Here is a 57,671-nt window from a genome sequence, read left to right on the forward strand (position 1 = left end):
ATGTCCGTGATGCCACGGGCCGGACGGTCGCCGGAGCTCCCATTCAGGACGACGCCACTTCGGCACCGGCTGTCCCCGACTCGAGCACCACACCTGCGGCGCTTCCGGTCACCGCGGCCGCGGCGCCGGTGGCGGGTGACCCCATGTCGAATTTCAACCAGGCTGTCGAGGCTGCGAATCCGCATATGGGTGCCGCCTTCGCGGTGGGTTCCGCGGTGGGTTCGGTGATCGGCGCGGTGGTGGGCTGTCCGTTCGGCATGGCGACCGGCGGCACCCTGATGACGCTCATGTCGGCGGGCACGCTGACGGTCCCCGCGCTCGCGGCGACCTGCCTGATCGGTGCGGTCGCGGTGGGCGGCTTCGGAGCCACGGTCGGCGGTCTCGCCCTGGCCATCCCGGTCGGTCTCGCTGCCGGAACGCAGAAGTACAACCAGCTGCAGGCTCAGCACGCCACCGATGCACCTGCGGCTCCCGCCCATTCGTAATCCCCGCACGCAGTTACCAGCGGGGCGTTCACCGGCTGTGCTCCGATGATCGCCCCGCCGGTGCCGCGACCGCGCTGGTTCCTCGAGACCCGGGGTGTCGTCGTTCCCCGCCGCTCGCCATCCGCGAACTCGCCGGTGCGGCGGCTCGCGGGTCGGTAGGTCGGTTCCGGTCTGTGATCGAGACCGACGACTGAATCCGGAAAGTGCTCGCCCAGCGATCGACCTGAGTTACGGGGTGGTGGTGTACCCAGGTACACCATCATTTCGGGACCGCACTCCCTGGGCTCCCTCCTGCGGCGACGGCATTGTTGATCTCAACGAACCCGTCGGCCTCGCACCGAGCCGATATCCAGAGAGGACAGCCAGCATGGCAACGATGAAGTCGGTTCAGACCAGCACACCAGGCGCGGTCACGGTGGTCGAGCAGCAGCTCCCGACGCCCGGCCCCGCGGATGTGCTGGTGCGGATCCGGGCGTGCGGAATCTGCGGTACCGACGCGACTTTCGTGCACATGGGTGGTATGCCCAAGGTGCTCGGGCCACAAGTCAAGGCCGAGGCTCTGACGCCGGACCAGATGCGGCCGGTGGTGCTCGGCCACGAACCCGCAGGCGAGATCGTCGAGGTCGGCGCGGACGTCACCGGACTGCGAGTGGGTGATCACGTCGTGGTCAATCCGCAGGCCGCCCCGTCGGGCATCATCGGTTGCGGCGGACCGCTGGGCGGTATGAGCGAATATCTGCTCATCGAGAATGCCGAGGTCGGCTCCAGCGTCGCCATCGTGCCGGATTCCGTGCCCTTCGCCGTGGCCGCGCTCAACGAGCCGATGGCTGTATCGCGGCATGCGGTGAACCGCTCCGAGGCCGAGCCCGGTGATAAGGCGATCGTCTTCGGTGCGGGCCCGATCGGGCTGGGTGCGGTGATCTGGCTGAAGCTGCGCGGTGTCGAGCACGTCGTCGTCGCCGACGTGATTGCCTCGAGGCTCGACACCGCGCTCGCGGTCGGGGCCGACGCGGTCATCAACTCCGCCACCGAGGATGTCGCTGCCCGTCTCGGTGAACTGCACGGTCACGGTCGCAATGCCCTCGGCGCACCGCGCCCCGACACCGACATCTACATCGATGCGGCAGGCGTCGCCGCTGTCGTCAATACCGCACTCGCCAACGGCAAGTGGGGTGCCAAGCTGGTTACCGTCGCCGTGCACAAGCGGCCCGAACCGATCGACCTGGGTGCCATCCTGCGTAATGAGATGACCATCATCGGCTCCCAGGGCTACCCCTCCGAGATCTTCGAAGTGACTTCCGAAATCGCCGAGCACGCCGACCGCTTCGCCCGGCTCATCAGTCACCAGGTGCCCTTCTCCGACGTGCAGAAGGCCTTCGAATTGGCCCTCACCCCGGGCGCGGCGGAAAAGGTGGTCGTCACCTACGAGTGAGCCGCAGTGTGCTCCCGCTGGACGGGAACGACGCTGGTGGGCCATCGACCTGCGAAATAGCATTCTTAAATTCGAGAACTACTCTCCCGTCCGATCGACAAGGACTGTGAATGACCGAAGTTACGGCGCGACCGTCCGAACACGCCGAGCCCACAGTGCGCACCGCCGCGGGGTCGGTCCGTGGTCGACGGGAGCACGACGTGGTCGTCTTCCGTGGGATCCCTTTCGCGCAACCACCGATCGGTACCGCGCGCTTCGCGGCACCGCAGCCGGTCGCGAAGTGGGACGGTGTCCGGGACGCCTTCGAATTCGGCCCACCGCCGCCGCAGGAAACCTCGTTCGGCAACCGCTCCGGCACTGTCGCGCTGCCGGACGGCGACGACTGGCTCACGGTGAACGTCTGGACACCCGATCCCGATCCGGCTGCACGTCGGCCGGTGCTGGTGTGGATCTACGGCGGCGCATACAAGCTCGGTTTCTCCGGCAGTCCCGGCTACGACGCGCAACACATCGCGCGGGACGGCGACCTCGTTGTCGTCACGCTGAACTACCGGGTCGGTATCGAGGGCTTCGCGCACATCGACGGCGCACCAGCCAACCGCGGTCTGCTCGACCAAGTCGCCGCCCTCGAGTGGGTGCGGGAGAACATCACCGCATTCGGCGGGGATCCCGATCAGGTCACCGTCTGCGGGGAATCCGCTGGGGCAGGGTCCATCGCGGCGCTGCTCGCCATGCCGAGGGCGGCCGGACTGTTTCGGCAAGCGATCCTGCAGAGCATGCCGGGCACCTTTTTCTCCGATGAGCTCGGCACCGATATCGCGAGGGCCATCGCCGCGCACGTCGGCCTGCGACCGACGGTGGCGGACCTGTCGGGTGTGGATCCACGGCAGTTGACCGACGCGGGAGCCGAAGTCGGCGCATCGATGCGGCAGTACGAGCGATGGGGTGCGGTGGCCCACACTATTACCGCGTTCTCGCCCGTGGTCGACGGCGAGGTACTGCCGAAGGCGCCGTGGCAAGCGCTCGCCGGCGGCTCTGCCCGCGACGTCACGGTGGTCATTGGGCACAACCGGGACGAATTCCGGCTGTTCCTCGCCCTCGGCGGCCAACTCGGCACGATCGATGACACGCAGGCGGCCGGTGCGCTGCAGGTGTTCGGCCCGGGATCCGACGGTGCGGACGCGTACCGTACGGCATTCCCCTGCGCCGGACCGGAGGAACTGTTCGAACTGGTTCAGACGGACTGGCTGTTCCGGATGCCCGCGCTGCACTTGGCCGATGCCCAGGCCGCAGGCGGTGGCCGAGCCTATATGTACGAGCTGACCTGGCCCGCACCCGGAAACGGCGGTGTCCTGCGCGCCTGCCACGGGCTCGACGGACCGCTGTTGTTCGCCGCCTTCGGTGCCCAGCTCGGCCCGCTGCTGCTCGGTCCCGAACCGTCGGCCGAAGCGCGGGAACTGTCGGCCTATATCCGTGCGCGCTGGAGCGGGTTCGCCAGGACGGGCGAACCAGGTTGGGCCGCTTACGATCCCGAGCAGCGTCTGACCCACATCCTCGATGTGCACCCTTCGGTCGCCCCTTATCCGGAGGAAACCTCCCGAAGTCTGTGGCGCGACCACGTCTTCTCCGCGCTGCCTCTTCGTGGTCAGCGGTAGCCGACGGCGACGAGCACCGCTCTCGGGTAATCAGCGGCCGATGAAGCCCGGCGCGCGTTTGGCTTTGAATGCCGCGATGCCCTCGGCGACATCAGCGGTCTCGAAGAGAGCGGACTGGCCTTCGCGCTCCAGATCGAGTGCCTGCTCCAGTTGGGCGAGGGCCATCGCATTGAACGCGCGCTTGGTGCGGGTATATGCCGCCGTCGGCCCATCGGCGAGCTTGGTTGTCAGCCTTGCGATTTCGGCATCGTAGTCGTCATCGGGCACGAACTGGCCGATCAGGCCCCATTCGGCCGCCACCGGTGCGGGAATGCGCTCGGCCAGCATGGCCATGCGTGCGGCGCGGGCATATCCGATCAGACTCGGGACCAGAGCGGTAGCGCCGCCATCGGGCATCAGGCCGATATTGGCGAAGGCGAGCAGGAGATAGGCGGATTCGCGGGCGACGGTGATATCCGCGGCCAGGGCCAGTGAGCAGCCGACGCCGACGGCAGGGCCGTTGATCGCGGCGAGCACGGGTTGTGGTGCGGCGCGCAGGGCGCGGATCAATCGGTTCGCCGCATCGAGGGTCGCGACCTGTGGACCGTTGCTGGCCGAGTTGGAAAGATCCGCTCCCGAACTGAAGGCCCGCCCGTTGCCGGTCAGCACGAATACCCGAACAGTCGAATCGTCGCCGAGTTTTTCGATGACCGCCGCGGCCTCGTTCATCATGTCGGTGTTGAGGGCGTTGAGCCGTTCGGGGCGGTTGAGGGTCAGCCGCACGATCGCGTCGGTTCGTTCCACGAGGACATCGGGCTGGTCGGGCATTGTCGGCCTTCCGGGTCGAGATCGGATCTGAGCTAATCTAACCAGATTAGGTATACTCTTTCCGGTCGAATGCGGCCATGTCCACTGGAGCGTCGATGCAGTTGGCCCGTCTCGCCGGCACGGTTAGTTTTAGCTATGCCGGATTCGGAGATCGATCTGTTCGACGAGTTCGCGGTGGAACTCACCGCGGACGGAACTCCGACCGCACCCATGGTGGTGGTCTCGCTGGACGCATTCGGCACAGAAACACCGGACCGAATCGCCCGGACCATCGAACGGATGAATCAGGCACTACCGCTGGTGATCGGGGTGCTGCGCGGCCCTGTGACACCGGGCCTTGCGCCGCTGCTGGAGGCGGCCACACTTACCGTCGCGACGGATGCCACGGCGAGTTCGCTGCCGCAGGCCGTCGTGGTGGACGATGTCGATGCCGCGCTCGATCTGTTACGGGCGGCGGTGCGGCGTTCACCGCGCGCGGCCGTTGCCTGCGGGCAGCTGCTGCGCCAGACGGTGCGATTGCCGACCGTGCCCGCGCTGGCGGCGGAGGCGGCGGTGTACTCGATGCTCCTCGGCGGCACCGAATTCGAGCGTTGGCTGGTCGAGCGTGGCGCGCCGCGCACGGTCGAACCACCATCGCATCCATTGGTCCGGACCTCCCGCGACGACGAGCGCCTGACGATCACGCTGGATCACCCGCAACGCCGCAACGCACTCAGCATGCGGCTGCGTGAGGAGCTGCTGGAGGCGGTGCGCCTGGCGGACCTCGACCCCACGCTCACCACAGTCGAAATCAACGGCGCGGGACCGGTTTTCAGCAGCGGCGGTGATCTGGACGAATTCGGTACAGCGACGGATCTGGTGGCCGCGTACCTGGTCCGGCTGGACGGGGCGCCATGGCGGATCATCGACCGCATTCGGGAGCGCGTCACGGTGCGCGCCCACGGCGCCTGCATCGGGGCGGGCGCGGAGGTCGCCGCCTTCGCGGGCACGGTGATCGCTGCCCCCGACACCTACTTCGCATTCCCGGAAGTGCGAATGGGCCTGGTGCCGGGAGCGGGCGGTACCGTCAGTGTGCCGCGACGGATCGGTCGCTGGCGCGCCGCCTGGTTGATGCTGACCGAACAGCGGTTGGCGGCGGCGGCAGCGTTGGAATGGGGCATGGTCGATGCGGTCGAACGGACGAGGAGGTGATCGCAACGGGTACCTCGGCTACAGCAGCGGTGCTGCGGGATTGGGTGTGCTCGCTGTGCCCGTCCGATGTCCTGTCGCGCCCGCTCGAAACGCAGCCGGAGTGCGCCGCGCTCGCCTGGGCCGCATCCGGCGGCATGGATCTGACCGGACGCCGCGACAGCGCCCCCGCCCTTTCTCCCGCAGCGGCGTACGGACTACTCCTCGAGACTGCCGAGGCCCTGGCGCGAATCACCGCAGAGGTCGGCTCCGAAGTCCGAGCCGACCCAGGGCTGTTACTGACCGGCCGAGCCGGACTCCTGAACCTACGACGCGCCGGTCAGCAAACGGCAGGCGGCGCCGGTCGATTACTGCGAACCTCGGACGGCTGGTGCGCGATCACCTTGAGCCGCCAAGACGACATCGACTCGATACCTGCGATCCTCGGCGTGGATTCGGTGCCCGACGATCCCTGGGAAACACTCACCGAAGCCGCCCGCGAGTGGACCGCAACCGACCTCGCCGACCGAGCACAGCTACTCGGCGTTCCCGCCGCCGCGCTACCCTCCGCTGTCCACCCTGCCGCCGCGCCCCCTGCCGCCACCGAGCTGTCTGCCGCTGCGCGCCCCGCCGCCGCACTTCCTGCCGACCCGCTCCCTAGCGCCGCGCCCCCTGCGGCCGCGCCCTCTGCCGCCGCGCCCCCTGCCGCCGCGTCCGCTGGTGCGCGCCCCGCCGCGGTGCCCGTCGACGCGGACTCTGCCGCCGCGGTGCCCGCTGCCGTGGACCCCGCCGCTGCGCCGTCTGCCGCCGTCCGCCCTGCCGCCGTCCTCCCGGCCGACGCACGTCCTCCCGCTGACGTACGCCCTGGCGCCGCGCCCCCTGCCGCTGCGCTGTCTGCGGCCAGGCGCCCGGCCGACGCGCGTCCCGCTGCTGCGCCGCCTGCTGCTGCGCCGCCTGCTGCTGCGCCGCCTGCTGCTGCGCCGCCTGCTGCTGCGCCGCCTGCTGCTGCGCCGCCTGCTGCTGCGCCCCCTGTCAGTGATTTGCCCGATGACGCGGTACGTCCTGTCGCGGGACCATCAGCCGCACCGTCCACGACGCCGGGTCCCCAATCCCCCTGGCAGACAAGGCGGATCGCCGAACCGGTCGTCGGAGCACGGCTCGACGGGGCGGTGGTCGTGGACCTGTCCTCGATGTGGGCGGGGCCGCTGTGTGCCCACCTGCTCGGGCGCGCCGGGGCGCGGGTCATCAAGGTAGAAAGCACCCGACGTCCGGATGGCGCACGCCGTGGTGATCCCCGGTTCTTCGATTGGCTCCACGACGGGCACGAACAGCTCGCCGTCGACTTCCATACGCCCGAAGGGCAGGCCAAACTGCGCGAGCTCATATCCACCGCGGATGTGGTGATCGAGGCATCCCGGCCGCGGGCACTGGCAGAACTGGGACTGGCTCCCGGGGAGCGCGTGCATCGCGACGGGCAGGTCTGGCTGAGCCTTACGGGGTATGGTCGCGCCGAGCCGATGCGGGTGGCGTTCGGCGATGACGCCGCGGTGGCGGGCGGGCTGGTCGGCTGGGACGGGGCTGAGCCGGTGTTCTGCGGTGACGCCATCGCCGATCCACTTACCGGAATCTGTGCTGCCCTTGCGGTGTGCTGTGCCGTTCTGGGTGGCGGAGGACAGCTGATTGATCTGTCCATGCGGGCCACCGCCGCCGCCTTTGCTGCGGCCCCCGCGCTCACCCATGGACCGCATCGAGTACTCGCCGATGGCGCGGATTGGGTTGTCGAATGCGCGCGATACGGTCGTTCGCAACGGGTGCTGCGCCCGCGGGTACCGCGCCTGGGTGGCGGGACATGAACGAAATATATTGTTCCCCATGCTGATTCGTGACGCCGAGGTATTCGGTTCCGGTCGGATGGACGTGCGCACTCGCGGCGGTGTCATCGTCGAATGCGCAACCGGATTGGTTCGCCTGCCAGGTGAGGACGAGATCAACGCAGCCGGTGGCTGGTTGTTGCCCGGACTGCACGACCACCACATTCACCTGCGTTCACTCGCGGCGACCTACGAATCCGTTCCGCTGGGCCCACCGCAGGTGCGCACCGCAACGGAGCTTGCGGCGCGACTACGGGAGATTGATCGAAAGCTGAAGCCGGGCAAGTGGATTCGTGGCACCGGCTACCACGAGTCGGTAGCCGGACCCCTCGATCGCGCGGCGCTCGACCGGATAGTCCCGCACCGTCCTGTGCGCGTACAGCACCGCACGGGTGTGCTGTGGCAGCTCAACTCGATGGCGTGCGACCTGGTCGACCTGGACAGTAATGATGCACCGGGTGTGGAACGCGACGAGACCGGTCGGCCGACCGGGCGATTGCGCCGACTGGACTCCTGGCTAGGGGAACGAATCGACTCGCGCACAACGGATCTGGCCGCCGTCAGCGTGGCTGCGGCGGCAATGGGCATCACCGGATTCACCGACGCGACCCCGGGACTCGCACAGGCCGATATCGACCAATTGGCCGAGACGGTCGACGCCGGGCGGATTGTCCAGCGCGTGCACTGCATGGCTCCTCCCGAAGTGTACGAGCCCGACGGCGCACGTTTCACGTTGGGCCCAACCAAGATCGTGCTCGACGATTTCGATCTGCCTGCCTTCGATGAATTCGCCGACCGGCTGCGCGTGATTCATGCGGCAGGCCGGTCAGTCGCGGTGCACTGCGTCACGCGGGTGCAGTTCATCTTGACCATGGCCGCACTGGATTCGGCCGGTGTGCGCGCGGGGGACCGGATCGAACACGGCGCGGTGATCCCGTACGAATCACTGGATTGGCTACGCGGACAGCATATTTCGGTCGTCACCCAACCGCATTTCGTGGTCGAACGAGCCGAGCAGTACCGCGCCGAGGTGCCCGCCGAGGATCTGCCGGATCTCTGGCGTCTGCGTTCGCTGCTCGATGCCGGGGTAGGGGTCGCAGCCGGATCCGATGCGCCATTCGGCGCGCCCGATCCGTGGTCGGTACTGCGTGCCGCGGTACATCGCCCGCCGGAATTCCATGCCGCGGAAGGAGTGTCGCTCCTCGCAGCGCTGTCACTGTTCTTCGGCGCATCCGACACCCCGGCGACACCGCGCCGGATCACACCAGGCGCGGTCGCTGACTTGACATTGCTGTCGGTGCCGCCGGATCAGGCCGCACACCACCTCGATGCCGAGCTCGTCTCGGCGACCATCGTGGCCGGTGAGCTGGTGTATTCGGGTCAGTAGACGCCGCACATACCGTCGATCGAGACCTCTTCGACCAGCCCGTCAGCGTTCACCAGGTCGGACTCGTGCGCAGTGCCCTGTTCCGCACGCCCTTCGAACCGATATTGTCAGTTTGTGACGAATATCGAACGATAGCGATGCCCACTAGCGGGCTCGGTTGGATCCCGGTGAGCGGGATGACCTCGAGTATGCCCGGTCTTCGCGTCGGTAGCCGCTTTCCGTAATCCCGAGACAGCCTCGCCAACCCGACCCGAGCTCGGCTTTCACGACTATGATCGGCAGGTCGGGGTCGGCAGTTCAGCCTCGAGAGGTGATCGTATGTTCCGACATTGCGGCTTCGGGGGTTCGCACGCATCGACGACGGTCGATTAGCCGATTCGTCATGCCCGATTCCGAGAACGACCGCACCCAGCGCGATATCCAGTTCGGAATCGTCGCGGAACTGACCGCCGCCGGATTCGAGGATGCCGAGGAGATCGGTCGCGGAGGTTTCGGGGTCGTCTACCGGTGTCTGGAGCGCTCGCTCGAGCGCACCGTCGCGGTCAAGGTGCTGACCTCGGAGATCACCGGCGACGAACGCGAGCGCTTCGTCCGCGAGCAGCACGCGCTCGGCCGACTCTCGGGCCACCCCAATATCGTTGCGGTCCACCAGGCCGATGTGACCGCCGACGGCCGCCCGTTCATCGTCATGCCGTTCCATTCGCGCGGTTCGCTGGATGCGCGATTGCGCGCGACGGGCCCGCTGCCGTGGCAGGAGTTGCTGTCGATCGGCGTGAAGATCGCCGGGGCGCTGGCCGCGGCGCATGCCGCGGGCACATTGCACCGTGATGTGAAGCCCGCGAACATCTTGGTGACCGACTACGGAGAGCCGCAACTGGCGGACTTCGGCATCGCGCATATCGGCGGTGGATTCGAAACCTCCGACGGACGCATCACCGGCACACCGGCATTCACCGCACCCGAGGTGCTGCGGGGCACGCCGCCGAGCGCGGTTGCGGACATCTACAGCCTCGGCGCCACTTTGTTCACCCTGCTGACCGGGCACGCGGCCGTCGAACGCCGCACTGGTGAGGCCGTGCTCGCGCATTTCGTCCGAGTCACCTCGACTCCCGGGCCAGACCTGGGCGAAGTCGATGTTCCCGCCGAACTCCGCGCCGCGATCGAAGCGGCGATGGCCACCGATCCGGATCGAAGACCGCGTACGGCAGTCGAATTCGGATATCTGCTGCGCGATGTCCAACGCCATAGTGGGCTCGATGTGGACGCCATGGCGGTGCCCGCGGACGCGCAGCAGCCGCGGTCCGGTCCGATAATGGTTCCCGCACAGCGTGGGACCGGCCCGCGCACCACGGCGCCACCGCCGGTCCCGTCCACCAAATATCGCCCGCCAACCTCGGCCCGTCCCCTGGTGGACCGGCCGCGGCTGCTGCGCAAACTGCAGGAGGGCGGCAATCGTCGACTACTGCTCATCCACGCGCCGCCGGGCTTCGGCAAGAGCACGCTGGCCGCGCAGTGGCGCGATGTGCTTACCGCACAAGGGATGTCGGTCGGCTGGTTGACGATCGACCACGACGACAACAATGTCGTCTGGTTCCTCGCCCACTTGGTCGAGGCGATTCGCCGAGCGCGCCCGGATCTGGCCGGCGGGCTGGTGACAATGCTGGAGGAGCGTTCCAGCGATGCCACTCGCTACGTGCTGGCATCGCTCATCGATGAAGTGCACGACAGCGGTGCGCCGATCGCCGTCGTCATCGATGACTGGAACCTGGTCACCGATGCCGGTACCCGCGCCGCCATGGAATTCCTGCTGGATAACGGATGTCATCACCTGCGGGTGATCGTCACCGGCCGAACGCGGGCGGGATTGCCGCTCAGCCGGATGCGGGTCGGTGACGAACTGGTCGAAATAGATTCCGACGACCTGCGGTTCGACGATGCCGAGTCGGCGGCGTTCTTGCTCGATATCAATCGGCTGAGGCTGGACCGATCGCAGGTCGCCGAACTGCTCGACTCGACCGAAGGCTGGATCGCGGCATTACAACTCGCCTCGCTGTCGCTGCGCGGTAGCCGTGACCCCGCCGGATTCATCGATCAACTCTCGGGCCGAAATCAGGCGATCGGCGAATACCTCGTAGAAAACGTGCTCGATACGCTGGATCCGGAGCTGCTCGACTTTCTGCTGGCGACCTCGATCACCGAAAAGATCTGTGCCGGACTGGCCGAAGCACTGTCGGGCCCTGCGGCTGCGCAGCTGTTGCAGCAGGTCAAGGCCCGAGATCTGTTCCTGCGCAATGTCGACTCCCTGGACAATATCGGCGGCGAATTCGAGTGGTTCCGCTATCACCGTATGTTCGGCGACTTCCTGCGTCGCAGGCTCGCCGAACAGGATCCCGACCGATGCCTGCGGCTGCATCGCATCGCGGCCGACTGGTTCGCCGATCACGCGATGTTGAACGAGGCGGTGGATCATGCACTGGCCGCCCATGATTCGGTGGGTGCGCTGCGATTGATCGAGGATCGCGCGACGGAACTGCTCGAGAGTGCCCGCACGGCCACGCTGCTCGGGCTGGTCGCGAAACTGCCGACCGCGGTCGCGGTATCGAGTGCGCGTCTACAACTGTTCGTGGCATGGGCGAATATCTCGCTGCAGCGGCCGGTGCCAGCCGAGGCGGCGTTGGATCGGGCCGACGCGGTGCCGGGTGCTGGTCAGCCGGATATGGACGACATCACCGATCTCCATGTCGAGGCCGCGCTGGCGCGTGCCGCGTGCCGACTCACCTCCGACCGAGTCGCGGAAATGCCGGAGCTCGTCGCGCATCGGCTCGAGACGGAGGTCAACCCATTCATCGCGACCATCGCGGCGGGCGTTGGATCGGCCGCCGCCCTCTATCGGTTCGACTTCGACGAGGTGTACCGGTGGCAGCGGTGGGTGGCGCCGCATCGGGCCCGGGTCAAGGGACCGACCGGCTTGCTGCACAGCTACGGCCTGACCGGTGTGGCTGCCTTCGAACAACTCGATATCGCGGCGGCACAGGCGCATCTGGAAACCGCTCGGGCGCTGGCACTGGAGACCGGCCGCTATTCCTACATCACGCGCATGACGGGCGCCTTGCTCGGTGCACTGTGTTATTGGCGGGGCGACATCGACGAGGCCAAGGGGCTGCTCGACGAGAGCGTCAAGGCGGGGCCCGAAGGTGGTGCCGTCGAATTCATGTCGGCGACCTATGGCATCGGCACGCGAATCGCGGCACTGCGTGGCGATCTCGAGGCAGCGCGGGAGCGGCTCGCCGAGGGGGCGAAGATGGCGCACAATCTCGCGCTGCCCCGGTTGGCCGCGCGCATTGTCAACGAACGGATCCGCCTCGGCCTGCCCATCGCCGCGGACGAGGTCGCCGCACTCGAGCGACTGGAGCCCTACCGCGCCGAAGGCGACGGGATCACCATCCTGATCTCGGAAATCCAGTGGGATTCGGCGATCCGGCTGCTATTGGCGGATCGCGCGGCTGGAAGCATCGAGACCGCCACCGTACTGGCCGAGCGGTTGGTCCGTGGCCTCGAACACCAGCGCCGCCCGCGGGCGCTATTGGAGGCGCGACTGCTGTTGGCGTGCTGCCTGGCGAGCGCGGGCCGTTTGGAAGAGGCTGTCGCGGTGCTGGATCCGGTATTGGCGCAGTGCGCTGAACTCGGCCTGCCGCGGTTGGCGGCTGATGCCGGAACTGCCATCGAGCCCGCCGTCGTCGCGCTCATCGGTACCGATCCGGCGCTGCGCCGGACGCCGCTGACATTTCTGACGCAGTTGCTGCCCGCCGGTACCGGGCGGCAGTAGCTCGGGAAAACATTTGTGGCGTGGATCACAGTCATTCGTCTTGGGTTGGCCGCAGAGGCTATATTGAGTGCACTTAATCTGGCTGTCACTCATTCGCCGGTCATCGCGTGCGAGGAGTGGACACATCGATGTGTTGCATGGCGAGGACACGACAATGGCTCGACACAATTCACCGACGGCGCTCGTATGCCAGCCCGAATGGAACCCGATTTCGCTGCGCCGGTCTCGCCCGTGTGGTGACGATTGCCGCATCCGAGTGCATTTTCACGGGCACCCCACGCTGCAGTATCGCGCGGCGCGGGAGGCCGCCGAGTGTTTCGCTGCGGCCGTGCGCGGATTGGGCGTGGACGTCGACATTGATACCGAGCTCGACGAGGGGCTGCTTCCGCTGCCCTGTGCGCGGCTGTGGACCTCTTAGCCAGATCCCGACAATGAGGAGTCTCTTTTCGCATGACTATGATCGATGCCGCGATCCTGGTACTCCGGCTGGTGGTCGGGCTGACCATGGCCGCGCACGGCTATAACCACCTGTTCGGCCCGGGTGGTGTGGCCGGTACGGCGGGGTGGTTCGCCTCGATGGGACTGCGGCCGCCCCGGGTGCACGCGATATTGAGCGGTGCCGGGGAGTTGGCGGCCGGAATCGCCTTCGCGGCCGGGCTACTCACCGCGCCCGCGGCGGCGTTCATCGTCGGCAGCATGGCGGTGGCCGCGGTCATCGCGCATCGGAAGAACGGCTTCTTCGTATTCAAGGACGGCTACGAGTATGTGCTGATGCTCGCTGTGGTAGCCGGTTGTATCGCGGCCATCGGGCCGGGCACGGCCTCGCTCGATAGCGCGCTCGGCATCGATACGACGCTCGACGGTGGTCTCGGATTGGCCGTCGCGGTAATCGGTGGCGTCGGCGGCGCGGCGATTCTGCTCGCCGTGAGTTGGCGGCCGAAAACGCAAGCAGAATAAGGGAATTCGACGACCCCGCACCGTCGTGGTGCGGGGCAGTTCGCTATCTCAGAACCACGCGCCTCGCTCGCCCATGGCGACCAGCTCGCCGAGCGCTTCGCTGGGCAAGGCGATCCGTGGCGTGGCAGGCATATGGCGTGGCCGGTCCGGCTGCGGTGTGACGCCGAACAACTTCTCGGATATCGCGTGCGCGGTATTGGCGACCAACGGCGCCAGTCGTTCGAGTGCGGCCTGGGCGTCGCAGACGATGGATATCGCGCCGATCGGCCCGTCCGGACCGCGCACCGCCGCACCGACACAGGCGATATGCGAATAACATTCGCCGCGCTCGAAGGCCAGGCCGTTGCGCCCGCGGATCCGGCTCAATTCCTGATGCAGGATGCCGATATCGCTGATGCTTCGGGCGGTTCGCCGCTGGATCGCGCCCTTGAACTGTTTGTCGACCCGCTCGGGTGACAACCAGGCGAGCATGCTTTTGCCGATGGCCGTGCAGTGCGCGGGGGCGCGGCCACCGACCCGTGATGGAATCTCCACCGCGGCCCGGCCGCCGAATTTATCCAGGTAGTAGACCTCGGTGCCATCCAGTACGGCCAGGTGCACGACCATCTCGGTGCGCACCGCCAGCGCGTGCAGTAGTGGGAAGGCCGCGGCACGCAATGCGTTGTGGCCGTCTTCTCGACCGCCGAGACCCAATGCTAGGGATCCGAGGCCGTACTCCCGGCCGTCGCGCTCGAGCCAGCGCAGCTGAACGAGATGTTTCAGGATGCGGTGGGTCGAGGACCGGGGTATGTTGGTCCGGCCGCTGACCTCCTCGAGCGTGAGGCGCGTCTGGGCGCCCCCGAACGATTCCATGATCAGTGTCATGCGTTCCACGAGCGAGGGGGATAACGCAGACTGCTCTGCGGCGTCGGCAGCTTCACTGATCCTCAACATCGAGGTCATCTCAGCGCCTCCTAACTTGGCCGGACTCGTACTTCAGCGGCCAGTCTAAACACGCGAAGGCGCCGGATCGGCGGAAATCGCCGAAATTTATACAGATCGGTACAGAGAACTTTTTGGAACAAAGAGGATACTGATCTGCCTCCCGGCTGTTACTCGCCGCCGGGCGCTCCTGGGCTCAGCCGGAAATGGATGCTTCCGGCCGAGCCTCAGGCTACTGAATATTGCTCGTGCTCAAGCAATCTCGGGTGTCGAGCCTGTCATTCGGCGGCGCCCGCGAGGTCGAGTGCCGCGAGGTCGAGTGCCGCGAGGTAGGAGAAGACGAGAGACGACCCGACCGGTGTCCCGGCGCCCGGGTACACCCGGCCGGACATGGCGGCCATCGTGTTACCGCTCGCGTACAGGCCCGCGATCGGCTCGCCGTCCTCGCGCAGCACGCGAGCGTGCTCGTCGGTCTTCACACCACCCTTGGTGCCGATGTCGGCGAGTGCGATGGTGGCGGTGTAGTAGGGCGGAGTGTCGATCGGCGCCACGAGCGGGTTCGGGTAGCCGTTGTCGAGGGGCTGCGCGTAGTTCATCACGGGTCCGGCGGGGAACCCGATGACGTACTGGGTCATCTGGTCCCAGGCGGTCTCGCCACGGTGGAACTTCTCGTCGACCCCCTTGTCGGCATAGGAATTGAACTCCTCGATCGACTTACGGAGGTTCTCGGCGGGCACGGCGATGAGATCGGCCAACTCCTCGATGGTGTCGGCCTTGCGCAGCGCACCCGATTCGAACCACTCCGGGCGGGGCGGCACGGCCGGGTCGCCACCGAAGCTGTCCCGGTCGATGTGGCGCTGATCGAAGATCCAGTGGCACGGAGTGTGCGCGACGCCGGTCTCCTTGTGCAGACGCAGCATCTCGCGCCCGGCCCGGTCGTAGGGCAGCAGTTCGTTCATGAAGCGCTCGCCCGCGCTGTTGACCCAGATGCCGCTGCGGCTACCGGTGTGGAAGACCGGTCGTCCGCCGGGTTGCACGAGACCGGGGATGTACCACGCTTGGTCCAGCAACTCGGTGGCCGCTCCGATCGCGACGGCAGCCTGCAGCGCGTCGCCGGTGTTCCCAGGAGCGCCATCGGACCAGTCACCGTGGTACGGGGCGACCTTGTGCTTCTCGCGCAGCTCGCGATTGCGCTCGAATCCGCCCGCGGCGAGGATGACGCCGCGGGTAGCGCGAATCCGGACCCGCTCGCCCTTGCTGACCGCCTCCACGCCGACCACTCGGTCGCCCTCGACGATCAGGCTCTCGAGCGCGGTCTCGAGCTTGTAGGAGCCGTTCCCGGTCTCCAGGAACGCCTTCAGCGTTCGCGCTATGAGCGCGCGGCCGCCGGTGAGCACGGGTGCCGGCTCTCCGCCCCAGATCTCGATGGGCAGCAGGTCGCGGATCAGCGGGGCGAGATCACCGAGTTCGGCGGCGTCGATCTCGGCCGGGAAGATGGTGTTGCCCGCGACCGTCGCGCCTGGCTTCTCCGCGAAGTAGTCGGGCACGGGCTGGTAGAAGAAGGACCCGAACCGCGGGTTCTGCTCGAGTTCGTCGATCAGTATCGGCCCGGTGCGCAGGTAGGCGTCTTGCAGGGCTTCGCGGGACGGGTCGTCGACGATCTCGCGGAGGTAGCCGCGCACCGTTTCGACATCGTTCTCGACGCCCGCGCGGCGCAGCGGGGCACTGCCCGGAAACCACAGTCCCGCACCGGAATAGGCGGTTGTGCCGCCGAGGCGGTCGGTCTTCTCGATGACGAGCGTGCGCAGGCCACGAGACGCGGCGGCGTAGGCGCCGACCAGCCCTCCTCCGGACCCGACGACCACGACGTCGTAGGTTTCCTCGTCAGCGGGCATGAGTATCTCCTTGCTTCCAGACCGCGAATCTCCTGCCATCGCCCGCCCAGTGACCTGGGTCACCCGGGGCGTGGATCTCCTGAGTGTGGGGGCTGCGGCAATCGGGCCGGGATCGGTTTCCGCTGTGCGGAAGGGGTGCCTGCTCCGGCCACGGCGACCGCGCGGCTTCCGGTGGGCGGAAATTCTCCTGGTGGCGCGCGCCACACGAATTAGCGTTCCTGGCCGTCAATCGATTTCAAGGAGAGCTTGCATGACTCTTTCCCACGACTACGATCCCGGCCCGCAGATCGCCCATGCCGGTGGCATCAATCTCGGCACGACGGACCTGGAGCGTTCGCTGGGGTTCTTCCGCGACCTGCTCGGCATGGAGGTCGTCGCGCAGACCGACGACGGTGTGGCCTACCTGCGCGGCTACCAGGAGCTCACCCACCACTCGCTCGTGCTGACCCAGCAGGACGAGGCCACGGTGAACACCTACAGTTTCCGGGTCCAGCGCCCGCAGGACGTCGAGCTCTTCCACAAGCAGCTCGAGCAGCAGGAGATCGAGTCGATCGAACTGCCCGCCGGGCACGAACTCGGCCGCGGCACCGCGATCCGCTTCCTGGTGCCGGGCAGTGAGCACCCGTTCGAGCTGTACTACGACATCGAAAAGCCGGTTGCCCCACCGGAATTACGCTCGAAGCTGCTGAGCAACAGCTCGCGCCGTCGCGGTTTCGGCGTGCGCCGCCTCGACCATCTCAATGTGCAGACCAGCGCGAGCACGGTGAATCAGTCCGAGCAGTGGCTGCGCGAAGCGCTGGGCTTCAAGCGCCGTGAGTTCGCGATGATCCCGCAGTTCCCGGAGACCATCATGGCTTCCTGGCTGTCGGTGACCCCGCAGGTGCACGACATCGCGATCGGTGTGAACGCGGAGGACGCGAAGGCACGGTTCCACCACATCGCCTTCAATATCGAGAACTACCACGACATTCTGCGGGCCGCGGACGAGATCCGTGATCTCGAGATCGACTTCGGGCATGGTCCGGGCAAGCACGGCATCGGTCAGGCCATGTACCTCTACATCCACGATCCCGGCTCCGGTCACCGCGTCGAGCTCTACTCCGGCGGGTATTTGATCATGGATCCGGATTGGCAGGCGCTCGAGTGGAAGGTGCCCGAGCTGATGTACGGCCAGACCTGGTACGGCGATGTCCTCGACGTCGGCCCGGGCGCCGGATTCCTCACCACCTCGCCGTCCGCGGGCCTGAAATGACGCAGCGGACCGCTGACGTCGATGGGCTCACCGTCAACTACCACGAGGTGGGCGAGGGTGAGCCGCTGATTCTGTTGCACGGTTCGGGGCCCGGCGTCAGCGCCTGGTCGAACTTTCAGCACAATCTGCCGGTCTTCGGCGAGCAGTTCCGGGTGATCGCGCCCGACCTGCCGGGCTTCGGCAGTAGCGCGCTTCCCGAACTCGACGAGATCTACCCGGTGGTCGCCGCGAAGCGAATCGCGCGGCTGATGGATCACCTCGGCATCGATTCCGCGGTGTTCATCGGCAACTCCATGGGCGGAGCGGTAGTGGCAGAACTGGCCGCGCTGCATCCCGAACGGGTGCGCCGGATGGCCATCATGGGCTCCGGCGGACTTTCGGTCGGCATCTTCCAGACCGACCCCAGCGAGGGCTTTCAGCGGCTGTTCGAATTCCTCGGCGATCCCACCCGCGACCGCATGATCGCCTGGATCAAGGCGATGGTCTTCAACCCCGCGCTGATCACCGACGAACTCGTCGACGAACGCATGCGCAATGCCACCGCCGAGGGCGTGGTAGATCGGATGAAGGTGATCTTCGGTTCGATGTTCGATCCGAAGCTGCGTCAGACGTATACGCCGCTGTGGACCAAGGCCGCCACCATCACGACCCCGACGCTGATGCTGTGGGGCCGCGACGACCGGATGCTGCCCTACGACCAGGCGCACTTCGCGAACCGCTGGCTGCCCGATGTCGAACTGCACACCTTCGCCCGCTGCGGGCATTGGGTGCAGATCGAGCGCAAGTCCGATTTCGAGCGGGTGGCGATCGAATTCCTCACCCGCAAACCGTCCGCCACGTAGTCCACTCGACTCCGGCGCACCATGCGTCTTTCCAGTGAGCGGAAAGTCCGTGGTGACCGAATGGACCAAGGAATCACAATGACCCAATCCCCTCGCCAGATCGGCACTTTCGGTGGCCATCGCGGCGGCACCTGTAGTTTCCCAGTAAGTAGGAGGTGTGCGTCGTGGCACACGAAGTAGTCCAACGTGTCGAGGAGCTGGGGCCGGAACTGGCCGCACTCGCCGAGGAGAACGAGAAGCTCGGCAAGCTGAGCGACAAGACCGCCCAACTGCTGCGTTCGGCCGGGGTGATCCGGCTGCTGCAGCCCAAGGAGTTCGGCGGTTATGAAGCGCACCCGCGCGACTTCGCCGAAGCCGTGATGGCGGTCGCCCAGCACGACCCCGCCGCGGGCTGGGTGTGCGGCGTCGTCGGCGTTCATCCGTGGGAGATGGCGCAGATGGATCCCCGTCTGCCGCAAGAGGTTTGGGGCGAGAACCAGGACACCTGGATCGCCTCGCCCTATATGCCGATGGGCGTCGCCGATCCGGTCGACGGCGGTTACCGGCTCACCGGGCGCTGGCCGTTCTCCTCGGGCACCGACCACTGCGACTGGGTCTTCCTCGGCGCACTGCTCGGTGACGGCACCGGCAAACCCGCCGGGCCGCCGACCGTGTTGCATGTGGTCGTTCCCCGCGCGGACTACAAGATCATCGACGATTCCTGGGACGTGGTCGGCCTGTGCGGCACCGGCAGTAAGGACGTCGTGATCGAGGGGGCGTTCCTGCCCGACTACCACGTCATCGTCCAGGACGAGATCATGCAGGGTGCGGCGGCCGAGAAGCGCGGGCTCACCGATACGGTGTACAAGCTGCCCTTCACCACCATGTTCCCGCTCGGGCTCACCGCCGCGGTCATCGGGATCTGCGAGGGCGGACTGGCCGTGCACCTGGCCCAACAGTGCGACCGCGTCGCGGTGACCGGTGTCCAGGTGCGCGACGATCCGTACACGCTCTACGCCGCGGGCGAAGCGGCTTCGGAGATCGAGGCCTCGCGGATTCAGTTGATCGAAGGCGTCAGTCGGCTCTACGACCAGGTGGAGGCCGGAAAGCCGGTCACGCTGGAGGATCGGTCGAATATCCGGCGCAATCAGGTCCGCTGTGCCTGGCGGGCGGTTTCGGCATTGGACGAGATCTTCGCACGCTCCGGTGGAAACGCCGGTCGGCGTAGTAACCCGATCCAGCGGTACTGGCGTGACGCGCATATGGCACTGCAGCACATGATCCACGTCCCCGGTACGGCCTACCATGCGAATTCCCTGGTCAAGATGGGGCTCGAGCTGCCGCCGTCGATGATCGTGATGGTCTGACGCGAGCGCGGTAGGGAGGACCGATCATGAACGAGATCCGATCGATGCAGGAGACGGTCGTGGCGATCAACGCGCGCCACTTCCGGGATGTGCTCGGCCATTTCCCCACGAGCGTGGTCGCGATCACCACACTCGACGACGATCGGCGCCCGCACGGGTTCATCGTCGGGACGTTCACCTCCGTCTCGCTCGACCCGCCCCTGGTGTCGTTCCTGGTGGACACATCTTCCACCACCCTGCGACGCATCCGCGAGACCGGGCGGTTCTGCGCAAATGCGTTGGCGGGCAACCAGGAACACGTGTCGCGGCGAATGGCGTCCAGGAGCGGCGACCGGTTCGAGGGCGTGCCGTGGCAGTCGTCCGCATTGGGCAATCCGGTATTGGATGGCGTTGTCGCGTGGGTGGACTGCACCGTTGCCCAGATCGTCGAGATCGGTGATCACGTCCTGGTCGTCGGGCAGGTGCACGAACTACGGGTGGAGTCGGTGCGTACTCCGCTGCTGTTCTTCCGCGGCGGGTACGGCGACTATCTCGCGAGCGCGCCGCTGGTATTGGAGCGGCTCGTCGGGTGGTAATCACCTGAACCCGGTGTGGCAGTGCGCAATTCGGCGACCCCGATGGCAGGGCAGGCCATCGGGGTCGCCGTCTGTTCAGACCAGCATTTCGTCGACGTACAACCCGAACGCGCCGCGGCCGCACAGCGCCAGTGACGATTCGACGTCGTTACCGGCGTGGATGCTGCCCGTATGCGCGTCCCGCCAGGCTCTTTCGATCGGATTGCCGCGACGTCGTGACATACCGCCCGCGGCCTGGAAAACCAGATCGATCGCGGTGATCGCACGCTCGGTGCCGCATACCTGATCCCGGCGGCCGCGCAGTCGTAGCTCCATCGAAATGTCCTCGCGGCGGCGCGCCCGCTCGTACAGATCGTGCAGGTTCCGGTGCAGCTGCAGGACGGCGGCGTCGACATCGGATTCGGCACGTGCGACGGCGATCTGCACGGACCGGTCCGTGCTGAGACCGCCGCCGCCGAAACTCGGTCGGTTGAGATTGCGCATGCGCGTGAGGAATTTCTCCAGACAGCCTTCGGCCAAGCCGATCATCGGCGCGGTGACCGAATAGCTGTACATCGTGCCGAACGGCATGCGATACAGCGGGCCGGTATTCAGTTTCTGGCCGGGACCACGACGATGGGTGACGTCGTAATTGCGCGTCGTTCGATATTCCGGGACGAAAATACGATCGATGTGCAGATCATGGCTGCCCGTGCCGCGCAGGCCGACGGCGTCCCACACCCTATCGATGCGGTAGTCCGCGCGCGGTACCAGCGCGGACACGATATCCACCGGATCACCGTTGTCCGCGTAAACAGTGCCGCCGAGTACTGCCCATGACGCATGCGCGCTGCCGGATGCGAAGCGCCAATGTCCACTGAGTTCATAGCCACCTTCGACCGGCGTCAACCGGCCGACCGGCGCATAGGACGGACAGATCAGCGCATTCGGGTTATCGGACCACACCTCGCGTTGTGCGCGTTCGTCGAAAAGCGCCATATGCCACGGAACGACTCCGAGTACCGAGGTCACCCACCCGGTGGAGCCGCAGGTGCCCGCGATCATTCGGACCACGTCGTAGAACTGATTCGGATCGGCCTCCAGGCCGCCGGTCCATTTCGGTTGCAGCAGCCGAAAGACCCCGGTGGCGATCAGGTCCCTCATCGTCTGTTCCGGAATTTCGCCGGTCACGTCGACCTGGGCCGCGCGTTCGGCCAGTTCCGGCAGCAGCCCGTGTACCGCCTCGGCTACATCGTTGTCCATGCGGTAATCCTGCGCCTCGAGCACCGCGTACTCCAGCCGCACACCTCGGATTCGCACGCGGCTGCCGCTCAACGGGATTACCCGCCGTGGCCGCCGCGGCGGCGGTTCGGCCGTCCCGCTCTGCGGAAGTTCGCCGCCAGTCGAATGTGCGGGTCATCACACTGGTGGAGCTTTCGTCCTCTGGACGGAATTGCTCGCGACGAGTGAACAGATCGAAGGAGATCCGTAGATGAAAAAGTCGGTCTATTTCAGATTGCAACGCTGGTCGGCGTGGAGCGGATTCCTGGTTCTCGTACTCATGCTGACCGCCTACGGGGTCGGCCATTTGCTATCACCCATGAGTCCGACGATGAGCCAGGGCGAGATCGTCGACTTCCTCGTGGAAAACCAGCACGGAATTCTGCTGTGTGTGGCCATCATGGTGCTGACGGTGCCATTCGAATATCCGTACGTGGTCGTGACCAGCATGCAGATGAAGCGGGTCGAAGGCGGCTGGGGCTGGCTATCGATGGTCCAGCTGACCACCGGTGTGGTCGCGCCGACCGGTTTCTTCTACCCCTTGGCGATTCTGGCCGCGGCCGCATACCGGCCCGAAAGCCATTCCCCCGATGTGCTGTCCGCGATGACCGACATTTTCTGGCTGATGTATGTGGGCAATGCCTGTATCTTCGTCCTGCAGGTCTGGTCGATCGGATTCGCTTCCTACTTCGACCAGCGCGCCAAGCCGATTTTCCCGCGCTGGTACGCGCACCTGAGCATGCTCCTGGGTGTACTGCTCATCTCGGGCGCCTTCGTATTCCTCAACAAGACCGGCCCGTTCGCGTGGAATGGCATTCTGGCCCAGGGTATTCCGGCGCTCGCCTACCTCGTGTGGAAGGTCGCCACGCCGCTGGTACTGCTGAAGGCGATCAAGGGCGAGGAAGCCGAACTCGCCGAAAAGGACACCGTCGAGGCGGAGCCTGCGACCGCATAACTCTGGTGCAGGCTGCCGGTTTCGTGCGGGTGGCACGAAACCGGCAGGGCACGTCTTCGAAGCCGCGGGGCACGGCATGTTCCTCGGGACAGCACCGGAGGACCGGGAGAGGGCCGGGGAAATCCGCCGATTCGTCGACGAGCGTTGGGCGGGGCGCTGACCCGAAACTGCGCCGGGTCTCGCAATTCTCATTGCGAGACCCGGCCACAGTCGTTGCTGCGCAGCGTAATTCGGCTAGACGGAGAGTGCGAAACCGCCTGTTACGCGGAGCGTTTCGCCCGTGACGAAGGACGCCTTCGACGAGACCAGATAGAGCAGTGCCTCGACGATGTCGCGCTCCTCGCCCTCGCGCTGCAGAATCTGCTGGCCCATGACGCGCTCGGCCTCGTCGCGAGCGAGTTCGGCGCGAATGGTCTCGGTGAAGATCAAACCAGGTGCGATCGCGTTGACGCGAATGCCGTCGGGGGCGAATTCGCGGGCGAAGGACATGGTCAGGCCGCGCACGGCGAGTTTGGAGACGCCGTAGACGGTTCGGTTGGCGTAGGCCGCCGACGACGAGATATTGACGATCGATGCCCCCTCGCGCCCGGTCATCGCCTTGTGCGCCGCCAGCGTGCAGTTGACCACGCCCATGACATTGACATCGAATACCCGCCGGACCTTCGCCAGGCCCAGTTCGGTGAACGGCCGGTTGTAGGCGGCGTGCAGGCCCGCATTGTTAACCAGGATGTCGATACCGCCGTGGCGTTCGGTGACGGCATCGATCATCGCCGCGACGCCGTCCTCGTCGGCGACATCGCAGGCCACGCCGGTCGCATTGCGGCCCTGCGCGATCAGTTCCGCGGCTGCGGATCCGGCGACCTCGCCGTCGATATCGGCGAGCACGACGTGCGCGCCCAGTTCCGACAATGCGGTGCCGAATGCCTTACCGAAGCCGCGGCCACCTCCGGTGATGACCGCGATCTTGCCCTCATGTTCGGACATCGCGTCCCTCCTTCGACCAGGGCACCGTAATGCGATGCCCGACTTGAACTTTCGCGTTCGGAACCGCGATCACTTCGGGGCGAAGCGCTGGCCCGCGTCCAAGCGCAGGCACTGGCCGTTGAGCATGGGGTTGTCGATGATGGCGAGGGCGAGTTTGGCGTACTCCTCCGGACGGCCGAGCCGTTTGGGGAAGGCGGCGTCCTTGACCAATTGCGCCCGCATCTCGTCCGGGATTTTGACGGTTATACCGGTGTCGAACAGGCTGGGCGCGATGGCGAGTACCCGAATGCCGAGGGAGCCGAGATCACGGGCCATGGTGAGACACATACCCGCGATGGCGGCCTTGGCGGCGCCATAGGCGACCTGACCGATCTGGCCTTCGAAGGCCGCGATCGACGAAGTATTGATGATGACGCCGCGTTCGCCGGTCTCCTCGGGATCCTCCGGTTCGTTGCGGCTCATATGCGCTGCGGCGAGCCTGCTGATGTTGAAGGTCGCGACGGCGTTGAGGTCGAGCACCTGACGGAAGGTCTCGAGGTCGTGCGGACCTTCCTTGCCGAGCGTGCGCTTGGCCTTGCCGCCGCCCGCCGTGGTGATCGAGACATGCAGTCCGCCAAGGGAATCCACCGCATCGGCGAGTGCCTGCTCGGTCGCTGCGAAGTCGGTGATGTCGACGGGGTGGAAGCTGGCGCCGAGTGCGGCGGCGACCTCGGCGCCCGCCGTACCGGGACGGTCGAGCACCGCGACATCGGCGCCGCGCGCCGCAAGCAGTTCGGCACTGGCCCGGCCCATGCCGGAGGCGCCGCCGAATACGACGACCTTCTTGCCCTTGATTTCCATGGAATTCCTTCTCGCTCAGACGGATGCGGGCGACTCTTGCAGCAGAGTGCACAGCCGGTCCCGATGGACGGTGACGCCGCCGTAGAGGACGGCGTCGGTCTCGGCTCGACGCAGGTAGAGATGCAGGTCGTGCTCCCAGGTGAACCCGATGCCACCGTGTAATTGCAGGGCGCGGGCCGTGACCTCCCCGGCAGCGGAGGAGGTATAGGAGGCGGCTACACATGCCGCGCGCACGGCGTCATCGGCTTCGGCGGCCATCGCCGCGTAGTAGGTGGCCGCGCGAGCGCCGTGCACGAACATCGCCATATCGGCGCACGCGTGCTTGACGGCCTGGAAGGTGCCGATCGGACGCCCGAATTGCACGCGGGCCTCGGTATATTCGACGGTGAGTTCCAGCATGCGCGCCATCGCCCCGAGGGCATCGGCGCATCGCAGTACCGAGGCGTAGTCGAGCAGCCATTGCACCTCGGTGGGCCCGACCTCGAGGCGACGCTCGGCCGGAACGCGCACCTGCTCGAGCCGGACTTCGTAGAACGCGCGCGTCAGATCCAGCACCTGCTGGCGCCGCAGGGTGACCCCGGGACTGTCCCGGTCGACGAGGAATGATGTCGGGAGGCCCTCGTGCCGCGCGGTGACCAGCAGCCAGCGGGCGCCGCCCGCATCCTGCACCGCGGTCTTGACTCCGTCGAGAATGAACCCATCCCCGTCGCCCCGGGCTTCGGCGTGTACCCCGTCCAGAGTCCACGGTGCCCGAGGTTCCGCGAAAGCCCAAGTGGCCCAACCGGATCCCTCGGCAAGTGCGGGCAGCGCCTCGGCTCGCAATGCGGGTGAACCCGCGGCGGCGATCGCGGCACCGACGACGGCGGTCGATATGAACGGGCCGCGCCCGAGCCCGCGCCCGATCTCCTCGGCGACGAGTGTCAGCTCGACCAGGCCCTGGCCAGCACCGCCGTACTCCTCGGGTAGAGCCAGGCCGGGCCAACCGAGCTCGGCGGTGAGCCGCCACAGCTGCGGGTCGACGTCTTCGTCGCGTTCCATCCAGTTCCGTAACGTCTCGATCGGCGCCCGGTCCGACAGTAGGTCGCGCGAGGCAGCGCACAACATCGTCTGCTCGTCGCTGAGCTCGAAGTTCATCAGTCACCACCCGATGCCGAAGACATAAACGTCATTGCGAAGGTATCCTTTTTTACATCTCGAGTCGAGATTCACCACGCTTTTCGCCTCGGATCTTTCAGGCGGCGCAGTAATAGAGTACAACGAATTATATGACTGACGCCGTTTTGCTCTCCGCCTGCCGTACCGCCATCGGCACCGCCCGCAAGGGCACCCTGCGCGATACCAGCGCCTTCGATCTCGCCACCGTTGTCGTCCGGGAGGCGGCGCAACGCAGCGGCCTGCCGCCGGAGCTGATCGATGACGTCGTGCTCGGCGAATCCGTGGCCGGTGGCGGCGATATCGCCAGGTATGCCGCGATCGAGGCCGGGCTCACGCACGTTCCCGGCTTGGCGCACAACCGGCATTGCGCTTCCGGATTGGCCAGTATCGCGACCGGCGCCGGGAGCGTGCTGGCCGGGATGGATCGTGCGGTGATCGCCGGTGGGACCCAGTCGTTCTCGACCGCTCCCGTTTCGCGGCGGCGGATTCCCGGTACCGACGACTGGCAGGACCCGTGGAGCTCGCCGTCGCACGTGTCGACGCCCGAGGCGCCGAGCAACGATATGGCGATGCTCGTCGGTTGGAATACGGCGCGGCTGGCCGGAGTGTCCCGGGAGGAGATGGACGCCTGGGCTCTCGGGTCGCACGAGCGGGCCGTCGCGGCGATCGATGCAGGCCGGTTTCTCGACGAGATCGTCCCGGTCAAGGTCACCGATCGGGACGGCGGGGTGTCGGTCTTCGACGTCGATGAACATCCGCGCCGCGGTTCCAGCATGGCGAAACTCGCGGCGCTGAAGCCGCTGCATCCGGAGATCGAGGGTTTCTCCATCACCGCCGGTAACTCCAGCGGATTGAACGACGGCGCGGCCGCGGTGGTCGTCGCCAGTTCCGAACTGGCCGCCGAACACGGGCTCGCACCGCTGGCCACGGTGCGGTCGTGGGCCAGCATCGGCGTCGATCCGGTACGCACCGGCCTCGCGCCGATCGATGCGATCCGAAAGGCATTGGACCGGGCCGGAATCGGCATCGGCGATGTCGATCTGTTCGAGATCAACGAGGCCTTCGCGTCGGTGACGGTGGCCGCCGTACGCGAGTTGGGCCTGGATCCCGAGCGGGTCAACCCGTTCGGCAGTGGTTGCAGCCTCGGTCACCCCATCGCGACCACCGGCACCCGAATGGTGGTGACCCTGGCCCACGAGTTGCGCCGCCGCGGCGGCGGCACGGCGGTCGCGGCCATGTGCGCGGGCGGCGGCATGGGTTCGGCACTGGTACTGACGGTCTGACATCGCCCTTCTCGGGCGTTGCCGGTTCACATACGAAGGTGTGCACGTCGGTTTCCGATCGATCGAGCGAGCACTCTGGTTGTGGCGGCCAGAGTGCTCGCTGTCGGGATGCGGGGGTTCCTGTCTATTTGTTGACAGGTCTTTCCATTTCGGTCACTTCGCCGGTGCGGGCATCGGCGAGTTGATCGTGGTGAAGTACTGCATGGCCGCCATGATCGCGATCGGGGCGGTCACCAGGATTTGCCCGGCCAGGGTGCCCAGCGCACCGATGGCCAAGATCCCGCCGACACAGCCGATGGCCGCGGCAGGAATGAACGCACCGAACAATCCGACGATCGTCGCCGAGGCGACAGTGGCACCGGCGATGCCGCCGAGCACACAGCCGATGGCCCCGCCGGCGATGCCGCCGACCGTGCTGCCGATTGTCGCTCCCATCGTGATGGTGCCCATCATTCGGCCGAATGCGGCCTGTTCCCGGTCGTACTGAGTCTTCCAGGGGGCTTGGTCCTCGAAGGGCAGCGCGACCGGTTTGTACACCGCGTGTTCCCGGTCGAACTGCGGTGTCAACGTCGCGGTACGATCCGTGATCTCCGCAGCGATGGGAAAGACGAAATCGTCTACCCGGAAAGCCAATTCGGCACCGGCGAGGGTGGTCCCATCGGCTGCTTCGATCTTGAATACCCCGTCTTCCACAGCCATCGAACCGGCATCGGTCGTGATGATCGTCGATCTTTCGGTGGCATTCGCCGTGTAGTTCACACCACGGTCGTCGGCCTGTGGTGTGGCGGCCCCGGGGGGTGCGGTAACGGCGAGCGCGGATGCCAGTAACACACCGGCTGCTGCGATCTTCCTCATCCTCTGTTTCTCTTTTCTTTCGGATCCCTCGGACTTCGATGTGGAGGGACGTCTACTTCGGCACGACCTTCAGGTCCGGAATCTGCTCGCCGCAGGCCGGAGCGCCATTGGTGTCCGGGACGAACTTGTCGCCGCGCAGGATCGAGACGAAGGTGCAGTTGCCCGGGGAGCCGACCGAGTAGGAACCCCGGTTCTCGAAATCGGCAGGCTTCGGGAACAATCCACCGGCGGTCCAGGTCTTATCGGTGCGCAGCGCGGACATCAACTGCTCCTGGCTGGCATTGCATCCAGCCTTCTCGAGCCCCTCGATCAGCAGGTCCGCGCTGACCCAGCCGACCGCCATCGAGAAGGACGGGATACCGGTCTCCGAGCCCGCGTATTGCTTCAGTGCCGCCGAAAATGCCCGAGTCGCTTCGGTATTCATCTCCGTCGGTGCGAAGGAGGTCATGAAACCGACGCCCTGGCCCGCCGCGATCGCTGGCGGCGACTTCAGCAGATCGGCCCCGTAGCCGGTGGCCAGCAGCACGGACTTCATCTCGACCCCGGCTTGTCGCAGACCGGTCATGAGCGCGAATCCGGTATCCGGAATGACCGGTGCGTACAGCACATCGGCACCGGATTCCTTGATGCCGAGGACATAGGGGCCGACATCGGTGGTACCGAACGGAATGCGGATGTTGACATAACCGCGGGCGAGCCCGGCGTGCTCGGCCGACAGCGCCGCGCCTTCCGCCGACTTCGTGGCACTGGGGGTGTTGTAGGAGAGCACGGCGACCTTGGTGCCGCCGATCTTCTTCCAGTAGTCACCGAGGGTCGTCGCGGTCTTGTTGTAGTCGGTACCCGCCGTCGCGGCGAAGAGGTTGTCGTACTTCGGGTTGAACCACTGGTCACCGCCGTCGAACCCGGCGCCGAGGAACGGCGTCTTGCTCGCCTGGGTGCCCGCGTACTGCCCCGCGCCGTAGAAGTACGTGCTCACCGGCAGCACCGCGTAGACGTGATCCTGTTGCACCAACTTCTGTGCCGCGGTCAACGCGCCCTGCGGTGTGGACTGGTCATCACCCACAACGACGTCGAAGCCACGCGCGGCGCACTTTCCGTTCGCGGCCTGGTAGGCGGCGAAGCGGGCTTTCACCCCGGGTTCGGTACCTGCGTAGTTGGCGGTCGCGGCACCGCTGAGCGAGGTCAGCACCCCCACCTTGACCGGCCCGCTCGTATTGCCCGCTCCACCGGAGCCGCCGCTGCCGCACGCGGGAACAACAAACATTGCGGCGCATAACCACGCTGCGATCGCACCGACTCTGCGCATCTGCACTCCTCTAGCTATCGCCGGTCCAGCTACGGGTGCCGGACGGCTGTGAGGGCTACAGTGGAGCATATTCAGTACCCTCTGTATCCGATTTTCGGCGAGAATCCGGACAAAATACTTGACGGTGCCCCCCTATTAGCGCACTCTTACCCGTACCTCCAGAGCGTCGAACTTTTAGGGGCCCCACCGTTGCTCTCCTACGTTCTCGCCGGCCTAGCCCTCGGAGCGATTTACGCAATCGCCGCGGCATCGCTGGTCGTCACCTACGTTTCCTCGGGCGTTTTCAACTTCGCCTTCGGCGCCATGGCCTTCGCCGTCGCCCGCTTCTACTTCTTCCTGCACGTCGAGCACGGGTGGTCGATGCCGATCGCGGCCGTGGTCGCGATCGGGCTGTTCGGCCCGGGTCTCGGTATCGCGCTCTACGCGTTGCTGTTTCGCTATCTGCGACTGCGTTCGCCACTGGTCAAGATCGTCGCGACGATCGGCCTATCCGTCGCTTTGCCGCCGCTGGTCAACCTCGTATTGGGGCATCTGGTGAACACCACGGCACCGGGTCTGGCGCCCCAGCCGCTGCGGATATTCCACGTGTTCGGTGCGGTCGTCGATATGAACCAGGTGATCACCTATACCGGGCTGGCGGTGGTGCTACTCGTCGGCACGGGGCTGCTGCGGTATACCGATATCGGCCTACGTGTTCGGGCCTTGGTCGACTCCGAGGCACTGACCGCTATGTCCGGTGTCAGCCCGACGCGGGTGTCGCTCGGCGTGTGGGCATTCAGTGCACTGTTGGCCGGACTTGCGGGTGTGCTGATCGCCCCGACCTCGGGACTGACGGTCGAGGGCATGACCTCCCTGATGTCGGCCGCCTTCGCGGCGGTGGTCGCGGCGCGGCTGCGCAGTCTGCCCATGGCGGTCTCGGTCGCGCTCGCCATGGGTGTGGTCACCAATGTCATCCAGCGCTACCTCGACCCGCAGAGTCCGTTCTCGGCGCAGATCGTGCCCAGCATCCCGTTCATGTTCATGCTGGTCTTCCTGCTGTACTACGCGGTGCGTGGACAGGCGGGCGATACCACGGCGGGCGGCGCGCTCGATCGCGCGATCCGCACGGCGAATGCCGGAGCACCCAGCGCCTCGGTCGGATCACGCACCGGGCGGACCCGACCGACAGCCGCACTGGTCGCAGCCGTGATCACGTTGATCATCGTTGCGGTACTGCCCCTGGTACTCGAGGACTTCTGGGCCGGTCTGGTCGGTGCGGGTATCGCGCTCGCGATCGCGCTGCTGTCCTTCACGCTGGTCACCGGTGAGGGCGGCATGATCTGGCTGTGTCAGATCACCTTCGCCGGACTGGGCGCGATCTTCGCCGCCGATCTGACCACGAACTCCGGATGGTCGCCGCTGGTGGCGGTTCTGGTCAGCGCGCTGTGCATCGTGCCGATCGGTGTGATCCTCGGATTGCTCACGATCCGTTTGGGCAACCTTTACGTCGCCCTGGTCACGCTGACCTTCGGCCTGCTCGCCCAGAACCTGATCTTCATGCGGGATCGGTTCTACAACTCCGGCCAGGGCATCTATATGCCGCGTCCCGAATGGGCCACGGACAACGCGACATTCGCGCTGCTCGCGCTGGTGGTGTTCGTCGGGCTGGGTCTGCTCGTGGTCAATCTGCGGCGTTCGACCGCGGGACTCGCGGTGACCGCGGTCCGGTGGAGCGAGCCCGGTTCGCGCACACTGGGCTTGAGCATTCTTCCGGTCAAGGTGCTGGTATCGGCGCTGGCCACCTTCGTCGCCGCGATCGGTGGCGGCTTCCTCGCGCTGAATTACCAGTCGGCACTGCCCGATTCGTTCAATGCGTTCACCGGCCTGGTGTGGCTGGCCGTCCTGGTCACCCTGGGCTCGCGGTCGATCGTGGGCGCACTGGTCGCGGGAGTGGCTTTCGCCGTGCTGCCCAGCGTATTCCAGACCTACCTGCCGACGAGCTGGGCCGAGATTCCGGTCATTATGTTCGGTTTCGGTGCGATCATGCTCGCCCGCAATCCGGACGGGATCGTCGCCATGCACGCGCGCCAGCTCGACGATGTCATCCGGTGGTGGCAGCACCGACGGCCTGTCACGAGTTCTGAGATGGGAAAGGCAACAACAGATTCCGACACGACAGCGGCTGCGAACGTGCGTGTCGAGGAACCACAACTGACCCCGGGAGAGCTGGCATGAGCGAGCGAAGCGAGCGATCATTCAACACAGCCGCCAACGCGGTCATGCCGGAACCGAGCGTCAGCGAGGTGCGGGCATGACCGCGACCACCGATAGCACCCCAGCGCGAATCGAGGCCAAGGGCGTGACCGTCCGCTTCGGCGGACTCGTCGCCCTCGATGAGGTCGACCTGCGGGTCCCACCTGCCTCCATCGTCGGTCTCGTCGGCCCCAACGGCGCGGGTAAGAGCACCTTGTTCGCGGTGCTGTCCGGACTGTTGAAACCGAGCTCCGGTTCGGTCCTGATGGGCGGTCACGATGTCACCAAGGCGAGTGCGCAGTCGCGCGCCCGACGCGGCCTCGCCCGCACCTTCCAGCATCCGGAACTGTTTCCCGGACTGACCGTCCGCGAACACGTGGTGCTCGGCTACCGGCTCCGGCACGCCCGCAGCCGGATGTGGACCGACCTCGTGACGGCGGGCGGTTTCCGCCGAGCCCCCGCCGACGAGGACCGGCGGGTCGGCGAGATCCTCGCCGCACTGCAGCTGACCGGGCACGCCGATCTGCCGGTGGCCGGACTGCCGCTGGGCACCAGTCGGCTCGTCGAGATCGCCAGGGCGCTGGCCGTAGATCCGTATGTGCTACTGCTCGACGAGCCGTCGTCCGGGCTCGACGCCCGCGAAACCGATGAGCTCGCAGGCACATTCACTCGTGTTGTCGCCGATCACGGTGTATCGCTGCTGCTGGTCGAGCACGATGTCGATCTGGTGCTCGGGCTCAGCGATGTCGTCCATGTGCTCGATTTCGGCGTCAAGATCAGCGAAGGCACCCCAGCCGAGGTCCGCGCGGATCCGGCCGTGCGCGCCGCATATCTGGGCGAGGGCCCCGACGAGGAAAGGACCTCGGCATGACCACAACGTCTTCCCTGCTCGCCGTCCGCGATCTGAGTGTTCGCTACGGCGCCGCGCGCGCACTGCAGGGCGTGACCTTGGACGTGCACCCGAACAGCGCCCTCGCCGTGCTCGGTCCCAACGGTTCCGGAAAAAGCACCCTGGCCAGGGCTCTTTCCGGGCTCGTTGCACCGGCGGGCGGAACCGTCGAGCTAGACGGCCGCGATATCACCGGTGCGACACCGGACCGGATCCGGCGCGCGGGCCTCGTGCATCTGCCCGAAGGGCGCGGCGTATTCCCGACCCTGACCGTGCTGGAGAATCTGCGCATGGCCACCGCGGCCGACCGGCGGCGCAGGGCCGTGGCCATCGATCATGCCTTCGAGATCTTTCCCGTGCTGCGGCAACGGCAGCGTCAGGCCGCGGGGACCCTGTCCGGCGGCGAACAGCAGATGCTGTCGCTGGCCAGGGCGCTGATGGTCGAACCGCGGTTGGTGATCGCCGACGAGATGTCGCTCGGTCTGGCGCCGAAGATGGTCGATGTGGTCTTCGAGAGCCTGCAGCGGGCCAGGGCAGCCGGTGTCGCGGTGATCATGATCGAGCAGTTCGCCAGTCGCGCACTGGCTTTCGCCGACCACTGCATCATCCTGCAGCGCGGCCGGATCGCCTGGTCGGGTGCCGCCGACGAAGCCGGTGACGAACTGCTGCGCGGCTATCTCGGTGACGCCACCGCGGCCTGAGGTATTCGAAAAAGGGACCCAGTTGCCTTGGCCTCCGTCGGATCACGCCGCTTCGATGACGGAAACCGCCTCATAGCACAGGAATTCGATGCCCAGGGAGATGGCCGGCCCGTTCCAGGTGACGATGATGCCGCCGAAGCCGTAGCGCGGGTAATGCGCAGCGAAGACTTGAAAGAAGGTGTTGCCGCATTCCTGGAAAAGCGCCCACCGCAGTGGCGGGGGCGCTGACCAGTCAGGCGACGTCGACCGGGGCCTTCTTCACGCTCTTGTCGAAGCCCACGACATCGGCCAGAGTGCCGCCGAGGATGATCGCCCGCTCGTCGTCGGGGACCCCGTCGAAGTTGAAGTCGATGCATTCCTTGCTACTGCGGAAGGTGCCTTCCGCGTGTGGATAGTCGTTGCCCCAGATGACGGTCGACATTCCGGTGATGTGGCGGGCCTTGACGGCCACCGGGTCGTCGGCGAACTGCACATGGATCTGACGTTGGAGGTATTCGCTGGGCGCGAGCGGGTAGGGCCATTTCCCGTTGATGGCGAACAGTCGTCCCATGGTCGGCTGGTCGTTCGGCGGACGGGTGTCGTCCCAGAACCCGAGCCACCAGTCGGCGTCCTGGCCGATGCCGGTCCGCCAGGACTTGTCCATCATGCCCATGAACGAGACCAGCCAACCGGCCCCGAACTCGGTCAGGTTGAAGTGCAGGTTCGGGAATCGTTCACAGACACCGCCACCGATGAGGGATGCGATGATGGCCTGCGGGCTGGCCGATGCGGTATTACCACCGCCCATGGTCCGGCCCGCGACCATATCGTCGGTGAGCTGTCCCTTGCCCATATTCATGGCCGTCATCAGGCCCTTGACGGTGGTCGCCGTTTCCGACACCGACTCCTTGACCATCACCCCGCCGGTGGCGACGTGGAAGAACACCGGCAAGCCGTGCGCCTGCGCGGCCGCCCACACCGGGTCGTACTCCCGTGACCAGTAGGGCAGCGGCGGGATCTCCGGCAGTAGCAGGGCGCCCAACCCCATGCGCGCACATCGCTCGATCTCGGCAACCGCATCTGGAACGTTGGTGAGCGGGATCGCCGCCGTCGGGCGCATCCGGTCCTTGTACGGGAGATACCGTTCGACGAGATAGTCGTTCCACGCCCGCGCGTGCGCCATCGACAACTCGTGGTCATCGGTGAACAGGACGAACAGCGACAGGTTTGGGAACATCACCGAGGCGTCGACGCCATCGAGATCCATATCCCGGATGATGTTCTCCGGCTCGCCGTCCGGTGTTCGCCCGCCGAGCTGGCGGTACTTGGAGATGGTCCAGCCGTCGAACCCGACGGTGTGCAGTTTCTTGAACTCGGTGTGCCCGCCCGCCACGATCGGTTCGTCGAGGGTGAACTCCTCCTCCCAGAGGGCGCGGTCCCGAAGATGTTTGGGCAGCCGGGTTTTGAACAGGTCGACCGGCTCGATGATGTGCGTATCGCCCGATACGACGAAGAAATCCGACACGTTGACACCTTGCTTTCTTGACAGTTCCGCGCACCGGGCGCGATTAGGAACTTTGCCTCATTAGTGAGACTGAGTGTCAGACTAGCGCGAAAGATTCAGTTATGTCACGAAATTGCAAAGGGTAGCGTCATGCCCATGAGCGGAACCAAGCGCACGAGACTGATCGCCCGCGCCGCAGTGCGAGCCGACCTCGCACAGGTCGCCTATGAACTGACCCGTGAGCGGGGGTTCCACAACGTCACCGTGGATGACATGGCCGCAGCTGCCGGGGTATCCCGCAGCACTCTCCTGCGATATTTCGGCAGCAAGGAGGAAGCGGTGCTGAGCGCCTTCGACGCACACGCCGACCGGTTCGCGGACGCGCTACGTGCCCGGCCCGCCGAAGAGGACGACTGGACGGCGCTGCGCCGGGCATTGGCCGGGGTCACCGAGTTCTATCTGGAGGACCCGGTTGCCGCGCTCGCCATGACGCGACTCATCTTCGATACCCCGGAGTTGTCCGGGCGGCAGTTGGAAAAACAGCACAGTTGGCGACCCGCCCTCACCGCTGCGCTGGCCGAGCGGGCGGGCGTGTCGGGACCCGTCCCCATCGCGGTGGAGATCAAGGTCGCCGCTGCGACGAGTTGCCTGAATATCGCTGTCGAGCGCTGGTCGGCGTCCGATGGCGAACTCGATCTGGCGCAGTTGCTCGATGAAGCATTCGACGCGCTCTCGTCGGTACGCAACGGGCGCGTGCTCTGACGGGTCGGGGGTCGCCCGATGCGAGACGACCCGCCGAAGGGAAGGGGCAGCCAGGTTAGTATCGCCGAGAACGCTTGCGGGACAGGCGATCTTCTGCACCAGCGGAGCGATGGCGCCGTTCTGGATCACCGCGCCCCCGTCTTTTGGGGCCCGCGGCAGTGGATTTCGCGCGCAGGGGGTTCGAAGGACCTCCCGCGGATGTCGGTGAGTGCAGGGAGTTGACGACATCCGCGGGAGGTCTGGCCCGCCGACCGGACGTGGGCTCGATGGGTGACGGCCGTCGGCGGGGGATCGGGTGTTGCGGGAGTGGGTTATTCGGCGTGGTCGGCGCCGCCACGCGCCGCTGCCCGGCCATGCCGCAGCATCACCGCCAGGACCAGTGCGATCACAGCGGTGCCCAGTGCTAGCCAGAAAGTCTGGGTGTAGCCGCTGTCGCCGAACACCTGCGGTATCGGCTGGACGACGTGGTTGCCCATGACGTCGATGCTCGCCTTGATCGGATTGTTGTTGAGCAAGGCAGTGACAACCGCGAGGGAGACCGACGTGCCGAGGTTGATGGTGACACCGAGCATGCCGGTACTGATGCCTTGCTGTTCCTGCGGTACCGCGTCGACGACGAGATTGGCCACGGCGGCGTAGAAGAAGCCGAACCCGATCCCGGACAGCGCGTAGAACACCGAATAGGTGGCCCAGCTGTAGTCGACCAGGAGGTAGCCAACCCCCGCGACCACGTTGACGGCGAAGCCCAAGATCGCCGGAATGCGGGCGCCGTATCGGTGCGCCAGCCAGCCGCCGAGTGGGCCGGCGATGACGGCGACGAGCCCGGCCCAGAGTCCGACGTGCAGCGCGTACTGCAACATGGTGAAGCCGTTGCCGTAGCTGTAGCTGGGATCGAGGACCACCTTCACCATGTCGACCGGGAGCGTGGCTCCGGTCATCTCATGGGCTTTGGCCACGACACCCTGTGCGACCTGGTCGCGCAGCCCGTCGGCATTCGGGGTCTGGGTCATGTACGCCAGCGTCAGCGGCTGTATCGCGATGATGCCGACACCGAAGAAGGACATCAGCAGCACCATGCTGACCTTGGGGTTCAACAACAGCCGCAGGTCGACCATCGGGCGGCTCACCCGGGTTTCCACCACGAAGAAAAGTGCCAGCAGCAGCAGTCCGCCAACCAGCCAGGCGATGCTGGTTGCGCGGCCCCAACCCCAGCTTTGGCCGTTGTCCAGGTAGAGCAGAACCAGCAGCGTACCGGCGGACAGCAGCACCGCGCCGAAGGGATCGATCCGATCGCGTACCCGCAGCTTCGATTCCGGGACTACGAGCATGACGAGCAGCGTCATCACGGCGGTGAAACCGCCCAGACCCCAGAACAGCGACCGCCAGGAGAAGTGGTCGAGCATCACACCGCCGATCACCGGCGCTATCGCAGCGGCAATACCGATCCCGGCGCCGACGAAGCCGAGCGCGGTCGCCACGAACCGCCGCGGCATCAGATCCCGGATCAGGCCGAAGGCAATGAACTGGCTGGCGACGGCGAACGCCTGCAGACCACGTCCGATCAGGAACAGCGTCCAGTTGTCGGTGACCGCATCGATCAACGAGCCGACGACGAACAGCACGCCGCACGCCACGAACAGCCGCTTCTTGCCCCAGATGTCGCTCATCTTGCCCAGCAGCGGTGTCGCGGAGGCGCCGACCAGGCCGATCAAGATGACCACCCAGTTGATGTTGGCCCCGACGTCGGGGAAGGTGGCGCTCATATCGTGCAGTGCCGGGGTGATCATCGTGTACTGAACGGGGACGACCTCGGTCATCAGCACGATGAGCGCGAGCACCGCGTAGATGCGAAGTCGCGAGGCGTTCTCGAGCCGACCGGTGTCGACGGCGACGTCGACTTCATCCGGTGGAGGAGTGGTGGTAGCGGACATAGAACGCTCCAGGGGGAGAAACGATGAGATGGGAGTCACATGAGGCGGCTCTTGGCGGCGGACGATATGAGCTCGCATCCGTCGTCCGCGCATTCGTCCTACTCACCGGAAATTCGTGCATATCCGTGCCGCGACCTTTGGTGATGCGGTAGAGACCGGGGCGCGGCGGTAGTGGTTGTCGCCCTCAGCGGTGTCGCGCCGATGAGCTACGAGCGCGCTTTGCCCGCTGAGCGGAACAACGGATATGCGATGCGTCATCGAGGGCTTTCATGTGTCTCCCAACACACCCCCTTCACAAGGACGCACTATGACCCATCTGTTCGTTCGCCGTGTACTGGCCACCGCCGGGGCCATGGCAGTGGTTTCGGCGACTGTCATCGGTTGTTCCAGCTCGAATGACGACTCCGCCAGCACCACCACGACGGCGACGAGCGCCGCGGCGGCGCAGGCCACGTCCGCGCAGGCCGATTCGAACGACCCGGCGGTCAAGGAAATCACCGACGTCTTCGTCGCATTCTTCGACGGGAAGACCCCCGCCGACACGAAAGCCGGTCTCGTGGAGAATGGTTCGACCTTCGCCCCGACGCTCGCGGCGCAGGCGAGCAGTCCGATGGCCGCCGGTTCCACGGCAACGGTGTCCAATGTGAAACTCGACGACAGCACGCATGCCTCGGTCACCTACACCGTCCTGATCAACGGCAACCCGGCCCTGCCGAATCAGGCGGGCAAGGCCATCAGCGTCGACGGGAAGTGGAAGGTCGCCGCGGCGACCTTCTGCGGTCTGCTGAAGTTGCAGGGCGGCGCTCCGGCCAGCTGTTGATCGCCGCGATACGGGTCGGTAACTCGGTTTTCTACTGAGTGAGACGGCGACCCGCGAAATTCGTGCGGTCAATAGCATCGGCCATGAGCGCAGCGCCTGGTGAAACTCGACCAGTCTGCATGGGATCCGTTGTTGTCCAAGATTTTTCGTATCACACGCCGAGTATCGGGCGGCAGCAGCTCGCCGATGCTCATTCGGCCGTCGATGAAAGGCATACACGCTGTGGTGAATGAATTAGCTGGCAAAGTCGCCATCGTTACCGGCGGCGCGGCTGGAATCGGCGCGGCCGTTGTCGAGCTGTTCGCGGCCGAAGGCGCCCGGGTCGTCATCGCCGACCGGGATTCGGATGGCGGTGAACAACTGGCCGAACGCCTCGGCGCGGACGTCATCTTCACCAAGACCGATGTCGCGGATCCCGAGCAGGTCGCCCAGCTGGTCGCCACCGCCGTCGAGCGATTCGGCGGTCTCGACATCATGGTCAACAACGCGGGCATTTCCGGTGCGATGCATGCCGGATTCCTCGACGACGATCTCGCCGATTTCCATCAGGTCCTCGGTGTCAACCTGCTCGGTGTGATGGCGGGAACGCGGGAAGCGGCACGCCATATGGTTGCCAACGGGGGCGGCTCGATCATCAATGTCTCTTCGATCGGCGGTATTCAGGCGGGCGCCAGCGTGATGTCTTATCGCGCATCCAAAGCGGCGGTAATACATTTCACCAAATCGGCCGCGATGGAATTCGCCGCCGCCGATATCCGAATCAATTGCATCGCACCCGGAAACATTCCGACATCCCTGCTCGCCTCGGCCGTCGCGAACATGAGTGCGGAGGAAGCCGAAAGATTTGTCGGCGCCGCCCGCGAGATCATGCGAAATACCAAACCGCTGCGGCGAGACGGCGAAGCCCGCGATGTCGCCGAGGCCGCACTGTATTTCGGCAGCGACCGGTCGGCGTATGTGACGGGCACGCTCCTGCCGGTCGACGGTGGCACCGTCGCGGGCATGAAAAGCCAGGTCAAGGGCGTTCGATGAAAGTGATTGTCGACCAAGACAAATGCCTCGCGAACGGTCAGTGCGCGCTGTACGCGGGCGACGTATTCGACCAACGCGACGAGGACGGCGTCGTCGTATTGCTGAACGAACATCCGGCGCCGGACCGGGCCGACGACGTCCATCAGGCAGCTGCGGCCTGCCCCGCGCGCGCCATCAATATCGAGGAATGACGGAGACCCATGTCCGATACACCGAGCGGAACCGCGACCGACGCCGCCGTGCCCCAGTATCCGATGGAGCGCTCGATGCGCTGCCCCTTCGCGCCGCCGCCCCTGGAGCTCGAACTCGCCGCGGCGAATCCGCTCAGCCGAGTGCGGATCTGGGATGGCAGCACGCCGTGGTTGATCACCGGATACGCCGAAGCGAAAGCCCTGTTCTACGATCCGCGAGTCAGCGTCGACGACCGTCGCCCCGGATTTCCGCACTGGAACGAAGGTATGCGGGCCATGTCGACCGTGCGTCCGGGATCGGTATTCAATCGGGATCTCGACGAACATGCCCGACATCGCAGAATGCTGACCAAGCCCTTCGCCCTCAAGCGCGTCGAGGCACTGCGGTCGGCGATTCAGAAGATCACCGACGAGCATATCGATGCCATGCTCGCCGGACCGCGTCCGGCCGACCTTGTGGCGGCGCTGGCATTGCCCGTGCCTTCTCTGGTCATCAGTGAACTGCTCGGCGTGCCCTACGAGGATCACGAATTCTTCCAGGACCGCAGCAACGTCGGACTCGGTCGAAACAACACGGCCGAGGAGACACAGGCCAACGTCGTCGAGATGATCAATTACCTGGCCGATCTGGTGGATGCCAAGGCCGAGAATCCCGCCGAGGACGCGATTTCCGATCTGGCGGAACGGGTCAAGGCCGGTGAGATCGATCGATGGGAAGCCGCCATGCAGGGCGTCGGCCTGCTCTTCGCGGGTCACGAGACCACCGGCAACATGATCGGTCTCGGCACCCTCGCCTTGCTGGAGCATCCCGAACAGCTGGCGGTTGTTCGTGACACCGACGATCCGAAGGTGCTCGCCAATGCCATCGAGGAATTGCTGCGTTACCTCAGCATCATCCACACCGGGCAGCGGCGGGTCGCCATGGAGGACATCGAGATCGGTGGCGAGGTGATCCGCGCCGACGAGGGCATCATCATCGACCTCGCCCCGGCGAACTGGGACCCCAACACCTTCCAGGAGCCGGGCCGGCTGGATTTCGACCGCGCGAATGCGAACCAGCACATGGCATTCGGGCACGGGCGGCATCAGTGCGTCGGCCAGCAACTCGCCCGTGCGGAATTGCAGATCGTCTTCCAGACGTTGTTCCGCCGAATTCCGACGCTGCGCCTGGCGACGACGATCGACCGGGTCGATTTCAAGCACGACCGGCTGGCCTATGGGGTCTACGAATTGCCGGTCGAATGGTGACCAATTCCGATAAGAAATGCATGGGAGGCAAGTGATGTCAAGCCCGACGAAGAACGTCTCGCTGTATCCACCCGAGGGCTACGGCGCGCCGAAGGACAGGCAAGGTAACGCCACGGGCGACGTGGGTCTTCCCCCGGGGACGGAGGTGTGGTCGGCGGATAATCACATCTCCCTCTCGGACGATATTTTCTTCCAGTACCTTCCCGAGGAGCTGAAGGCTCAGGCGCCGCGGATCTGGTATGAGGAAGGTGCCTATCAGGTCGGCGCGGCTGGACATTCGTTCTTGCCGCCCGAATTCAGTGCCGTCCTGATGCAGTACGACGACCTCGTCGGCGCGGCCAGCGGCAACCTCGAGGCCCGTATTCAGCAGCTTGCCGAAGACGGCGTTTACAAGGAACTGGCGTTTCCGAACGCCGTCTTGGCGCTGTTCTTCCATTCCGACAAGGAAATGCGCGAGCGCTTGTTCCGGATCTACAACCAGTACATGGCGGGCCTGCAGGAGCGCTCCAAGGGGCGGTTCTATGCCGCGGGGCTGATCAACTGGTGGGATCCGGCCGGTACGCGCCGGACCCTGGAAGAGCTGAAGTCGTTGGGGCTCAAGACTTTCCTGCTGCCGCTCAACCCGGGTACGGACGCCGACGGCAACCAGATCGACTACGCCAGTACGGCGATGGACCCGGTGTGGGACGAGATCGAAGCGTCGGGCGTGCCCATTTCCCATCACATCGGGGAGACCGGGCTCAAGGCTCCTTGCGAGTTCAATACCCTCGTGGTCGGGATGATGGTCAATGTCGACTCCTTCCGGGAGATGTTTTCCAGGTACATCTTCTCCGGCATTCTGGACCGGCATCCGAAACTTCGGATCGGCTGGTTCGAGGGCGGGATTTCCTGGGTTCCCTCGGCACTGCAGGACGGCGAACATCTGTACGCGTCCTACCTGCATATGTGCGAGCCGAAACTGAAGCACGACGTCCGCTACTACTGGAACAAGCACATGAGCGCAGCGTTCATGGTGGATCCGCTCGGCTTGCAGTTGATCGACCAGATCGGCGTGGACAACGTGATGTGGTCCACGGACTATCCGCACAACGAAAGCACTTTCGGCTATTCGGAGAAGTCGCTGCAGCTGGTAATCGACGCGGTCGGCCCGGAAAAGGCAGCACAAATCGTCAGCGGCAATATCAAGAAGTTCCTGGGTATCGAATGACTAATTCTCCGACAGCGGTAGGGACGTCGGTCCGGATTCCGGACGAACCGGATCGCGCCCGCATGCGGCGCGAAACCGGAGCTCGGTTGCGGGCGGCGATGGCGGAGCAGGGCGTGGATGCGCTGGTTCTGCTCGAAGATCAATCCGTCATGTACGCGACCGGAGCGAGCTGGCCGCTCGGCGACGCCGGTTTGTCGCATATCGAGTGCCCGGTCGCGGTGGTTCTGGTCGATGACGAGTGGCCGCACCTGTTCCTGCCCTTCCGTGAGGGCGCGGCCACCGAAACCGAGCTGCCCGCGGATTATGTTCACGGCCCGGTCTATCTCGAATTCGATGAAGGCGTAACCGATTTCGCGCGGATCCTGGCCGAGCTCGTCCCCAGCGGGGCACGGATGGCCGTGGACCAATCCACCGGAGCGATGCGGCGCGCGGAGCAGAGATTGTTCCGGTCCGGTCCGCCCACCGACGCGGCCCTGGTGCTCAGCGCGGCCAAATTGGTCAAGACCCAGGACGAGCTGGCCTGTATTCGCACTGCCTGCCGGATTACCGACACCGCGATGGTCGATGTCCAGGCGGCGCTGGCACCCGGAATCCGCCAGATCGACCTCTCGGCGGCATTCGTGCGGCGGGCGTTCGAGCTCGGCGCCACCGCCAATATCCTCGACCCCATCTGGCAGGTCATGCCGGAAAGCAAGCAAGCAGGCGTCTGGACCGTCCACGACGATCTCGCGCTGCCCTTGCTGACAACCGAACGGGAGCTGGCACGCGGCGATGTGCTGTGGACCGACGTGAGCATCAGCTACGGCGGCTACTGCTCCGACTTCGGCCGAACCTGGGTCGTTGGCCAGGACCCCACCCCGCGGCAGCAGGCGCAATTCACCAGATGGCGGGCGATCTTGGACGCGGTGCTCGCGGTGACTCGCGCAGGAGCCTCGCTGAATGACCTGGCCAGGGCGGCCATCGACGCCAACGGCGGCGAAAAGCCCTGGCTGCCCCACTTCTATCTGGGGCACGGCATCGGCGTCGGCCCCGCCGAGATGCCCATGATCGGCACTGACCTGGGCGAAGACTTCGACAAGAACTTCGTCCTCGCACCGGGCACGGTGGTGGTGCTGGAACCGGTGGTGTGGGAGGACGGCACCGGGGGCTATCGCAGCGAGGAGATCATCGTGATCACCGAGGAAGGCTTCATTCCGTTGACCGACTACACCTACGCCCCCTATGGCAACTGAAATCCTGGCCGACGAACGCGCACTCCGTCTCGGGCGACGGGCGCGCGTGCTGGCCCAGATGGAAGCCCACGACCTCGACCTGCTCGTACTGGGCAGGCAGGCCAATATTCGCTATGTCACCGGTACACCGCAGCTGTGGACCGCGGGGACCAGGCCGTTCGGTCCCGGATGCGTCCTCGTCCGCGAAACCGGCGACATTCATCTGTTGAGCACTTGGGACGAAGGCGTTCCCGAGGACATTCCGCACGAGAACCTGTACGGAATCATGTGGAATCCGCTCAACCTCGTGGGGGTGCTGCGCCAGATCGGCGGTGCCGCCACCGCCAGGCGGGTGGGCACCGATGCCCTGTCCCCGCTGTTCTCCCAGTTCCTGCCGATGGCATTCCCACAGGCGGAGCTGGTAGACGGCGAACAGGCTATGCGGGCCGCCCGGCGGATCAAGACTCCCGAAGAAATTGTGGTGCTTCGGGATTCGATCCGCATCGCGGAAGCGGGCCTGGCGGCGGCGGTCGCCGAACTGCGGCCCGGGGTCACCGAGAAGACCCTGACCGGAGTCATGCTGCAGGCTATGGCGGCCGGGGGCATGAGTACCCCGGCCACTCAGGACGCCGCATGGGTGACCGCAGCGGATCACCCGTGGCGGTGTGCGCCGGGTGATCGGCGTGCGCAGGCCGGTGACCTGGTTGCGTTCTCCGCGGGAGTCATCGGAAATGGTTACATCGCCCAGATCGGCCGGACCTGGCCGACGTGGGCGCCGAAAGACGGCACAACCGCGCTCTACGAGCGGTGGGATCAGCTCTGGTCGCGCCTGCTCGGTGCTTGTCGGCCGGGTCGACTCGCCAGCGAATTCCTCAGTGCTTACGAAGCCGCGGGCGAACCGCTGCCGCCGCTGCCGGTGGCACATGCGCTGGGGCTGGGGTTCGACGCACCCGTGGTATCGCCGCAACTTCCGGCAACCGCTGCCGCGGAGTATCTGGAACCCGGGATGGTGCTCGCCGTAACCGGTTATGTCTGGGAGCAGGGTATCGGTGCGGTCTTCGGGCGGGAGATGGTGCTGATCACCGCCGATGGCCCCGAGGTGCTGACCTCCGGTCCGTCGTGGAACAGCAACGCGGGCATCGCGATCGGAGCGGCGAATGAGTGAGCCCGCGCCTTCCGCGGAGGAAATCATCCTCTACGAGAAGGATCCCAAGACCAAGATCGCGACGATCACGTTCAATCGGCCCGACCACCTCAATGCGCCGACCATCGCCGCTCGGGTGCGCTATGCCGATCTGTTGCACCGCGCCAGTGTCGACGACGACGTGAAGGTACTCGTAATCCGCGGCGAGGGCGATGATCTTGGCACCGGTGCCGATTTGCCGGAGTTCATGGCGGCGCACACCAACCCCGATCAGGGGCCCAAGCTCGCCGAATTCCGTATCGGCGCAGACGAAGTCACCTATCCGCCGCAGAATTCGTTCCGGCACGGCGCCACGCTCAGCTCGTGGTATGCCAACTCCCACTCCGGAATTCGCAGTCTCCAGGATTTCAAGAAGATCAGCATCCTGGAGGTGAAGGGCTACTGCTACGGGTGGCACTTCTACCAGGCCGCCGACGCCGATCTGGTGATCTCCTCCGACGACGCGCTGTTCGGCCATCCGGCCTTCCGATACGTCGGGTGGGCGCCGCGCATGTGGTGGTGGGCGCAGACCATGGGTCTGCGTAAATTCCAGGAGATGGTGTTCACCGGGCGGGCGTTCACCGCCGCGGAAATGTACCAGTGCAACTTCCTCAACAGTGTTGTCCCGAGGGACCAGCTGGAAGCGGAAGTGGACAAGTACGCACAGGCCTGTGCCAGCAACCGGCCCACGGACACCGTGTTCATGCAGAAGTCCTTCTTCGAGTTCATGAAGCAGTACCAGGGCGAATATCTGGGCAGCATGATCAGCGGACTCTTCGAGACGGTCGGCGGCTTCGCGGCGCCCGATACCGACGACATGATGTTCGACCAGGCCATGAATCGCGGAATCAATAACGCGGTCAAGGACAACGACAGCAAGTTCCCGCCGGAATGGCGGCTGAGCAAGCGCGCTCGGGAGCGGAAGGACTAGCTCGTGGAACCGCTCGATGGTTATGTGGTCGTCGATTTCTCCAGCGGAATCGCGGGAGCCTACTGTACGAAGCTGCTGGCCGATGCCGGTGCCGAGGTCGTCAAAGTCGAAGCGCCCGAGGGCGATCGGTTACGGAGCTGGTCGGCCTCGCACGCCGAAATCCCGTCGGGTTCCGACGGTGCGCTGTTCGGTTTCCTCTCGTGCTCCAAGCACAGTGTCGTCGCCGATCCGAACGACGCCGGTGAGATCGACTTCGTGGACCGATTGCTGGAATGGGCCGACGCCGTGGTGTGGAGTCGCGGGTCGCGGGTGGCGGAGCATCCGTCGTTCACACCGGAAGCCATCCGGCACCGCCATCCCCATCTGACGGTCACCTCGATCACCCCATTCGGTCTGCATGGTCCCTGGCAAGACCGACCGGCGACCGAGTTCACTCTGCAGGCGTGGTCGGGCGGGATCATCGGGCTCGGCCGCGGCGCTCCCGACCGTGCCCCGGTCCACGTTGGAGGTCGAATCGGCGAATGGGTTGCCGGGGCATATGCCGCCGCCGGCACCTTGGCGTCGCGGGCACGGACCCTCGACACCGGCGTGGGCGCGCTGGTCGACCTGTCCATGCTGGAGACCCAGATCCTCAGTCTCACTTACTATTCCGTCACGTTCTTCGAGGCGCTCGGTCGGCTGATGCGCCCGGGACGAGGGCTCATGGTGCCCGGGGTGGCCAGCGCCAAGGACGGCATGGTGGCCGTCGGATGCGGGACCGCCCAGCAGTGGTTCGACCTGTGCGCGATGGTCGGCCACCCGGAGTGGATCGACGAGAGCGCACCGTTTTCGATCAGTGGGCGGGCGGGCGATCTGGCAAGTGAGATCGCTCCGTGGTTCGCCGAGCACACCGTCGAGGAAATCCGTGAGCTGGCAACGGCTTTCAGAATTCCGAATTCATTGGTAGCCAATGGCGAGAACATCGCGGAGATGGAGCATTACCGGGCGCGCGGGTCGTTCGTGGCCAACCCCCGCGACAGCTACATCCAACCCGCCCCGCCGTACCGCCTGGGGTCCGAACCACCGCGCGCACCCAGGCCCGCCCCGCGCCTCGACGAGCACGGGGAACGATATTCCACCACACCCCCGGCCGCTCGGCAGACGACGGCCACCGATACGGCGAAAGCATTGCCCTTCAACGGACTTCGCGTGCTGGACATGACCGCCTTCTGGGCCGGCCCGTCCTGCACACACTTGCTCGCCATGCTCGGTGCCGAAGTGATCCACGTCGAGTCGACCACCCGCCCCGACGGAACCCGGCTCATCGCCGGTGTCCCGCTCAGCGAGGAACAGTGGTGGGAACGCTCGCCGATCTTCTCGAGCCTGAACACGAATAAGAAGAGCGTCACACTGGACTTCCGGAGCGAGCGCGGACTCGAGGTGCTGCACCGGCTGATCCAGAGTTGCGATGTGATCGTCGAGAACTACACCCCGCGGGTGCTCGAGCAGATCGGGCTCGACTACGAGAAGGTGCGCGCGCTGCGCCCCGACGCGATCATGCTCCGGATGCCGGGATTCGGCCTCGACGGGCCGTGGCGGGACAACCCGGCCTTCGCCTACATCATCGAGGATGCGTCCGGACTCACCTGGTTGACCGGCCATCCCGACCAGAACCCGGTCGAGCCGTTCTCGATCGGCGATCCGAATGCCGGTCTGCACGCCCTGAATGCGCTCCTGCTCGCACTGGAACATCGGCGGCGTACCGGCGATGGCATGCTCGTCGAGGCGGCGATGGTGGATGCCGCGATGAATGTCGCTGCCGAACAGGTGATCGAGCACTCCGCATACGGGCAACTCCTTGTGCGCGACGGTAATCGGGGACCGGAAGCGGCACCGCAAAACCTCTACCGGACCGCCGATACCGACGAATACGGCGGCAACGACTCCTGGGTCGCCGTCGCGGTGGCCAGCGATGAGCAATGGTCGGCTTTGTGCGATGCGCTCGGTCGGCCCGACTGGGCGATGGAGTTGGCGCTGTCCACTGCCAGTGGGCGTCGCGAGCAGCACGACCTCATCGACAAGAACCTCGCCGCTTGGTGTGGGCAGCGCAGTGCAGGAGAGATCGTCCAAATCCTATGGGATGCCGGAGTTCCGGTGGCCAAGGTCATGCAACCGCATCGTGTCGCGGAACTGCCGCAACTCGAGTCGCGTGGCTTCTACGAGTTCGTCGAGCATCCGGTGAATCCGACGGTGCGGCACAGCACGGTGCCGTTCATGCTGTCGGACGGTCCCGAACGCTGGCATACGCGCCATGCGCCCTTGTTGGGGGAGCACAACCAGGAAGTGCTGGCGGGACTCGGGCTCAGTGCATCAGAGATCGCCGCGCTGGAAGACGACGGTGTCATCGGGCGGGCGCCCGCAATGGGCAGGGGAAAGTGATGAACGACTGGGACCATACGACCGACTTCCTGGTCGTCGGCAGCGGCGCCGGGGTCGTTGGCGCACTGCGTGCCCATGCCCTCGGCAAAGATGTTCTCGTCGTGGAGAAGTCCGACCTGCTCGGCGGATCGACCTGCATGTCGGGCGGTGTGATGTGGCTGCCCAACAATCCGCTGATGCAGCGCGAGGGCGTGTCCGATTCGCTCGACACCGCCTTGGCCTATTTCGACTCCGTCGTCGGTGATGCGGGCCCGGCGTCGTCTCCGGCTCGGAGACTGACCTATGTCAATTCCGGAATCGAGATGGTCGCGTTCCTCGAATCCGAGGGCCTGAAATTTCGGCGCTGCGAGGGATATAGCGACTACTACGCCGGAGTTCGGGGCATCGAAGGCGGATCCGCCCGGGGCAGATCAATCGAACCGGAGATCTTCGACAAGAAGAAACTCGGGGCGTGGTGCGATCGGATCCGGCCCGGCTTCGCTGGCAGCATGGTGATCTACACCGTGGAAGCGGCGCCGATGTCGTTGATGCGCACGCGAATCGGCATGGCAACCATCGCCAGGGTCGGACGGCGCACCGTCGGCGGACTCATCCGCGGACAGAAGTTGGCGGCCAATGGCGCGGGATTGATCGCCCGGTTGGTCGACGCGCTGCTGCGGCGCGAGGTGCCGATCTGGACCGAGTCCGCGCTCACGGATCTCGTGGTCGAGAACGGCCGGGTCGTCGGTGCCGTCATCCATCGCGAGGGCCGGGATGTGCGCGTGCGTGCCCGGGACGGGATCTTGCTCGCCGCAGGCGGTTTCGCCCGCAACGAGACGATGCGCAAGGAGCATTCGGACGGGCTGCCGGTCGGCGCCGACTGGACCTCGGCCAACCCGGGGGACACCGGGGAGGCGATCCGGATCGCGGAGGGTCTCGGAGCCGCGACCGACATGCTGGACGAGGCGTGGTGGATGCCCTCGTGGATCATGCCCGACGGCACCCCCGGCATGTGTCTGTCCGAGCGGTGCAAGCCGGGCTCGCTCATCGTCGATGCGAAGGGCCTTCGGTATTTCAACGAGGCCTGCTCGTATCAGGAAGCCGGACAGCAGATGTACGCGCGGCACCGCGAGAACGGTGCGGCGATTCCATCCTGGCTGATCATCGATTCGCGCCACCGGTCGCGCTACGTGTTCGGGATGGCGCCCGCGGGCTGGACCCCGAAGGAGTTGATCACCGGCGGTGTGCTGAAGCGCGCTGACACTCTGGAAGACCTTGCGCGCCAATGTGATATCCCCGCCGACACGCTCCGAGAGACGATCGATCGGTTCAATCTGTTCGCCGAAAACGGCGTCGATGAGGACTTCCATCGCGGCGAGGGCGACCACGAGCGATTCTATGGCGATCGCACGCACCAGCCGAACCCGAGCCTGGGCCCGATCGAGAAGGGGCCGTTCTACGCGGCCGCGCTGTACCCCGGAGATATCGGTACCAGCGGTGGACTGCTTTGTGATGAGTTCTCCCGGGTATTGAATACGGATTACGAGCCGATTCCCGGGCTGTATGCGACGGGCAATTGCACTGCCTCCGTGATGGGACGCAAGTATCTCGGAGCGGGAGCGAGTATCGCCGCGTCGGCGGTATTCGGTTATGTCGCAGCGGATCACGCTTCTTCGGCCGCCGGGGTGGCCTAGTGTCTGGTGCGGAAACTCCTGTGCAGCAACGGCCCTCGCCATTCCGCCATGCTCTCAGCGAAAATCCGCTGAGGCTTTCGGGCCATCGCGGGAATATGGATACGGGCAGAAAGCATGCCGGAATGACGAGTTTCGTACTCGACTTTGCTGAACGAGGTATCAGCGACCGGCTCGTTCCGTCCCGATCCATCACCGCCACGCATTTCGGAAGTTGTTGAAGACATGCATCTCTCAGCGATGGTCGAGATGATCGAGTCGGGATTCGCCGACCGTGTCCTGTTGGGCGACGCCGACCGGCGAGTGACCGGGGCCGAACTCGGTGCGCTGGCGAGGGGCGGGGCGGCGACGCTGCGCGATTCTCCCGCGCTTGTGTATGCGGGGGAGAACCACCCGCTACTGCCGGTCGCTCTCTTGGCGGCGGCGTGCGCGGGGGTGCCGTTCGTGCCGGTGAACTACCGGTTGGACGACGCTCAACTGAACAGTTTGATCGACCGGCAATCCGACGCTCTCGTGCTGGCGGATGCGGCGACCGCGCCGCGAGTGACGGCGCGGGCACACGTCTTCGACGACTGGCTGGCCGCTCTGCCCACCGACATGCCATCCCTGGAGCCGCAGTTCAACGACGACGCCGTGGCGGTCGTGCTGTACACCAGCGGCACGACGGCCGCCCCGAAGTCGGCACTACTCCGGCACCGCCACCTCATGGCCTACCTGCTCAGTACTGTCGAATTCGGCAGCGCCGATCCCGAAGAGGCAGTACTGGTTTCAGTACCGCCCTACCACGTCGCAGGCGTCGCCAACATGCTGTCGAATCTGTTCGCCGGGCGACGCCTGGTCTACCTGCGCGCCTTCGATCCATCGGTCTGGCTCGACACGGTCCGCGCCGAAGCCGTGACCAACGCGATGGTGGTCCCGACGATGTTGGCGCGCATCGTGGACGCGGTAGCAGCCGACGGCGCGAACCTCCCGACGCTGCGCTCCCTGTCATACGGCGGTGCGAGTGTTTCCGAACGCATACTGCAAGAAGCGCTTATGCGATTCCCCGAAGTCGGATTCGTCAACGCCTACGGCTTGACCGAAACCGCATCGACAATCGCCATCCTCGGCCCCGAAGACCACCGAGCCGCCCTGCTCTCCGACGACCCACTGATCCGAGCCCGCCTGTCCTCGGCCGGACAAGTGCTGCCCACGATCGAGATCGAGGTCCGCGGCGACGACGGCCACGCACTACCACCGGGAAAATCGGGCATCATCTTCCTACGCGGCGAACAAATCTCCGGCGAATACGCCACCGGCAGCCTCCTGGACGCCGACGGCTGGTTCTGCACCCGCGACAAAGGCCATGTGGACCCCGACGGCTACCTATTCATCGAGGGCAGAGCCGACGACACAATCATCCGAGGCGGCGAAAACATAGCCCCAGCCGAGATCGAAGAGGTTCTACTGTCACATCCGGCAGTCGCCCAAGCATGCGTGGTCGGACCGCCGAGTGACGAATGGGGCCAGACCCTCGCCGCAGCGGTAGTGCTCCGCGCAGGCGCTGTCGCAACCGATGAAGAGTTGCGCATCCTCGTCCGCTCGCGACTGCGCGGCTCGAAGACCCCGGAAACGATCGTCTTCCGAGATTCGTTGCCGCACACCGACACCGGAAAGCTACTGCGCAGGCTCGTGCTCGAGGACCTGAGCGCACCTTAGAGAGGTAAGAAACCCCATGGCACTATCCCTTAAGCCCGGTACACGCGTCTACAGCGCCGTCGATTCGACAGAACTGATCGTCGTCAAAGTCCCCGCGGACCCGATCGAACTCACCATCGGCGGCGCCCCCGCAGTGCTCTCCGCAGTGGAAAAGAACGCCACCGCCGCCCCGGCCACCTCCAACGTCGGCACCGCAATAGGAAAGCGCTACACCAACGCCGACGCAACAGTCGAATTGCTTTGCACCAAGCCAGGTCCCGGAATTCCCGCCATCGATGGCGAGGCGCTGGAGCTCAAGGCGGCCAAGCCGCTCCCGGCATCGGACTGACCGGTGTCGCGCTGGATGGTAGGCCTGAGCCACCTTCAATCAGCGTTCGAACCGGATCGGCGATGCACAGCCACTGTGCAGTAGAGCTCGATCGGTTATGCCGTTCACGGACGAGGTCGCGACGGCGTTGTCTCCCCAGCATGAGGGACACCGCGAACCCGCCGCCGGTGTTCTATTTGGTGGTAGCGGGCAGACCCCTTGGGTGCACGTATTTGGAGCCATCGCACATCGCGCCCGTATTTGCATTGGATGGGTTCCCCGATGAAGTCAGGTCATCAGCTGTGCGCCATGACGAGATCGCGGTAGGGAAGGTTGACCACGGCGTGGTCGGCGATTCCGAGCTCGTTTTCAATTTGTTCGAGATGCGCGGTTGCGACGGTGGTTTCGGTGGCGGTGACTTCAGTTTCGACGAAGGTTCCGGCTCCGGTGACTGTGTCGATGCTGACCACGATGTCCTCGCGGTAGGGGTGGCGGTAGGTGGTGCGGGTTTTCTCGACGCGGACGAGTTCGACCATGCCGATAGCGGCGAGGAGTTCGTTGGCAGCGTCGGCCTGGTCGGGACCGTCGAGGATCACGTTGGTTTCATGCTTCGCGATCACGTCGGTATGGCTGTGTGTGCTGGCGGTCGACGGCGGCTTGTAGGTGACCTCCGCGAAGCCTTCGCGGTGTCGAACCCGCAGGCATTCAACGGTTTCCATGTAGTCGACGTCGGGGCGGCTGTAGTAGGTGTCGACCTCGGTGAGCTGACCGGCCTGCCGGTAGCCCAGTTCGGCAAGCCGGACAAAGAGGGTGTCGCTGTCGGGAAGTTCGCGCTTGCGTTCGACCTCGATCAGGTGCATGGATGGATCATCCTCTCGTGTGGATGGCGGTGTGCACGCGGGCCAGATTGGGTTTGGAGCAATGCAGGCGAACGGTACCGAGGGCCTGCCGAAGCGCGGCCGAGTCGGTGACTGGGATGTTCTGGAAAAGGATCATCTGCTTGGCATCGATCAGCGGGTTGGGAAGCTGCTTGGTCAGAAAGCGGTTGTAGTAGTGCCTGTGCCTGACAAGGACATCAGCATCCCTGACAGGCATCAGCACCGAGTGTGAATTGGACTCCGCCTCAACGGAATTAATCGCGAATGCAGCCAGTAGCTCGTCGACGGTGAGGTAGGCGTAGGTTTCGCGGCCCTCACGCTCGAGCCAGCTTCGCCAGATCTCGGCGCAGGATTTGTCGGTCTCGGTGGCAGCAAGGAATAGATTCAGGGCGACATCGGTGACTGCGTCGAAGATGTCGCCGTCGACGACGTAATGGTCGGCGTAAGGTTCGCTGACTGCCAATATGTTCTCGCGGTCGGTGGCCGATATCCAGCCGCTGTCGGTGAATTCGAAGTGGACGCGTTTGTGTCCGGAGCGGAAATCGATCCAGTCGCCGGACAGTTGGCCATCGAGTATGGGTGAGAATCCGAGAACTCCGCAGCGCCAGATGTGGTCGCGCAGTGTGATGTAGTGGCGTTGTACTTCACGGAACACACCGATGGGTGCCTGAATGACCGCGCAGATGCGGGTATTCAGGTTCATGGCCGGGACGATGCGGGAGTCTTGGCGGACGGTCACCTCGTCGTCGTGATGATGGTAGGGATGGACGCCCTCACGCAGGTAGTGCGGTAGGAACAAGCGTAGAAACTGCAACCACGACTGCGCGCTGTAGGACTGGACCGCCGGTTCGTGCAGCGAGGTCGCGTCGACGGCGTATACGTCGCGGTAGACGAAGAATCCATAGGGTTTCAACACGGTCGGGAAGGTGCGCATCATCGAGTGCAATCCGTTGTATGCGCCACCGTAGGAATAGACCTCGTGCAGCAGTGCCGACGCACTGATGACGTCCACCGGCTCGGGTACGAGAGTTGCTAGGTCGTGCGCCCAGCCTTGCACAAGGGCGCACTGCCCCACAGAGTTGAACCGGTCGATCGCCCGCGCCAGCGATTGCGAGCGGACACCAGGGGCTTCGATGAGAGTGAGGCGTGGTGTCTTCGGCTGATCCTGAAGTTGCGCGGCGAGAAATTCGACCGCGGCGCCGCCGCCGGGGCCTATCTCGACTAGATGTGGGTCGGTGTCCGGGATGCGAGTGAGTGCGCGGTGCACCAGCAGCCCCTTTTCATAGCCGTGGTCGTTGGCTGCGACATCGAGATAAGTGGATTCGGATTTGTGTTCGTGGGCAAAAGGATTGGTCATGCCGATCATGGCGCACCGCTGAGAGTCCGGGACCGCCGGGCTGGGGGCGGTCTGATGGCGTTCAAGGTTCGAGGAACAAACGTTCATTCGGGAGGCGGGGTAGTCCGTCGGTGTCACCCGGGATGACGGTTACGGCGTCGTGATAGTGGTAAGTGCGCCAGTCCTGCACGAACAGCAATGCCGCGGTGACGCAGGCGGCGAAATCCATTCGCACATCGTGCAAGTGGACCGACAGATGAACGTCATCCTCCTCCGGACGAGGTGAGGTTGAATGTCCTGTCATGAAGTGGACTCGTCGGTGCTCGATCGAGCCCGGTTTGTGCGAACGACGTGAAGGAGGCTGGCGGGCAATCGATCCGGGGGATTCGAACTCATCCATTCCATGGGCGCTCCCGGGCACGTCACCTCCACGGATTATGGGCGAGTTGGGCACCCAGCGCATGAGCGTCAGCGTCGGGAGCGGTGAGGCCGTCGAGCACTTCCAGCAGCGTGTGAATGTCAGGGCCGACAGTTAGCGGCGCACTGTAATCCAGCGGAGGGAACGGCAGGCCGCGAGCAGCGGCGCGTTCGCGGGGAGTCGTCATGGGCGGGACGAGCTTGCCCGCGCGGACGAGACAGCTCAGCGCACTCGCTTTGCGAGGGCAGGCGGTGGCCCGACATGCTATGTGAGTCTGCATGATTCGGCGAGAATCAGCGAGCGTCAATGGGTGATCGGGATGTGCGTGGGCAGGGTCGACGCCCCCGGGCAACGCAGCGGTCCAAGTCGTCGGAGGGCACACCGTTTCGAGTGTGCAGAAGTCACACACGCGGGCCGGTGTGTTATCGGTCGTGGCCAAGTCGTAGATGATCAACGCGGCCGCACGCACACCGAATGCGATACTGAGCGTGTACCCGATCGGATCGGGGTGACGCTCGGGTGGCCGGACTGTGTACAGGTAGCGGTACCCCAGTTGCTCGGCGTGGCGGCGGGCAGCGATCGCGTGGCGTGATGCGGCAAGTCCGGATTTGTCCGGACGTACCAGGCCAACGGCTTTCAGCTTCATCTCTTCCATCGCTTCAGGACACCGCGCTACCGGGTACGCGCATAAGACGTGCGCGTGGTGGAGGTGTGCGCAGGTGGGGTGGGGGTGTGCACGGGGGGCGTGCGAATCCGGCTGAGGATGGCGCGGGGGTGTTGCTCGTGCCACACTCCGGCTATGGGACGCCAGCCCAAGCAGCCGAACCGGGAACTGGATGAGCTGCTCGACGAGTCCGGTATCAGCAACAAGGGTCTCGCGCGGCGGGTCGTGGAGCGAGGGCGCGCGATCGGCCTGGACCTGGCGTATGACCATCGATCGGTCGGTCGATGGCTTGATGGTCAACAGCCGAATTCGCCAGGGCCGGAACTGATTGCGGAGGTTATGACCGAAGCTCTCGGCCGTCGGATCACTGCATCGGCGTGCGGAATGTCCGGTGGTCGGGATCCGGTCGATTTGGGGTTGGAGTTCTCGCTGAGTTTGGCGGAAGCGACGGCGTCGGTAGCGGCGCTGTGGAGGAGTGACGTGGAGCGCAGACGGTTCCTGCAGGGCGCCTCATATGCGGTGGCGGTGTATCCGGCTGCTTCGATGCGCTGGCTAACTCTTCCCGGACCGGAACACCCTGTCTCAGTGGGTATCCGGCGCGTTGGTCAAAGAGATGTCGATGCGGTGCGCACCATGAGCGCAGCATTTCGCGACCTCGACAACAAGGTCGGCGGTGGCAAGGTGAGGCCGACGATCGTGCAATACCTGCACAGCTCCGTCGCACCATTGCTGCGCGGCAACTATGCCGAGCAAATCGGCCGCCAATTGTTTGCCACGACAGCCGAACTCACCAAACTCGCGGGATGGGCCGCCTACGACCAGGAAGAACACGGACTGGCCCAGCGATACCTAATCCAAGCGTTGCGGCTGGCCCGCGCCGCCGGAGACCCCGGTCTGGGAGCGGAGATTCTTGCGGCCATGAGCCATCAGGCCACATACGTCGGTCGACCAGGTGATGCTGTCGATCTGGCTCGTGCAGCCCAAATCTCCGCTCGCAGTGCGGGACTGGCCGCGCTGGAGTCAGAATGCCATATGGTCGAGGCCCATGGCCACGCCGCACGACTGGACGACTCGATGTGCACCGCATCGATTACTGCGGCCGAACGCACGTTCGCCAAGGCAGAATCGTCTGACCGGCCAGCATGGCTCGCCTACTTCGACAGCGCGTACATGTCTGCCAAGATCGCCCACTGCTTCCGGGAGTTGGGAGACAATGCGCGAACCGCGCGGTTCGCCGAACAATCGCTCGACATGTCCCATGGCTACCTGCGCGGACGCGCCTTCAACTTGGCGCTACTCGCTTCCGCCCGCGCGAGCGAGGACCCGCTGGAAGCCGTACGCATCGGCCACCAGGCACTCGATATCGCGGCGGGCTTGTCGTCGCGACGCAGCTACGCATACCTGGGTGACCTGCGCCAACGACTGAGCCCCCACGCCGCCATGCCGGATGTTGAGGACTTCCGGCAGCAGGTCCGCGAACTCACTACGCGTCGAGACTGAGCGCGCGATAGATCGCGACAACGGTTGCCGCACCGATGATCTCGCCTCGATCGATCATCGCCGCCGCGTCAGCCAGCGGTATCCAACGGATGTCTTCGGCTTCGTTGATGTCCGGCGCCGTGTCGGTGAGGTCGGCACCTCGCGCTATGTAGATCTCTTGTGGCTGGTCCAGGCTTCCGATCGACGGCTGATAGGTGACCAATCGCTCCATCGACTTCGGCCGCCAGCCTGTTTCTTCCTCCACTTCGCGCGCAGCGGCGGCAGCAACGTCTTCGGCGTGGTCGACATAGCCACCGGGCAATTCCCACACCCACTTGTCGATGATGAACCGGTGCCGGTACATCAACAGAGCTTCGCGGTTCTCGTTGAGTACCAATGTCATCGCACAGCGCGGCATCCGTGCCACGTACTGCGTGAACTTCACGCCATCCGGCAGCTCGACATCCACAGTCGACAACCGAATGTGTCGGTTCTCGTCTACCAGCTTCTCGCCGTGGATCTTCCACTGGGTGCGCTTCACGGCTCGACCCTACGCCCGCGGGAATACCTCGGGCTGCTCCTGTCGTACTTGCCATATGGCTGCAGACTGTGAATGCGCCACCACTGGTATGCCCGCTCACGGCTGCCGATAGGCACGTGCACCGTAAGTTCTGCTCAGGCGGCGGCGATCTCGAGTAGCGCGTCGGTCACCGCTTGCGGTTCGGTAGCAACCGAGCCACCCGTTGATAACACCAGCTCCCGTGCCCGCCACCGTGCACCACAACGAACGTAGCCATTTCTCTCCTGAAGCCTGGTGCGTTGCCTGTGCGGGGTCAACGAGTGCACAGGCAACGACGGTATTGCCCTATGCGGCAGGGCCTTTGGCAGGAGCCGCGGACAAGCCTGGGGTGATCAGCCGGCGCTCGACCAGGATTCGGGCGTCGGCGAGGATCAGTGGCAGGGCCGCCGAGCTCGGGAGGGCTGGGCCGAGCCCACCTGCTCGAATCAGATGAGCCTGGGCGCCGTACCGCCCGAATGCCAGCGCGATCGAGGTGGCGGCGCTCGGGTCGGCGTACCGGTGCTGTGGTTCGGGGAAGCACCATTGCCACGACCCTGCCGAGGTCGCGAAGCGCAGTTCGATGTAGTCGGACCGGGCCGGACAACGCAGAGCGATATCGAGTGTGGCAGGCAGGAAGGGCCTTCCCGACAGGGTCGATTCGGTGAGTGTGGCTACTCGGGTCATGGCCGACTCCTATTCGTTTGATGCGGCACCGGCGAGGTCGAGTGCGGCGAGATACGCGAAAACGAGGCTCGAACCGATCGGTGTTCCTGCGCCCGGGTACGCGCCGCCCGACATCGCCGCCATGGTGTTGCCGGTCGCGTAGAGACCTTCGATCGGCGTCGCGTCCGAGCGGAGTACGCGGGCGTGCTCGTCGGTCACGAGACCGCCCTTGGTTCCGATATCGGACAGCACGACGGTGGCCGCGTAGTAGGGCGGGGTGTCGACGGGGATGAGCAGCGGGTTGGGGAGGTCGGTCGCCAGCGGCACGATGTAGTTCTGCCGGGGATCGGCCGGGTAACCGACGATGTACTGGAACATCTGGTCCCACGGCGCCTCGCCGCGATGGAAACGCTCGTCGACACCGGATTTCGCATAGCCGTTGAACTCCTCGATCGACTTGCGCAGTTTCTCCGGCGGCACGCCGATCAGATCGGCCAATTCTTCGAGAGTGTCGGCGCGGCGCAAGGCGCCCGATGCGAACCACTCCGGACGCACCGGCTGCTCCGGATCGCCCCCGAAGCCGTCACGCTCGAGCTGCCGGTGGTCGAAGACCCAGTGCGCGGTGCTGTGCGTAACGCCGGTTTCGAGTTGCAGCCGGGCCATTTCGTGCCCGGCGCGATCGTAGGGCTGCGTCTCGTTCATGA

General features: G+C 65.4%; 50 protein-coding genes and 1 pseudogene (2 of these 51 running past the window's edge). 32 read left to right on the top strand and 19 right to left on the bottom strand.

What is annotated here, in order from left to right:
• The 3 genes from ACIBI6_RS25615 to ACIBI6_RS25625 form a co-directional block, all read left to right on the top strand.
• Positions 1–485, top strand: the 3' portion of a protein-coding gene (locus ACIBI6_RS25615) for a hypothetical protein (protein WP_396958138.1). Its footprint begins 235 nt before the window's first position; only the last 485 of its 720 coding nucleotides appear in the window; its start codon lies off the left edge, out of view; the stop codon is at positions 483–485.
• Between the two features lie 376 nt (positions 486–861).
• Complete coding sequence (locus tag ACIBI6_RS25620) at positions 862–1,917, top strand: zinc-binding dehydrogenase (RefSeq protein ID WP_364343090.1); 1,056 nt, start codon at positions 862–864, stop codon at positions 1,915–1,917.
• 110 nt (positions 1,918–2,027) lie between these two features.
• Positions 2,028–3,572: a carboxylesterase family protein gene (locus ACIBI6_RS25625; RefSeq protein ID WP_364342710.1), complete on the top strand. Its 1,545-nt coding sequence runs from the start codon at positions 2,028–2,030 to the stop codon at positions 3,570–3,572.
• Between the two features lie 30 nt (positions 3,573–3,602).
• Here the strand turns inward: ACIBI6_RS25625 and ACIBI6_RS25630 are convergent, their stop codons facing one another.
• Positions 3,603–4,379 carry an enoyl-CoA hydratase gene (locus ACIBI6_RS25630; protein ID WP_396958139.1) on the bottom strand — a complete coding sequence of 259 codons (777 nt, stop codon included), beginning with the start codon at positions 4,377–4,379 and terminating at the stop codon, positions 3,603–3,605.
• A 135-nt stretch (positions 4,380–4,514) separates the two neighbouring features.
• Here ACIBI6_RS25630 and ACIBI6_RS25635 point away from each other — a divergent pair, with 135 nt between their 5' ends.
• Genes ACIBI6_RS25635 through ACIBI6_RS25645 form a run of 3 tightly spaced genes read left to right on the top strand, consistent with a single transcriptional unit; the run spans position 4,515 to position 8,804 of the window.
• Entirely contained in the window at positions 4,515–5,570 is a 1,056-nt protein-coding gene (locus ACIBI6_RS25635) for an enoyl-CoA hydratase/isomerase family protein (RefSeq protein ID WP_396958140.1), read from the top strand.
• Positions 5,567–7,399 carry a CoA transferase gene (locus tag ACIBI6_RS25640; protein WP_396958141.1) on the top strand — a complete coding sequence of 611 codons (1,833 nt, stop codon included), beginning with the start codon at positions 5,567–5,569 and terminating at the stop codon, positions 7,397–7,399. The genes ACIBI6_RS25635 and ACIBI6_RS25640 overlap by 4 nt, the downstream gene beginning before the upstream one ends.
• A 19-nt stretch (positions 7,400–7,418) precedes the next feature.
• Positions 7,419–8,804 (top strand): amidohydrolase family protein, encoded by a 1,386-nt coding sequence (locus tag ACIBI6_RS25645; RefSeq protein ID WP_396958142.1) that lies wholly within the window; start codon positions 7,419–7,421, stop codon positions 8,802–8,804.
• On the opposite strand, the pseudogene mftA reads toward ACIBI6_RS25645, so the two are convergent.
• Positions 8,798–8,869, bottom strand: a pseudogene (gene mftA, locus ACIBI6_RS25650) (mycofactocin precursor MftA); the annotation flags it as partial. The gene ACIBI6_RS25645 and the pseudogene mftA overlap by 7 nt on opposite strands.
• A gap of 317 nt (positions 8,870–9,186) precedes the next feature.
• On the opposite strand from mftA, the gene ACIBI6_RS25655 reads away from it, so the two are divergent.
• The 3 genes from ACIBI6_RS25655 (at position 9,187) to ACIBI6_RS25665 (ending at position 13,587) form a co-directional block, all read left to right on the top strand.
• Positions 9,187–12,630 (top strand): protein kinase, encoded by a 3,444-nt coding sequence (locus ACIBI6_RS25655; RefSeq protein ID WP_396958143.1) that lies wholly within the window; start codon positions 9,187–9,189, stop codon positions 12,628–12,630.
• Positions 12,631–12,784: 154 nt separating this feature from the next.
• Positions 12,785–13,048 carry a hypothetical protein gene (locus ACIBI6_RS25660; RefSeq protein WP_396958144.1) on the top strand — a complete coding sequence of 88 codons (264 nt, stop codon included), beginning with the start codon at positions 12,785–12,787 and terminating at the stop codon, positions 13,046–13,048.
• A 32-nt stretch (positions 13,049–13,080) separates the two neighbouring features.
• Complete coding sequence (locus ACIBI6_RS25665) at positions 13,081–13,587, top strand: DoxX family protein (protein ID WP_364342692.1); 507 nt, start codon at positions 13,081–13,083, stop codon at positions 13,585–13,587.
• A 48-nt stretch (positions 13,588–13,635) separates the two neighbouring features.
• Here ACIBI6_RS25665 and ACIBI6_RS25670 read toward each other — a convergent pair whose 3' ends face one another.
• Complete coding sequence (locus ACIBI6_RS25670; RefSeq protein WP_396958145.1) at positions 13,636–14,529, bottom strand: IclR family transcriptional regulator; 894 nt, start codon at positions 14,527–14,529, stop codon at positions 13,636–13,638.
• Positions 14,530–14,786: 257 nt separating this feature from the next.
• Positions 14,787–16,403 (bottom strand): FAD-dependent oxidoreductase, encoded by a 1,617-nt coding sequence (locus ACIBI6_RS25675; protein ID WP_396958146.1) that lies wholly within the window; start codon positions 16,401–16,403, stop codon positions 14,787–14,789.
• 250 nt (positions 16,404–16,653) lie between these two features.
• On the opposite strand from ACIBI6_RS25675, the gene ACIBI6_RS25680 reads away from it, so the two are divergent.
• From ACIBI6_RS25680 to ACIBI6_RS25695, 4 genes are all read left to right on the top strand, one after another.
• Complete coding sequence (locus ACIBI6_RS25680; RefSeq protein ID WP_364342682.1) at positions 16,654–17,655, top strand: VOC family protein; 1,002 nt, start codon at positions 16,654–16,656, stop codon at positions 17,653–17,655.
• A complete protein-coding gene (locus ACIBI6_RS25685) occupies positions 17,652–18,497 on the top strand; it encodes an alpha/beta fold hydrolase (RefSeq protein ID WP_364342679.1) in 846 nt (281 codons plus the stop codon). The genes ACIBI6_RS25680 and ACIBI6_RS25685 overlap by 4 nt, the downstream gene beginning before the upstream one ends.
• 164 nt (positions 18,498–18,661) lie before the next feature.
• Complete coding sequence (locus ACIBI6_RS25690) at positions 18,662–19,843, top strand: hydroxylase (protein WP_396958147.1); 1,182 nt, start codon at positions 18,662–18,664, stop codon at positions 19,841–19,843.
• A 26-nt stretch (positions 19,844–19,869) separates the two neighbouring features.
• Positions 19,870–20,418: a flavin reductase family protein gene (locus ACIBI6_RS25695; RefSeq protein ID WP_364342673.1), complete on the top strand. Its 549-nt coding sequence runs from the start codon at positions 19,870–19,872 to the stop codon at positions 20,416–20,418.
• Positions 20,419–20,493: 75 nt separating this feature from the next.
• On the opposite strand, the gene hsaA is transcribed toward ACIBI6_RS25695, so the two are convergent.
• Complete coding sequence (gene hsaA, locus ACIBI6_RS25700; protein WP_364343087.1) at positions 20,494–21,660, bottom strand: 3-hydroxy-9,10-secoandrosta-1,3,5(10)-triene-9,17-dione monooxygenase oxygenase subunit; 1,167 nt, start codon at positions 21,658–21,660, stop codon at positions 20,494–20,496.
• A gap of 229 nt (positions 21,661–21,889) precedes the next feature.
• Between hsaA and ACIBI6_RS25705 the strand changes: the two genes are divergently transcribed.
• On the top strand, positions 21,890–22,633 hold the full coding sequence (locus tag ACIBI6_RS25705) for a hypothetical protein (RefSeq protein ID WP_364342670.1): 744 nt from the start codon (positions 21,890–21,892) through the stop codon (positions 22,631–22,633).
• A 234-nt stretch (positions 22,634–22,867) separates the two neighbouring features.
• On the opposite strand, the gene ACIBI6_RS25710 is transcribed toward ACIBI6_RS25705, so the two are convergent.
• From ACIBI6_RS25710 to ACIBI6_RS25720, 3 genes are all read right to left on the bottom strand, one after another.
• On the bottom strand, positions 22,868–23,617 hold the full coding sequence (locus ACIBI6_RS25710; protein WP_396958148.1) for an SDR family NAD(P)-dependent oxidoreductase: 750 nt from the start codon (positions 23,615–23,617) through the stop codon (positions 22,868–22,870).
• Positions 23,618–23,686: 69 nt separating this feature from the next.
• Entirely contained in the window at positions 23,687–24,457 is a 771-nt protein-coding gene (locus tag ACIBI6_RS25715; protein ID WP_357466099.1) for an SDR family NAD(P)-dependent oxidoreductase, read from the bottom strand.
• A gap of 15 nt (positions 24,458–24,472) precedes the next feature.
• Positions 24,473–25,591, bottom strand: a complete 1,119-nt coding sequence (locus tag ACIBI6_RS25720; protein ID WP_364342661.1) for an acyl-CoA dehydrogenase family protein — start codon at positions 25,589–25,591, stop codon at positions 24,473–24,475.
• A 131-nt stretch (positions 25,592–25,722) separates the two neighbouring features.
• On the opposite strand from ACIBI6_RS25720, the gene ACIBI6_RS25725 reads away from it, so the two are divergent.
• Positions 25,723–26,895, top strand: a complete 1,173-nt coding sequence (locus ACIBI6_RS25725; protein WP_364342658.1) for a thiolase family protein — start codon at positions 25,723–25,725, stop codon at positions 26,893–26,895.
• A gap of 153 nt (positions 26,896–27,048) precedes the next feature.
• On the opposite strand, the gene ACIBI6_RS25730 is transcribed toward ACIBI6_RS25725, so the two are convergent.
• Positions 27,049–27,750, bottom strand: a complete 702-nt coding sequence (locus ACIBI6_RS25730; RefSeq protein ID WP_364342652.1) for a hypothetical protein — start codon at positions 27,748–27,750, stop codon at positions 27,049–27,051.
• Between the two features lie 52 nt (positions 27,751–27,802).
• The gene (locus tag ACIBI6_RS25735; RefSeq protein ID WP_364342649.1) at positions 27,803–29,014 is read right to left on the bottom strand and encodes an ABC transporter substrate-binding protein; all 1,212 of its coding nucleotides are present in this window, start codon (positions 29,012–29,014) and stop codon (positions 27,803–27,805) included.
• Positions 29,015–29,245: 231 nt separating this feature from the next.
• Here ACIBI6_RS25735 and ACIBI6_RS25740 point away from each other — a divergent pair, with 231 nt between their 5' ends.
• From ACIBI6_RS25740 to ACIBI6_RS25750, 3 genes are all read left to right on the top strand, one after another.
• Complete coding sequence (locus ACIBI6_RS25740) at positions 29,246–31,270, top strand: ABC transporter permease (protein WP_364342646.1); 2,025 nt, start codon at positions 29,246–29,248, stop codon at positions 31,268–31,270.
• Positions 31,271–31,346: 76 nt separating this feature from the next.
• Positions 31,347–32,159, top strand: coding sequence for an ABC transporter ATP-binding protein (locus ACIBI6_RS25745; protein ID WP_364342643.1), 813 nt, complete (start codon positions 31,347–31,349; stop codon positions 32,157–32,159).
• The gene (locus ACIBI6_RS25750) at positions 32,156–32,878 is read left to right on the top strand and encodes an ABC transporter ATP-binding protein (protein ID WP_364342640.1); all 723 of its coding nucleotides are present in this window, start codon (positions 32,156–32,158) and stop codon (positions 32,876–32,878) included. The genes ACIBI6_RS25745 and ACIBI6_RS25750 overlap by 4 nt, the downstream gene beginning before the upstream one ends.
• Before the next feature lie 232 nt (positions 32,879–33,110).
• On the opposite strand, the gene ACIBI6_RS25755 is transcribed toward ACIBI6_RS25750, so the two are convergent.
• Positions 33,111–34,382 carry an amidohydrolase family protein gene (locus tag ACIBI6_RS25755; RefSeq protein WP_364342637.1) on the bottom strand — a complete coding sequence of 424 codons (1,272 nt, stop codon included), beginning with the start codon at positions 34,380–34,382 and terminating at the stop codon, positions 33,111–33,113.
• A gap of 135 nt (positions 34,383–34,517) precedes the next feature.
• Between ACIBI6_RS25755 and ACIBI6_RS25760 the strand changes: the two genes are divergently transcribed.
• A complete protein-coding gene (locus ACIBI6_RS25760; protein WP_396958149.1) occupies positions 34,518–35,123 on the top strand; it encodes a TetR family transcriptional regulator in 606 nt (201 codons plus the stop codon).
• Between the two features lie 311 nt (positions 35,124–35,434).
• On the opposite strand, the gene ACIBI6_RS25765 is transcribed toward ACIBI6_RS25760, so the two are convergent.
• Positions 35,435–37,054 (bottom strand): MFS transporter, encoded by a 1,620-nt coding sequence (locus tag ACIBI6_RS25765; protein ID WP_364342628.1) that lies wholly within the window; start codon positions 37,052–37,054, stop codon positions 35,435–35,437.
• Between the two features lie 307 nt (positions 37,055–37,361).
• On the opposite strand from ACIBI6_RS25765, the gene ACIBI6_RS25770 reads away from it, so the two are divergent.
• The 12 genes from ACIBI6_RS25770 (at position 37,362) to ACIBI6_RS25825 (ending at position 50,991) form a co-directional block, all read left to right on the top strand.
• Entirely contained in the window at positions 37,362–37,874 is a 513-nt protein-coding gene (locus ACIBI6_RS25770) for a hypothetical protein (RefSeq protein ID WP_364342625.1), read from the top strand.
• Positions 37,875–38,096: 222 nt separating this feature from the next.
• Entirely contained in the window at positions 38,097–38,906 is an 810-nt protein-coding gene (locus ACIBI6_RS25775; protein ID WP_364342622.1) for an SDR family oxidoreductase, read from the top strand.
• Positions 38,903–39,097: a ferredoxin gene (locus ACIBI6_RS25780; RefSeq protein WP_364342619.1), complete on the top strand. Its 195-nt coding sequence runs from the start codon at positions 38,903–38,905 to the stop codon at positions 39,095–39,097. The genes ACIBI6_RS25775 and ACIBI6_RS25780 overlap by 4 nt, the downstream gene beginning before the upstream one ends.
• 9 nt (positions 39,098–39,106) lie before the next feature.
• Positions 39,107–40,345: a cytochrome P450 gene (locus ACIBI6_RS25785; RefSeq protein WP_364342616.1), complete on the top strand. Its 1,239-nt coding sequence runs from the start codon at positions 39,107–39,109 to the stop codon at positions 40,343–40,345.
• Between the two features lie 34 nt (positions 40,346–40,379).
• Positions 40,380–41,552, top strand: coding sequence for an amidohydrolase family protein (locus ACIBI6_RS25790; RefSeq protein ID WP_327100537.1), 1,173 nt, complete (start codon positions 40,380–40,382; stop codon positions 41,550–41,552).
• Positions 41,549–42,784: a M24 family metallopeptidase gene (locus tag ACIBI6_RS25795; protein ID WP_396958150.1), complete on the top strand. Its 1,236-nt coding sequence runs from the start codon at positions 41,549–41,551 to the stop codon at positions 42,782–42,784. The genes ACIBI6_RS25790 and ACIBI6_RS25795 overlap by 4 nt, the downstream gene beginning before the upstream one ends.
• Positions 42,774–43,928: a M24 family metallopeptidase gene (locus tag ACIBI6_RS25800; protein WP_396958151.1), complete on the top strand. Its 1,155-nt coding sequence runs from the start codon at positions 42,774–42,776 to the stop codon at positions 43,926–43,928. The genes ACIBI6_RS25795 and ACIBI6_RS25800 overlap by 11 nt, the downstream gene beginning before the upstream one ends.
• Positions 43,921–44,877, top strand: a complete 957-nt coding sequence (locus ACIBI6_RS25805; protein ID WP_396958152.1) for an enoyl-CoA hydratase/isomerase family protein — start codon at positions 43,921–43,923, stop codon at positions 44,875–44,877. Before ACIBI6_RS25800 ends, ACIBI6_RS25805 begins: the two co-directional genes overlap by 8 nt.
• A 3-nt stretch (positions 44,878–44,880) precedes the next feature.
• Positions 44,881–47,295 (top strand): CaiB/BaiF CoA transferase family protein, encoded by a 2,415-nt coding sequence (locus ACIBI6_RS25810; protein WP_396958153.1) that lies wholly within the window; start codon positions 44,881–44,883, stop codon positions 47,293–47,295.
• Entirely contained in the window at positions 47,295–48,968 is a 1,674-nt protein-coding gene (locus tag ACIBI6_RS25815) for an FAD-binding protein (protein ID WP_396958154.1), read from the top strand. Before ACIBI6_RS25810 ends, ACIBI6_RS25815 begins: the two co-directional genes overlap by 1 nt.
• A 222-nt stretch (positions 48,969–49,190) precedes the next feature.
• A complete protein-coding gene (locus ACIBI6_RS25820) occupies positions 49,191–50,663 on the top strand; it encodes a class I adenylate-forming enzyme family protein (protein WP_396958155.1) in 1,473 nt (490 codons plus the stop codon).
• Positions 50,664–50,679: 16 nt separating this feature from the next.
• A complete protein-coding gene (locus tag ACIBI6_RS25825; RefSeq protein WP_364342594.1) occupies positions 50,680–50,991 on the top strand; it encodes a hypothetical protein in 312 nt (103 codons plus the stop codon).
• Positions 50,992–51,266: 275 nt separating this feature from the next.
• Here the strand turns inward: ACIBI6_RS25825 and cyaB are convergent, their stop codons facing one another.
• From cyaB to ACIBI6_RS25845, 4 genes are all read right to left on the bottom strand, one after another.
• On the bottom strand, positions 51,267–51,830 hold the full coding sequence (cyaB, locus tag ACIBI6_RS25830; protein ID WP_364342591.1) for a class IV adenylate cyclase: 564 nt from the start codon (positions 51,828–51,830) through the stop codon (positions 51,267–51,269).
• Positions 51,831–51,837: 7 nt separating this feature from the next.
• Positions 51,838–53,205, bottom strand: coding sequence for a hypothetical protein (locus ACIBI6_RS25835; protein WP_396958156.1), 1,368 nt, complete (start codon positions 53,203–53,205; stop codon positions 51,838–51,840).
• A gap of 61 nt (positions 53,206–53,266) precedes the next feature.
• Positions 53,267–53,488 carry a hypothetical protein gene (locus tag ACIBI6_RS25840; RefSeq protein WP_364342585.1) on the bottom strand — a complete coding sequence of 74 codons (222 nt, stop codon included), beginning with the start codon at positions 53,486–53,488 and terminating at the stop codon, positions 53,267–53,269.
• 118 nt (positions 53,489–53,606) lie between these two features.
• A complete protein-coding gene (locus tag ACIBI6_RS25845; RefSeq protein WP_364342582.1) occupies positions 53,607–54,257 on the bottom strand; it encodes a hypothetical protein in 651 nt (216 codons plus the stop codon).
• A 642-nt stretch (positions 54,258–54,899) separates the two neighbouring features.
• Here ACIBI6_RS25845 and ACIBI6_RS25850 point away from each other — a divergent pair.
• Positions 54,900–55,766 carry a hypothetical protein gene (locus ACIBI6_RS25850; protein WP_364342579.1) on the top strand — a complete coding sequence of 289 codons (867 nt, stop codon included), beginning with the start codon at positions 54,900–54,902 and terminating at the stop codon, positions 55,764–55,766.
• Here ACIBI6_RS25850 and ACIBI6_RS25855 read toward each other — a convergent pair.
• The 3 genes from ACIBI6_RS25855 to ACIBI6_RS25865 form a co-directional block, all read right to left on the bottom strand.
• Positions 55,750–56,286: an NUDIX domain-containing protein gene (locus tag ACIBI6_RS25855; RefSeq protein WP_364342576.1), complete on the bottom strand. Its 537-nt coding sequence runs from the start codon at positions 56,284–56,286 to the stop codon at positions 55,750–55,752. The genes ACIBI6_RS25850 and ACIBI6_RS25855 overlap by 17 nt on opposite strands.
• 324 nt (positions 56,287–56,610) lie before the next feature.
• Entirely contained in the window at positions 56,611–56,988 is a 378-nt protein-coding gene (locus ACIBI6_RS25860; protein ID WP_364342574.1) for a hypothetical protein, read from the bottom strand.
• A 9-nt stretch (positions 56,989–56,997) separates the two neighbouring features.
• A protein-coding gene (locus ACIBI6_RS25865) for an FAD-dependent oxidoreductase (RefSeq protein WP_364342571.1) crosses the window boundary here: on the bottom strand, positions 56,998–57,671 show its 3' portion. The gene runs 937 nt beyond the window's last position; the window shows 674 of its 1,611 coding nt (coding positions 938–1,611); its start codon lies off the right edge, out of view; the stop codon is at positions 56,998–57,000.

The sequence above is a fragment of the Nocardia sp. NPDC050412 genome, from assembly GCF_044458825.1.
In the GTDB taxonomy this organism is placed as follows: domain Bacteria; phylum Actinomycetota; class Actinomycetes; order Mycobacteriales; family Mycobacteriaceae; genus Nocardia.

Bases quoted from the DNA above. Each gene is read 5' to 3' on its own strand.
- ACIBI6_RS25760 (WP_396958149.1), top strand. From the start codon at position 34,518: ATGAGCGGAACCAAGCGCACGAGACTGATCGCCCGCGCCGCAGTGCGA.
- ACIBI6_RS25785 (WP_364342616.1), top strand. From the start codon at position 39,107: ATGTCCGATACACCGAGCGGAACCGCGACCGACGCCGCCGTGCCCCAG.
- ACIBI6_RS25710 (WP_396958148.1), bottom strand. From the start codon at position 23,617: ATGTCCGAACATGAGGGCAAGATCGCGGTCATCACCGGAGGTGGCCGC.
- ACIBI6_RS25825 (WP_364342594.1), top strand. From the start codon at position 50,680: ATGGCACTATCCCTTAAGCCCGGTACACGCGTCTACAGCGCCGTCGAT.
- ACIBI6_RS25840 (WP_364342585.1), bottom strand. From the start codon at position 53,488: ATGACAGGACATTCAACCTCACCTCGTCCGGAGGAGGATGACGTTCAT.
- ACIBI6_RS25705 (WP_364342670.1), top strand. From the start codon at position 21,890: ATGAAAAAGTCGGTCTATTTCAGATTGCAACGCTGGTCGGCGTGGAGC.
- ACIBI6_RS25645 (WP_396958142.1), top strand. From the start codon at position 7,419: ATGCTGATTCGTGACGCCGAGGTATTCGGTTCCGGTCGGATGGACGTG.
- ACIBI6_RS25665 (WP_364342692.1), top strand. From the start codon at position 13,081: ATGACTATGATCGATGCCGCGATCCTGGTACTCCGGCTGGTGGTCGGG.
- ACIBI6_RS25635 (WP_396958140.1), top strand. From the start codon at position 4,515: ATGCCGGATTCGGAGATCGATCTGTTCGACGAGTTCGCGGTGGAACTC.
- cyaB (WP_364342591.1), bottom strand. From the start codon at position 51,830: ATGCACCTGATCGAGGTCGAACGCAAGCGCGAACTTCCCGACAGCGAC.
- ACIBI6_RS25795 (WP_396958150.1), top strand. From the start codon at position 41,549: ATGACTAATTCTCCGACAGCGGTAGGGACGTCGGTCCGGATTCCGGAC.
- ACIBI6_RS25630 (WP_396958139.1), bottom strand. From the start codon at position 4,379: ATGCCCGACCAGCCCGATGTCCTCGTGGAACGAACCGACGCGATCGTG.
- ACIBI6_RS25680 (WP_364342682.1), top strand. From the start codon at position 16,654: ATGACTCTTTCCCACGACTACGATCCCGGCCCGCAGATCGCCCATGCC.
- ACIBI6_RS25675 (WP_396958146.1), bottom strand. From the start codon at position 16,403: ATGCCCGCTGACGAGGAAACCTACGACGTCGTGGTCGTCGGGTCCGGA.
- ACIBI6_RS25625 (WP_364342710.1), top strand. From the start codon at position 2,028: ATGACCGAAGTTACGGCGCGACCGTCCGAACACGCCGAGCCCACAGTG.
- ACIBI6_RS25750 (WP_364342640.1), top strand. From the start codon at position 32,156: ATGACCACAACGTCTTCCCTGCTCGCCGTCCGCGATCTGAGTGTTCGC.
- ACIBI6_RS25725 (WP_364342658.1), top strand. From the start codon at position 25,723: ATGACTGACGCCGTTTTGCTCTCCGCCTGCCGTACCGCCATCGGCACC.
- ACIBI6_RS25790 (WP_327100537.1), top strand. From the start codon at position 40,380: ATGTCAAGCCCGACGAAGAACGTCTCGCTGTATCCACCCGAGGGCTAC.
- ACIBI6_RS25670 (WP_396958145.1), bottom strand. From the start codon at position 14,529: ATGACCTCGATGTTGAGGATCAGTGAAGCTGCCGACGCCGCAGAGCAG.
- ACIBI6_RS25695 (WP_364342673.1), top strand. From the start codon at position 19,870: ATGAACGAGATCCGATCGATGCAGGAGACGGTCGTGGCGATCAACGCG.
- ACIBI6_RS25735 (WP_364342649.1), bottom strand. From the start codon at position 29,014: ATGTTTGTTGTTCCCGCGTGCGGCAGCGGCGGCTCCGGTGGAGCGGGC.
- ACIBI6_RS25845 (WP_364342582.1), bottom strand. From the start codon at position 54,257: ATGGAAGAGATGAAGCTGAAAGCCGTTGGCCTGGTACGTCCGGACAAA.
- ACIBI6_RS25655 (WP_396958143.1), top strand. From the start codon at position 9,187: ATGCCCGATTCCGAGAACGACCGCACCCAGCGCGATATCCAGTTCGGA.
- ACIBI6_RS25850 (WP_364342579.1), top strand. From the start codon at position 54,900: ATGAGCGCAGCATTTCGCGACCTCGACAACAAGGTCGGCGGTGGCAAG.
- ACIBI6_RS25730 (WP_364342652.1), bottom strand. From the start codon at position 27,750: ATGAGGAAGATCGCAGCAGCCGGTGTGTTACTGGCATCCGCGCTCGCC.
- ACIBI6_RS25620 (WP_364343090.1), top strand. From the start codon at position 862: ATGAAGTCGGTTCAGACCAGCACACCAGGCGCGGTCACGGTGGTCGAG.
- ACIBI6_RS25805 (WP_396958152.1), top strand. From the start codon at position 43,921: ATGAGTGAGCCCGCGCCTTCCGCGGAGGAAATCATCCTCTACGAGAAG.
- ACIBI6_RS25800 (WP_396958151.1), top strand. From the start codon at position 42,774: ATGGCAACTGAAATCCTGGCCGACGAACGCGCACTCCGTCTCGGGCGA.
- ACIBI6_RS25815 (WP_396958154.1), top strand. From the start codon at position 47,295: ATGAACGACTGGGACCATACGACCGACTTCCTGGTCGTCGGCAGCGGC.
- ACIBI6_RS25685 (WP_364342679.1), top strand. From the start codon at position 17,652: ATGACGCAGCGGACCGCTGACGTCGATGGGCTCACCGTCAACTACCAC.
- ACIBI6_RS25820 (WP_396958155.1), top strand. From the start codon at position 49,191: ATGCATCTCTCAGCGATGGTCGAGATGATCGAGTCGGGATTCGCCGAC.
- ACIBI6_RS25770 (WP_364342625.1), top strand. From the start codon at position 37,362: ATGACCCATCTGTTCGTTCGCCGTGTACTGGCCACCGCCGGGGCCATG.
- ACIBI6_RS25860 (WP_364342574.1), bottom strand. From the start codon at position 56,988: ATGACCCGAGTAGCCACACTCACCGAATCGACCCTGTCGGGAAGGCCC.
- ACIBI6_RS25720 (WP_364342661.1), bottom strand. From the start codon at position 25,591: ATGAACTTCGAGCTCAGCGACGAGCAGACGATGTTGTGCGCTGCCTCG.
- ACIBI6_RS25780 (WP_364342619.1), top strand. From the start codon at position 38,903: ATGAAAGTGATTGTCGACCAAGACAAATGCCTCGCGAACGGTCAGTGC.
- ACIBI6_RS25745 (WP_364342643.1), top strand. From the start codon at position 31,347: ATGACCGCGACCACCGATAGCACCCCAGCGCGAATCGAGGCCAAGGGC.
- ACIBI6_RS25765 (WP_364342628.1), bottom strand. From the start codon at position 37,054: ATGTCCGCTACCACCACTCCTCCACCGGATGAAGTCGACGTCGCCGTC.
- ACIBI6_RS25660 (WP_396958144.1), top strand. From the start codon at position 12,785: ATGGCTCGACACAATTCACCGACGGCGCTCGTATGCCAGCCCGAATGG.
- ACIBI6_RS25715 (WP_357466099.1), bottom strand. From the start codon at position 24,457: ATGGAAATCAAGGGCAAGAAGGTCGTCGTATTCGGCGGCGCCTCCGGC.
- ACIBI6_RS25835 (WP_396958156.1), bottom strand. From the start codon at position 53,205: ATGACCAATCCTTTTGCCCACGAACACAAATCCGAATCCACTTATCTC.
- hsaA (WP_364343087.1), bottom strand. From the start codon at position 21,660: ATGGACAACGATGTAGCCGAGGCGGTACACGGGCTGCTGCCGGAACTG.